This is a genomic window from Burkholderia stagnalis (assembly GCF_902830275.1).
Taxonomy (GTDB): domain Bacteria; phylum Pseudomonadota; class Gammaproteobacteria; order Burkholderiales; family Burkholderiaceae; genus Burkholderia; species Burkholderia stagnalis.
Genome location: NZ_CADESW010000013.1, coordinates 113,007 through 170,497, shown reverse-complemented (window position 1 = coordinate 170,497; position 57,491 = coordinate 113,007). Strand labels below are relative to the sequence as shown.

The window sequence follows — 57,491 nt, the reverse complement described above, 5'->3', positions numbered from 1 at the left end:
GACCGCCGCAGCACACTATGCGGAAGGCCGCTCGCCGGGCCGGCGAGCGCGATGAACGAATGATGCGGCACGCTACTGGCGCGCCGGCTGCACCGGCGCGACGCCCTCCGCCGGCTGGGCCTGGAAGCGCGCGAGATCTTCCTCGCTGCGATGGCACAACACCTGCGCGCCGTTCTCGAGCGTGCGCAGCGTGGGCGCGGTCCGGTTGCACACGCCGTCCACCCGCATCGCGCAGCGCGACAGGAACGGACACAGCTCGGCGTCGTCGGCGCTCGCGCCGATCGGCACGAGCGGCCGGTGGCAGCGCTCGGCCGCATCGTCGAGCCAGCCCGCGCGCAGCTCCGGCGCGGACGACACGAGCAGGTGCGAATACGGGTGGTAAGGCGGCGCGCACAGCGCGTCGCGGCTGCCCGTCTCGACGCGGCGGCCCGCGTACAGCACGACGATGTCGTCGCTGATTGCGCGCACCTTCGCGATGTCGTGCGTGATGAACACGTACGACACGCCGAGCTTCGCCTGCAGGTCGCGCAGCAAGTCCATGATCGCGGCGCCGACCACGGTGTCGAGTGCCGACGTGACCTCGTCGCACAGGATCAGGTCGGGCTCGGCCGCGAGCGCACGCGCGAGGTTCACGCGCTGCTTCTGTCCGCCCGACAGCTCGCCGGTGCGCCGCGCGGCGACCGCCTGCGGCAGCCGCACGAGTTCGAGCAGTTCCGCGACGCGCTGCCGCGCACGCGCGCCCTTGATCCCGTGATAGAACGCGAGCGGCCGCGCCAGCGTGCGCTCGACGGTATGCACCGGATTGAGCGCGGTATCGGCGTTCTGGAACACGATCTGCACGCGGCGGTGCTGCTCCTTGGTGCGCTTGGCCGTATCGAGCGCGAGCGGCTCGCCGTCGAGCAGGATCTGCCCGCCCGTCGCCGGCACGAGGCCGGCGATCACCTTCGCGAGCGTCGTCTTGCCGGAGCCCGATTCGCCGATCACGCCGACCGTCTGCCCGCGCCCGATACGCAGGTCGACTTCGTGCAGGATCACCTTCACGGGCCAGCCTTTCGCGGTACGGCCGCCGTAGCCGGCGACCGCGCCGCGCACGTCGAGCAGCGGCGCCGGCGCGGCGCTTGCCGCTTTCGCGTTGCGTTCGGCATCGCCCGGCGTCACCGCCGCGATCAGGCTCTGCGTGTACGGATGCGTCGGCGCATGCAGGATCTGCTCGGTATCGCCCGCTTCGCGGATCACGCCGTCGCTCAGCACCACGATCCGGTCGGCCATCTGCGCGACCACGGCCAGATCGTGCGACACGTATACGGCGCTCATCCCGCAGCGCCGGATCACGCTCTTGAAGGCCTGCAGCACGTCGATCTGCGTGGTCACGTCGAGCGCGGTGGTCGGCTCGTCGAGGATCACCAGCTCCGGATCGGTGATCAGCGCCATCGCGGCCATCAGCCGCTGCAGCTGCCCGCCCGACACCTGGTGCGGATAACGCTTGCCGATCGTCTCCGGCTCGGGCAGCGCGAGCGCGCGAAACAGCTCGACCGCCTTCGCCTGCGCCTCGCGCCTGGGCATCGTCCTGTGGATCAGCGCACTCTCGATCACCTGGTCGAGGATCGTGCGCGACGGGTTGAACGCGGCGGCCGCGCTCTGCGCGATATACGCGACCTTGCGGCCGCGCAGCGCGGCCAGCGCGTGCGCGGACAACGTGCAGACGTCCGTGCCGCCGAGCTTCACCGAGCCGCCGGCGATCCGGCAGCCGGCACGCGCATGGCCCATCAGCGACAGCGCGATGGTCGTCTTGCCGGAGCCGGACTCGCCGATCAGCGCAAGCACCTCGCCGCGCCGGATCTCGAAGTCGACGCCGTGGACGATCGTCGTTTCCTCGCCGCCGGGCCGGCCGCCGACCACGCGCAGCCCGCGCACCTCGACGAGCGGGTTCGATTCGTGTTGCATCACTGCCCTCCGGCGGCGCCGGCCGCGCCCTTGCGGCGGCCGCGATGCGGCAGGCCGTCGATCAACAGGTTGACGCCCACCGTCAGGATCGCGATCGCGACCGCGGGCATGATCGCGACGGCCGAGCCGTCGCCGAGGCTCGCGATGTTCTCGCGCACGAGCGAGCCGAGATCCGCGTACGGCGGCTGCACGCCGAGCCCGAGAAAGCTCAGCCCGCTCAGCAGCAGCACGACGAACGTGAAGCGCAGCCCGGTATCGGCCAGCATCGGGTGGATCATGTTCGGCAGCATCTCGATGCACGCGATGTACAGCGCGCTTTCGCCGCGCGCCCGCGCGACCTGCACGAATTCGAGCGTGCTGATGTTGACCGCCAGCGCGCGCGCGATCCGGTACGAGCCCGGCATGTAGCTGACCGCGGCGGTCAGGACCAGGAGCGGCAGCGACGAACCGAACGCGGCGACGAACATCAGCGCGAACATCTTCGACGGGATCGACGTGAGCGCATCGAGCAGCCGGCTCATCGTCTCGTCGACCGCGCGGCCCGACACGGTCGCGAGCAGCCCGAGCGTCGTGCCGGTCAGCGCGGCGAGCAGCACCGCCGCGAGCGCGAGCAGCACGGTCAGCCGCGTGCCGTACAGGATCCGGCTCAGCATGTCGCGGCCGAGAAAGTCGGAGCCGAACGGCAGCTTCACGCTGAACGGTGCGAACACGTCCGGCGTGACGATCGCGCCGACGTCATGCGGCGCGAGCAGCGGCGCGAACACCGCGATGAACAGCATCAGGCCGACCATCGACAGGCCGACGCGGCCGCCGGTCGTCAGTCTGACGCGCGCGGCGCGGCGCCTGGGCGGCTGGTCGGGGGAAGGCGCGGCGGGCGGCGGCGCGCCTTCCCACGGCGGGAGCGGATCGCCGGGCGGCGGCAGCACGTTGCTGCGTTGTACGGGTTCGGTCGGGTGCATGGGCGGCATCCTGGAAAGAGGACGGGACACTCAGGTCCGCAGTCTCGGGTTCGACACGATCGAGCACAGGTCGGCGAACAGCACGAGCGTCAGATAGGCGACGCAGAAGATCAGCGTGCACGCCTGGACCAGCGGGAAATCGCGGTTGCCGACAGCATCGACCATCAGGCTCGCGAGGCCCGGATAGTTGAAGATCGTCTCGACGACGATCACGCCGCCGAGCAGATACGACAGGCTCAGGGCGATCGCATTGGCGATCGGGCCGACCGCGTTCGGCAGCGCATGGCGCAGCACGACGCGCGCGGGGCTCGCGCCCTTGAGCACGGCCATCTCGACATACGACGCGCTCAGCTGCTCGATGACCGCGGCCCGCGTCATCCGGGCCATCTGCGCGATCACGACCGCGCACAGCGTCAGCACCGGCATCGCATACGCGCGCAGGAAGTCGTGCACGCTTTCGATCGGGCCGCTGTACGACAACGCGGACAGCCAGTGCAGCTTCACGGCGAGCACCAGCACGGCGACCGTCGCGATCAGGAATTCCGGCGTCGCGACGAGCGACAGCGTACCGAGGCTGATCGCGCGGTCGACCACCGACTCGCGCTTGACCGCCGCGAGGATACCGAGCAGCAGCGCGATCGGCACCGACACGGCGGTCGTGATCGCCGCGAGCGCGAGCGACTTCGGCAGGCGTCCGCCGATCATCTCCGACACCGGCATGTCGCCCGACAGCGAGCGGCCGAAATCGCCGTACAGCAGCCCCGCGAGCCAGTGCAGGTAGCGCACATGAGCCGGCATGTCGAGGCCGAACTGCTGGCGCAGCGCGGCGATCGTCTCCGGTGTGGCCGACTGGCCGAGCGCGGCCTGCGCGGCGTCGCCCGGCAGCAGGTTCGTGATCGTGAAGATGATCGCGGACACGATCAGCAGCGTCAGCGCGGTGACCGCGATGCGCCGGCCGATCAGCGCGAGCAGGATTCGATTCATGAAGCGGCACTCCGTGAAAAGTCGCGCGCGACCGGGGCGGTGGCCCGCACCGGCCGCGCGGCGGCGGCACGCATCGGCGTCACGCGTTCCACCACACGTTCTCGGCGAACATGAAGCCCATCATCCCGCCGGTCGGGATCGACCCGAGGCCCGCGAGCCGCTTGTCGTATCCGTCGAGGAAGCTGATGAAGGCCGGAATGCCGACCCGGCACTGCTGTGCGACGAGCACCTGCATGTCGCCGTACATCTGCTTGCGCTTCGCGTCGTCGGTTTCCGAGCGGGCGGCGAGCAGCAACTGGTCGAACTTCGCGTTCTTCCAGCCCGACTCGTTCCACGGCGCATCCGACTTGAAGAACTGCGTGAACAGCACGTCGGCGCTCGAGCGCGGGTTGATGTTGCCGAAGCCGAGCGGATGCTTCATCCAGTGGTTCGACCAGTAGCCGTCGGGCGACACGCGGTTCACCTGCAGGTTCAGCCCGATCTTCTGGCCGGCCTGCTGCAGCAGCACGGCCATTTCGATCGACCCGTTTGCGTCGGAGGTCGCATAGATCGGCGGCAGCGCGACGCCCAGTGCGCCCGCCTTCTGGAACAGGAACTTCGCCTTGTCCGGATCGTGCGGCCGCTGCGGCAGCGACGCGTTGAAGTAGCGATGCCCCGGCGGGATCGGCTGGTCGTTGCCGACCACCGCGTAGCCGCGGAATACCGCCGAGCGGATCTGTTCGCGATCGAACAGGTACTTCATCCCTTCGACGAAATCCGGGTTCGCGGTCAGCGGGTTGTCGCTGCGCATGATCAGGTCGGTATAGAGCCCCGACTTGGTTTCCTTCAGCGCATAGCCCGGCGTCGACGCGACCCGCTGCGTCGAGCGCGGATCGATCGCGTTGATCAGGTGCACGTCGCCCGACAGCAGCGCGTTCAGGCGCGCGGCGCTGTCGCTGATGCCGATCAGCTCGATTTCGTCGAGGTACGGCATCCCCGGCTTGAAGTAGCTGTCGTTGCGCACGCCGACGGTCGACACGCCCGGCTTGAACGACTTCAGCTTGTACGGGCCGCAGCCGATGCCGGTGCTGAAGTCGGTCGTGCCGTCCTTGACGATCACGAGCTGCGGCGTCGCGAGGATCACCGGCAGATCGGCGTTCGCGCTGGCGAGCGTGAGCGTGACTTCGTCCGGGCCGCTGGCCTTCGCATCGGCGAACTGATCGGCGAGCGGCTTGACCTTCGAGGCGGTGGCCGCGTTCTTGTGGCGCATCAGCGAATACACCACGTCGGCCGGCCCGACCGGTTTCCCGTCGTGGAACGTGACGCCCTTGCGCAGCTTGATGATCCACGTCTTCGCGTCGGTCGTCTGCAGCGACTGGGCGAGATTCATCTGCGGCGTCAGGCTCGCGTCGAGCTGCGTGAGGCCGCTGTAGAACATGAAGAAGCGAATGTAGTCGGCGCCCGTCGAGCCCTTGGCCGGGTCGAGCGTATCGGCCGTCGAGCTCGATTCGTTCGCGACCCGGATCTTGCCGCCGCGCTTGGGCGCCGGCGCGGCGAACGCCGACTGCGCGTCCATCAGCAGCCCGCCGCCGCCGACGGCCATCATGCCGCTCGCCGCCATGACCCGCATCATGTCGCGGCGCGTGAAGCCGCCCTTGCCGCCGCCGTTGTCGATATCGTCGCTCATCCGAACTGCTCCTGACTGTGGTAAGTGGGTCTAGGGTCTGTTTACATGTGGAACGTGCATGCGTTGCCACGAGAACGGCCGCTCGCCGCGCGGCGCCGCGAATACTGACGTATTCGCATGCACGTTCCATATGTAAGCAGACCCTGGGGTCCAGCGTGGTTCGAGAAACCCGCCGCGCCCGCCTGCTGGTGCCGGGCGCGACGTCGTGCGCATTGAGTTCATTTAAGCATCGCCAAAATGCGGGTTGTCGCGATTCGGGGCGGCTGCACGACACGATTCGACCGTTTTGGGCCGCCTGCGCAGCATGATTTGCTGCGTGCCCCGGCGCACCGCCGTTTGCCCGGTGCGGTGCGCGGGCAGCGGGCAAACGGTTCTTCGGAAGATTGCCCGCGCCAGCGAAGCCGGCCTGCCCGGGAAGCGGCGCACAGCCGGCTTGCCGGGCACATGCCGGTGCAACGTGAAGGAGGCGGAGGTGATGCACTTCCTGTCCGGTGCCGGCACGTTCGCACCGGGCGGCCAGGACGCGCTCGAGTTCGGCGCGGGCGATACGCTGTTCTTCGCCGCGAGTACCGGGGGGCTATGGCAGGTGCGCGAGGCGCCGCGCAAGGTGTGCGTGAGCTTCTGATGCCGACGGCCGGCCACGTGCACGGGCTTTCCCGGGCATCGCAGCGGGCCGCCGGTGGGCTGCGCGACGGCACGCATCGCGCAGCCGGCGCGTGGCTTACAGCCCGAGTTGCGTCGCGAGGTGGCCGATGTCCGACACCTCGTAGTAGTTGTAAAACGGCGTGCCCGGCTCATGGCCGCGGTTGACGAACGCCTTGTGCTTGATACCGAGATCCTCGGCCGTCATCAGGTCGTAGCGCAGGCTCGACGACACGTGCAGCACGTCCTCCGGCTTGCAGCCGAGCTTGCCGAACATGTATTCGAAGCCCTGCATCCGCGGCTTGTACGACTGCGCCTGTTGCGCGGTGAACACCGCATGGAACGGCGCGCCGAGTTTGTCGACGTTGCTCATGATCTGGTCGTCCGACGCGTTCGACAGGATCACGAGCTTGTACTTCGTCGCGAGCCGCGACAGGCCCGCCGGCACGTCCGGATGTGGGCCCCACGTCGGCACTGCATGATAGAAACGCTCGGCCTCGGCTTCGTCGAATTTCGTGCCGACCCGCGCACAGGTGCGCCGGATCGCGTTGACGACGACGTCGCGATACGGCTTCCACGCACCGAGCACCTCGTCAAGCCGGTAGGCGGCGAACGCACGCACGAATTCCTCGAGCGCGACGGGTGACAGCCGGTCCGCATAGACCTCCCGCGCCATGTCGGCCATCCGGAAGCGGGTAAGCGTGCCGTAGCAGTCGAACGTGATGAACTTCGGTTCAAATTGGATCATGGTGACGTCCTGTCGGTGTGAAGCCCCGGCAGGGCCGGGGACGGGCTGGGTTGTACGGAATTGAACCAAGGCAAAAAATCCTTCGCGCATCGTTCGGCGCCGCTCAAAACGCAGAATCGCCGCGTGTTGCGCGCGCTGCACGGCACGATCTGCGGTGCGCTCCCGCGCGGTGCGCGCCGGCCGGCCGGCGGGGCGCGTGAAACCGCGACGCGGGTGCCCGGCTCGGCCGCAACGCGGTGCGACGCGGCAGCGAGCGGTGCGCCACCGTGCTTCAATCCTACTGGCGTTCATGCAGCAGAAGCTGCCGGAATGACTGGCCGGGCCGGCACGAACCGCGCGTTCCGGCGCGCCGATCGAGCCGGTTTGCGTCGAACTCGCCCGACCGGCCGCAGCCGCCGCAAAACAGGCGAATCGTCCTATCCGGGCCGCAACGGCGCTGGCACAGTGAACGCGTCATTCCTACCCATCCGGAGTCCGGCGTGGCCGACCTCAATCCTTCCAGCAAGCTCACCTATCGCCCGTTCGCCGAAACCGACCTGCCCGCCGCGCACCGGCTGTCGGAGGCGGTCAAGTGGCCGCACCGGCTCGACGACTGGCGCTTCGCATTCCAGCTCGGCAGCGGCTTCGTCGCCGAAGACGAAGCCGGCATCGTCGGCACCGCGCTCGGCTGGCCCTTCGGCGAGTCGCACGCATCGCTCGGCATGGTGATCGTGTCGCCCGAGCGACAGGGCCGCGGCATCGGCCGCGAACTGCTCGCGCGCGTCGTCGACAGTCTCGGCGCGCGGACCGTGTTCCTCCATGCGACGCCGGCCGGCGAGCCGCTCTATGTGAAGTTCGGCTTCGGCGCGATCGGCACGATCGACCAGCACCAGGGCGCCGCGTTCCAGCCGCCGCTGATCTCGCTGCCGCCCGGCGAGCGCATGCGGCCGCTCGGCACCACCGACGGCCCGCGTCTCGCCGCGCTCGCATCGCGCGCGGCCGGCTACCCGCGCGACGCGGTGATCGATGCGCTGCTCGGCGTCGCCAACGGGATCGCGCTCGATCGCGACGGCGAACTGCTCGGCTTCGCGCTGTTCCGCCGTTTCGGCCGCGGCCACGTGATCGGCCCGGTGATCGCGCCGGACACGCTGCGCGCGCAGGCGCTGATCAGCCACTGGCTCGCGCTGCACGAAGGCATGTTCGTGCGCCTCGACGTGCCGGGCGACAGCGGGCTGTCGGACTGGCTACAGGGGCTCGGCCTGCCGCGCGTCGATACCGTCGTCGCGATGGCGCGCGGCGCGGCGCCCGCCGGCGATCCGGCGCTGCGCACGTTCGCCATCGTCAACCAGGCGCTCGGCTGAGCGGCGCGCGCGATGAGCTTTCTCTACAAGGCCGACCCGGTGCGCGGCACGCAATGGGCGCAGCGCTTCGCGCAACACGCGCCGGACCTCGCGTTCCGGATCTGGCCCGACATCGGCGATCCGCACGCGGTGCGCTACCTTGCCGCATGGCAGCCGCCCGACGACCCGGTCGCACTGCTGCCGAACCTGGAGATCGTGTTTTCGGTCGGCGCGGGCATCGATCAATTCGACCTGTCGCGCGTGCCCGCGCACATTCCGGTCGTGCGGATGATCGAGCCGGGCATCGTCGACGGGATGGTCGAATACGTGACGCAGGCGGTGCTGACGATTCACCGCGACCTGTTCGACTATGCGGCGCAGCAGCGCGCGCAAGTGTGGCGCGAGAAGCCGGTGCGCGCGGCCACGTCGCGACGCGTCGGCGTGCTCGGCCTCGGCACGCTCGGGCAGGCCGTGCTCGACACGCTGCGGCGCTTCGGTTTCCCGTGCGCAGGCTGGAGCCGCACGCCGCGCACGCTCGACGGCATCGACTGCTACGCGGGCGACGCGGCGCTCGACACGTTCCTGGCCCGCACCGACATCCTGATCTGCCTGCTGCCGCTCACCGACGGCACGCGCGGCCTGCTCGGCGCGCGCGTGTTCGACGCGCTGCCGGCCGGCGCATCGCTCGTGCAGGTCGGGCGCGGCCCGCAGCTCGATGCGACCGCGCTGCTCGCCGCGCTCGACAGCGGCCGCCTCGACAGCGCGATCCTCGACGTGACGGACCCGGAGCCGTTGCCGGCCGGCCACCCGTTCTGGACGCATCCGCGCGTTCGCATCACGCCGCACATTGCCAGCGCGACGCGGCCCGACACCGCGGTCGACGCCGTGCTCGCGAACCTCGCGCGCCATCGCGCGGGGCAGCCGATGATCGGCGTCGTCGATCGCGCGCGCGGTTACTGACGCGCGCGGCCGGCGCGGCGGGGCGCGCAGCAGAAAATGTCGAAGCACCCCGGGAAAACGCCGCTTTCGTACGTTTCCGGCCGCAAATTGAAGGCACGTGCGGATTTCTCGCCCGGTAGCATGAACTCACGCTGACACCCGACGAGAGTCCCGCCCTGCCATGAACCAAGCCGCGCTGATCGAAGCCGATCGTCAACACCTGATCCACCCTGTCGTCAACTATCGTGCGCACGAGGCGCGCGGCGTCACCGTGCTCGCATCCGCGGACGGCGTGTTCCTGCGCGACGCAGACGGCCACACGCTGCTCGATGCGTTCTCGGGCCTGTGGTGCGTGAACGTCGGCTACGGCCGCGACAGCATCGTGCAGGCCGCCGCCGAGCAGATGGCGAAGCTGCCCTACGCGACCGGCTATTTTCATTTCGGCTCGCAGCCCGCGATCGAGCTGGCCGAACGGCTCGCGGCGCTGGCGCCGCCGTCGCTGAACCGCGTGTATTTCACGCTCGGCGGCTCGGATGCGATCGACTCCGCCGTGCGTTTCATCACGCACTATTTCAACGCGACCGGCCGCCCGTCGAAAAAGCAGATGATTGCGCTCGAGCGCGGCTACCACGGCTCGTCGTCGATCGGCGCCGGCCTCACCGCGCTGCCCGCGTTCCACCGTCACTTCGACCTGCCGCGCGCGGACCAGCATCACATCCCGTCGCCCTACCCGTATCGCCACCCGCTCGGCGACGATTCGCAGGCGCTGATCGCCGCGTCGGTCGCCGCGCTCGAAGCGAAGGTCGCCGAGCTCGGCGCGGACAACGTCGCGGCATTCTTCTGCGAGCCCGTGCAGGGTTCCGGCGGCGTGATCGTGCCGCCGGCCGGCTGGCTGAAGGCGATGCGCGACGCGTGCCGGCGCCTCGGCATCCTGTTCGTCGCCGACGAGGTGATCACCGGCTTCGGTCGCACGGGCCCGCTGTTCGCGTGCGAAGCCGAGCAGGTCGACCCGGACCTGATGACCGTCGCGAAGGGGTTGACCGCCGGCTATGCGCCGATGGGCGCGGTGCTGATGTCCGACGAAATCTATGAAGGGATCGCGGGCACCCGCGCCGATTCGCCCGCGGTCGGCCACGGCTATACGTATTCCGCGCATCCGGTCAGCGCCGCGATCGGCCTCGAGGTGCTGAAGCTCTATCACGAAGGCGGGCTGCTCGCGAACGGCCAGGCGCTGGCGCCGCGTTTCGCCGCGGGGCTCGATGCGCTGCGCGCGCATCCGCTCGTGGGCGACTCGCGTTCGGTCGGCCTGCTCGGCGCGCTCGAACTGGTGGCCGACAAGGCACGCAAGATCCGCTTCGATCCGGCGCTGGGCGTGCCCGACAAGATCGCCGCCGCCGCGTACGCGAACGGCGTGGTGTTTCGCGCATTCGGCGACGGCGTGCTCGGTTTTGCGCCGGCGCTGAGCTTCACCGCGGGCGAGTTCGACCTGATGTTCGAGCGCGTGGGAAAGACGCTCGACGACGTGCTGGCCGACCCGGGCGTGCAGCGCGCGCTCGACGCCGCGCACGCGCTGCCGGCGTGAGCCCGTCAAGGGAAAGCCGGGCTTGTGGCGGCAATCGTTCGACTCTAAAGTAACCGGACATTCCATTTTTTCCCTCTCACGCGACCATGACGGACAGCAAGCTAGATCGCATCGACCTGCGCATCCTCTCCCAGTTGCAAAAGCGCGGCCGCATGACCAACGTCGAACTGGCCGATGCGGTCGGGCTGTCGCCCAGTCCTTGCCTGATCCGCGTGAAGCGGCTCGAGAAGGCCGGCTATATCTCCGGCTACGGTGCGCACATCCAGCTCGAGAAACTCGGCGACGTGCAGGTCGTGTTTACCGAGGTCACGCTGGCCGACCACCGGCGCGAGGACTTCGACCGTTTCGTCGCGGCGATCCGCAATGTCGACGAGATCGTCGAGTGCCACCTCGCGAGCGGCGGCTACGACTATCTGCTGAAATTCATCACGCGCAGCGTGAGCCATTACCAGACGATCGTCGAAGGGCTGCTCGAGCAGAACATCGGCATCGAGAAGTATTTCAGTTACGTGATCATCAAGTCGCCGTTCGTCAAACGGCACTACCCGCTCGAATCGCTGTTCGGCGAACGTCACTGACGGACAGCGTGCGGCATCCACGCGCGCGACGGTCCGCCGTCCGCGCGGGATAGTCGCGCGCCCGCGCCGCTGGCGTCGTCGCCGAATCGCTCCATCCAAGGATCTGTCATGCCGCTTACGCTGTCTCGAACCGAACTCGTTCGCACCGCCAACCTGATCGACGGCAATTGGCGCGACGCGCTCGACGGCCGCCGTTTCGACGTCACCGATCCGGCCACGCTCGAGACCGTTGCCCACGCACCCGACAGCGGCGCCGCCGACGCGCGCGCCGCGACCGACGCGGCGGCACGCGCGCTGCCCGCCTGGCGTGCAACGCCCGCTCGCGAACGGGCCGCGATCCTGCGTGCGTGGCACGCGGCGATCGTCGCGCACACCGACGATCTCGCAAGGCTGATGTCGCGCGAACAGGGCAAGCCGCTCGCCGAAGCGCGCGGTGAAGTCGCCTACGGCGCATCGTACGTGCTGTGGTTCGCCGAGGAGGCGACGCGCACCTACGGCGACCTGATTCCGCAACAGCAGCGCGGCAAACGGCTCAGTGCGGTCAAGGAGCCGATCGGCATCGTCGCCGCGATCACGCCGTGGAATTTCCCGCTCGCGATGATCGCGCGCAAGATCGCGCCCGCGCTGGCCGCGGGCTGCACGGTCGTCGCGAAGCCGGCCGAAGACACGCCGCTCACCGCGCTCGCGCTGGCCTTCCTCGCGCAGGAAGCCGGCGTGCCGGCCGGCGTGCTGAACATGATTGCCGCGTCGCGCGAACGCGGCATCGATGCCGTGGCCGACTGGCTCGCCGACGGCCGCGTGCGCAAGATCACGTTCACCGGATCCACCCCGGTCGGCAAGCTGCTCGCGCGCGAATCGGCGGCAACGCTGAAGAAGCTGTCGCTCGAGCTCGGCGGCAATGCGCCATTCATCGTGTTCGACGATGCCGAACTCGATGCCGCGGTCGACGGGCTGATGGCCGCCAAGTTCCGCAATGGCGGTCAGACCTGCGTGTCGCCGAATCGCGTGTACGTGCAGGCCGGCGTCTACGATGCGTTCGCCGCGAAGCTCGCCGCGCGCGTCGCCGCGCTGAAGGTCGCGCCGGCGACCGACCCGGCCGCGCAGATCGGCCCGATGATCAACGCGCGTGCGGTGGACAAGATCGCGCGCCACGTCGGCGACGCGATCGAGCGCGGCGCGCGCGTGCTCGCCGGCGGCAAGCGTCTGGCCGAACTCGGCCCGAACTTTTACGCACCGACGGTGCTCGCCGACGCGACTGCCCACATGCAACTGAACTGCGAGGAAACGTTCGGCCCGATCGCGGCGTTGTTTCGCTTCGATACCGAGGACGAGGCCGTCGGCGCCGCGAACGACACGCCGTTCGGGCTCGCCGCGTATTTCTACACGCAGGATGTGCGGCGCATCGCGCGCGTGTCGGCGCGGCTCGAAACGGGCATCGTCGGCATCAACGAAGGCGCGCTCGCGAGCGAGGCCGCGCCGTTCGGCGGCGTGAAGGAATCGGGTTATGGTCGCGAAGGCTCGCGCTATGGCCTCGACGATTACCTGTCGATCAAGTACCTGTGCCAAGGCGGGCTCGATTGAATCCAGCCGAATCCTCGCGCCGCAACCTTGATGTCGATGGCGCGGTTTGCAGGTGGCGAGTACGGCGCCGTTGAGCACGTTCAGTGCGGCAACAGCGTGGTGGCGCCGTGACGACAGAGTCGTGGGTAACGCCTTCGACGTAGCCGAAACCCATCGGCGACGATGCGCTCGTCGATGGCCACCCCCTCCGGGCACTGGAAGAAATCGCTTCCGGGATCGTCGCCGGTATTCGCGGGGTAGCCGCGAAGGCGGCCAGTCGTGCGACGTCCGGACGGGCAGCGTCCGACATGACGCCCGCATCGATCGTGCGCTACCCCGCTTCGACATGCGGCCGGCTGGACGACATACGCCAGGCTCGGCGCACCAAGTCAGCTGACGGGTACCGCGCAAGCGCTGGGGATGGCCTCGCCGGCGCCTGCGTCGCCCCGTTGCGTCACCGTGCCGTCTCGGCCGTTTCCACGACCGGCAGCGGCCGGCTTGCGATCTTCTCGGCTTCCCCGCGCTTGAGCCCCAGCGTATGCAGCAGCGTCGCCGCCGTGCGTTCCGGAAAATGCTCTCCGCTAAAGCCGAGCTCCTTGAGCACGCCGGCCGCCGGCGCGCCCGGCGCGACGAAGTTGAGCTCGGCGGCAATTGCGGTCAGCACCGTACCGCCGACCGAAAGAAAGCCTATGAATGGGTCGGCGACCACGAAGCGCTTCTCGGCGATGCCGCGCTCGATATCCCGCAGCAGGCGCTGACCCAGGCCATGCGTCAGGACGCGCGCCGAAAACCCTTCGCGTATCAGGAAGTGCCCCCACACCGGCTCGCGCCGCGCGCGCATCAGCGTATGCCGTACCGAGACGGAAATGATTTCCGCCGGGTCGGACAAGCCGCTCGCCAGGCGATCGAGCGAATCCGCGAACTCCTCGAATACCGATTCCACGAGGGTGGCGTAGATCGCCTCCTTCGACTCGAAGTGGTTGTAGAACGAGCCAAAGCCGACGTCGGCGGCCTCGGTGATTTCGTTGATGGCGACGCCTTCCATGCCCTTCTCCGCCATCAGTCTGAGCGCGGCGTCCAGCAGGCGGGCACGGGTCTCGCGCTTGCGGCGCGCGCCACGCGGCTCGCGCTCTTCGGCGACCGCGGGATTGCTTGCCTCCGGGGCGGAGCGCTTTGGTGTCCGGCGACTCGGTGTATTCGTCATGACGTTTCCGATCCTTGTTCGTGCCCAAGTATAGATTCAAATGTCTACATTGACAAAATCATCAGCAATGACTTTAATGTCATCAAAGGCGGCGGAACACGGCCTCAGGAACTGATCGAACGACGAATGGAGATACGGTGGAGACACACATGCACACGGGCGCCAGCGCGTCCATTCACAACAGCTCGCTCTCGTCGCCGGAGTGCGGGCTGCCTTCGATGCTCGGCGCACCGATCGCAGGATTCGGGCCGGTCGGCGCCGCATCGGGCCATTTGTCGGCCAGTCGCGGCGCCGGCGACGAGGCGCGCCGCTCCCATGCGAAATCGACGATCGACCTCGCGGCATTCATGGTCCGGCCAATGATGTCGCGCGACGGTGAGATTGCATGCCTGCCGTTGCGCGGCAAGCCCCTCGATGCGACGGCGCCTGCCTTCGCGATTGCCATTCGATCTGCCTGATTGTCATCCGCCATGAAGCTGACCACCCCACAACCGGCTCGCCACCCTCACCCCACAACGAAGGCATCGGCGCTCGCCTATCTGATCTTCGATCGTCCCGATCTCGACGAGGCAGAGCGCTTTCTCAACGACTTCGGGCTCCGAACGGTGCTGCGGGACGACACGCAATTGCTGCTGCGCGGAACGGGCACCGCACACTTCTGTTATGTCGTTCGCCACGCGCCGAAGGCCCGCTTCGTCGGCTTCGGATTGCGGGTCGACAGCCGAGCCGATCTGGCGGCGCTCGCCAAAGTCCCTGGCGCGTCGGAGATCGAGGCATCGGATTGGCCCGGCGGCGGCCTTCGGGTGCGGCTCATCGATCCGTCGGGTTTTCGGGTCGACGCGATAGCGGGCCAGACAGTGGCCGACACGTTGCCGCATCGCGCTGCGCTCCCGTTCAACTCGGTCGACACACCCGTGCGGATCAACGAAACGCAGCGGCCGCCGGCGAGCGCGCCCGAGGTCATTCGGCTCGGACACGTCGTGCTCGAGCTGGCCGACTACCAGGAAACCTGCGCGTGGTACACGCAGCATTTCGGGTTCATCCCCAGCGATGTCCAGGTGCTGCCGGACGGCTCCCCTGCCGTTGCGTTCATGCGGCTCGATCTCGGCGACAGGCCGGCCGACCACCATACGCTCGCGCTCGCCCAAGGGTTCGTGCCGACTTATAGCCATAGCGCGTACGAACTGGTCGATGCCGATGCCGTCGGCATGGGCCAGCGCATGCTCCACGACAACGGGTGGGCGCACGCGTGGGGCATCGGCCGGCACATTCTCGGCAGCCAGATCTTCGACTATTGGCAGGACCCGTGGGGCGACAAGCACGAACACTATTGCGACGGCGACCTGTTTACCGCCGACGAGCCGACGGGCGTGCACGCGGTCAGCCGCGAAGCGATGGCGCAGTGGGGCCCGACGATGCCGCGCAGCTTCACGAAGCCCCGGCTCACGCCGTCGAGCCTCGCGGCGCTGTTTCGCAACCTGCGCCGCAGTCCCGATCTGACGGTCGGCAAGCTGCTGACCCTGGCGAAGCTGTTCGCCTGATCCCCATCCGCCTGTTCGACTCACGAGAGACTTATTCATGTCACTGCTTGTCCTGCACTTCCGGCATCATGGCCGTGCCCAATGGGGGGTGGTCGCCAACGGCGCCGTCACGCCGATTCCCGGCGACTTCGAGACAACCGCGAGCTTTCTCGCGGCGAATCCGGTTGAGCGACTCGCCACGCTCGACGGATCGACGATTCCGGAGTCAGACGTGGAGTGGCTGCCACCGGTCACAGCCAACCAGCAATTCGTTTGCCAGGGCGCGAATTATCGTCGGCACATGATCGAATCGGGCATGGATCCGGACGCGAAAAAGTTCAACATGATCTTCACGAAGGCGACGAGTTGCATCGTCGCCGCCGACTCACCGGTCGTGAAACCGCGGCACGTCCGGTTTCTCGACTACGAAATCGAGCTCGGCCTCATCCTCAAGCGCGACATCACGTCTCACCGGCAGATCACGGACGCGAACCTGCACGACTATGTCGCGGGCACCGTGATCGTCAACGACTATTCCGCGCGCGATGTACAGATCCCGCAGATGCAGTTCTACAAGGGCAAGAGCTTCCGGACGTTTGGCCCGGTCGGCCCCTATCTGTGCCTGCTCGAACGGCGTGACTTCCCGAAGCTGAAGGCGCTCGACCTGACGTTGACCGTCAACGGCGCGGTGCGTCAGCAGGACTCGACATCGAACCTCGTCTACGGTCCGGCGGAAACGTTGACCGAGTTGTCGGGCGTGCACGACCTTCGCGCCGGCGACCTGCTCGCGACCGGCACGCCGGCCGGCTGCGCACTCAGCATCCCGTCGCCGCTCAAGCAGCGAGCTGCCGCGCTTTTTCCCGAATCCGTCAAGTGGAAGATGTTCATGAAGGTGCAGGCAGGACGCGCGCAGTATCTGAAGGCCGGAGATATCGTCGAAGCCCGCATCGCGAGCCGCGATGGAACGATCGATCTGGGCGTGCAACGTAACGAGATCGTGGACGAAGCAGCATGAACGGCATCGCGACCCGGAACGACGTGCTGGCGATCGAAGCGCAGGGCTTTCCGCCCGGCCTCCCGGCCAGCACATACGAGATGATCTGCGCCGGTGCGGCCATCGATCCGTCCGCCCCCGCCCTCTCCTTTTTCATGACCGCCGATGCGCACCGCGACGCCGAGTGCTGGACCTATCGCGAGCTGGTTCGTGACATCACGCGCACGGCCAACATGTTCACGCGCCTCGGCGTGAGCTCGCATTCGGTGATCGCTTATGTGCTGCCCAATCTTCCCGAAACGCATTTCGTGATCTGGGGCGGGCAAGCGGCCGGCATCGTATGCGCGATCAATCCGCTCCTCGAAGGGGACGCGATAGGCAGTCTGCTCAAAGCGGCCGGCGCCAGCGTACTCGTGACGCTCGCGCCATTTCCCGGGGCCGATCTCTGGCAAAAAGTCGCGGAGATCCTTCATGAGGTCGAGCCGCTGCGGCATCTCGTGCTGGTCAATCCGGCCGATCGCGTGCGGGGCATGGCGCAGCCGGCGGCGCGCACGCTCCAGCACGACGCGTGTGCGCAGCTGTACGGCGATGGCGGTTTGCGCAGCGCGGTGCCTGCGCACATCCGGATTCACGACTTCGGTACGGCAATCGCGCGGGAATCCGGTACGGCGCTCGACAATGCGCGCCGCATTCAACCTGGCGACATGTCCTCCTTCTTCTGTACCGGTGGAACCACCGGGTTGCCGAAAATCGCGATGCGCAGCCACGGCAACGAAGTGGCGAATGCATGGAGCGCCGGGCGGTTCTTCGGCGACAGTATCGGCCCCGGCAAAGCGACTTTTTGCGGCTTGCCGCTCTTTCACGTCAATGCCGCGATGGTGACCGGCCTCCTGCCTTTCTCGCGCGGCGCCCATGTCGTGCTCGGCACACCGCAGGGTTACCGAGGCGACGGCGTCGTCAAACGTTTCTGGGAAATCGTCGAACATCACCACATCAATTTCTTCAGTGGCGTCCCGACGCTTTATGCTTCGCTGCTCGACATTCCTGTCGACGATCATGTGATCGACTCGCTCGAATACGGCCTGTGCGGTGCCGCGCCGATGCCGGTCGGCGTCTTCAGGGCCTTCCAGGAAAAAACGGGCATCCGGATTCTCGAAGGTTACGGCCTGACCGAAGGAACGTGCGTGAGCAGCGTCAACCCGCCGACCGGCGAGCGTCGGCTGGGATCGATCGGGCTTCGCATCCCCTTCCAGGCGATGAAGGCAGTCGTCGTGGACGATGCGGGACGGTATCTGCGCGACTGCGCAGCTAACGAGGAGGGGCTGCTCGTCATCTCCGGGCCGAACGTCTTCACCGGCTACACGCGTCCCGACCAGAACAAGGCCCTGTGGCTCGATCTCGGCGACGGCAAGCGCTGGCTCAACACCGGCGACCTCGGCCGCTGCGACAGCGACGGTTACTTCTGGCTGACCGGCCGCAAGAAGGAGTTGATCATTCGCGGCGGACACAATATCGACCCGGCGACGATCGAGGAACCGCTGCATCGACACCCGGCGGTCCAGATCGCCGCGGCAATCGGGCGCCCCGATGCCTATGCCGGCGAGTTGCCGGTCGCGTATGTTCAGCTCAAGCCCGGTATGACCGCTACCGAGCACGATCTGCACGTGTTCATGCAGCGGGAGATCGCTGAACGCGCCGCCCTGCCCAGGCATGTCCGAATCGTCGAAGCGATCCCGCTCACAGGCGTCGGCAAGATATTCAAACCGGAACTCAAGCGCCGAGAGACGAGTGACGCGCTCCGCACGGCATTGGACCAGGGCGGAGCCCCCGGCGCATCAGTCAACGTCGAGACCAGTGATTCCGGCGGAATGTCGGTCGTGGTCGAGCTGAGCAATCCCGCACTCGAGACTGCGGCGCGCTTCGTGCTGGGGCGCTTTCCGTTTGCGTTTTCAATCTCGTTCGCCGCGAAACCAATTCGATCGCCCGATCCGACAGCAACAGATCTGCGGTGACGGCGGCGCGCGACTAGCCGCGACAACACAAATTCCGAGAGCGGCTCGTCATGACCAATAAGGTATCCAGATTATCTGCAGTTCTTGAATCGCATCGAGACAGAGGAGACGAAAATTGGATTTCACGCGAACGATGCATTTTGCAGGCGTGGCGGTTTGTATCTGCACGGCCGCACTTGCCGACCATGCAGATGCGCAGACGGCCGGAAGCATCACGACATCGGTTGGATGGCTGCACATCTCGCCCCAGGGCAACGCGACGCCCTTGACCGTGCAAAGTGTTGGCGGCGTAACGGTGAATCAGCAAATGGCCGGTACCGGGGCGCATGCCAGCTCGACGGATACGATGGGAATCACCACCGAGTACTACGTCACCGACAACGTTGGTGTCGCCATGTTGTTCGGACTGCCACTGAAAGTCAATCTGGCCGGTGACGGGACGTTGCAGAAGTATGGCACCCTCGGCACGACAAGGCCGATGCCGCCCGCCATCGAGCTTCGATATCACCTGTTTTCAGCCGCATCGAAATTCCGTCCGTACGCAGGACTTGGCGTGAACTACACGTGGTTCACCCAGGTGCGGGCAACCAATCGCCAGTTTGTCTCCGACAGCTTTGGGCCGGGTGGCTCGGCGCGCGCGACACTCAGCGCATCGTGGAACCCCGTGTTCGAGATCGGGGCGAGTTACGCGATGACCAAACATTGGTCTGTCGGTACTTCTGTCGGCTACATGCCGGTGAAGACCCACCTCACGTTATACGGACAGACCGCGACCGGGACGCAGATCGTTTCCAAATCGACGCTCCGACTCCATCCCGTCAGCGTTTTCCTGAACGTCGCTTATACGTTCTAGCGGGTGCGACCCGATGCCAGCCCCCCCGCATGGAAGCAACACTTTGGATCGAACGATGAAACGACAGGCTCTCAAGACCATTCTTTTTGCATTGCCCAAGGTTCTGGACCTGACGGCGCGCCGCTTCCCCGCCTATCGCGATCGCCTCAAGGAGCGCAATCTCGTTGCGTGGATCGGGCTCATGGATCAAAGCATCGGTCGCGCCATCGAGTTCAGGAATGGCCGCATTCGGTCGCGCGCCGGCAAGCATCCGCGGCCCGACGTGCGCATGTCCTTCAAGGACGTCGCCACCGCCCTGAAGTTCCTTTCCCCGAGCCCGGACCAGGGCGAAATCGTCCACGCCGCCAAGAACTTCAAGGTGGTCACCGAGGGCGAGGACGAACTGCTGGTCTGGCTCATGCAAACCCTGAGCATGATGCGCACCGTCGGCCTGACGATGGGCACGCCCATGCGCGACGGCACCCGACGCTACACGACCTGTACCAATGGCGGGCCCCTGTTCGTCTACGTCAAGGATGGCCGCATCGTCCGCGTGACGCCCATCGAGCTGGACGATACGGACGCGTCGAGTTGGGTGATCGAGGCACGTGGACGCCGCTTCAGCCCGCCACGGCGTGGATTGGTCGCGCCCCACGCGTTGACCCTCAAGTCGCTGGTCTACTCCGACAAGCGCATCCTTCACCCGATGAAGCGGGTCGACTTCGACCCCGACGGCGAGCGCAACCCACAGAACCGCGGCAAGTCCGGCTATGTGCGTATCAGCTGGGACGAAGCCCTGGACATCGTCGCCAGGGAGATCAACCGGCAGAAGCGTGTTCACGGCCCCGGCTCCATCACGTTCCCGATGTCGTCCCATCACCAGTGGGGCAACGTCGGCTACTACCTCAGCGCGCTGACGCGATTCGCCAACCTGATCGGCTTCACCCGGGTCGCCGCGAACCCGGACAGCTGGGAAGGCTGGTACTGGGGCGCCATGCATCATTTCGGCAACGCGATGCGCGTCGGCGTGCCCTCCGGCTATGGCGGCCTCGAGGATGGTCTCAAGGAAGCCGAAATGATCGTGTTCTGGTCCTGCGACCCCGAAAGTACCAACGGGGCCTACGCAGGATTCGAGGGAACCCCGCGCCGCCTGTGGGCCAAGGAGCTCGGCATCGAGTTCGTTCACATCGACCCGCACTGCAATCCCACCGCACAGCTGCTGGGCGGCCGCTGGATCCCGATCCGGCCGCAAACCGATGCCGCCCTGGCGACCGCCATCATGTACGTGTGGACCGTGGAGGGCCTTTACGACAAGGATTACGTCGCGACGCGCACGACCGGTTTCGACGATTGGAAAGCCTACCTTCTGGGCGAAACCGACGGTATCCCCAAGACTCCCGAGTGGCAGGAGGGCGAGACAGGCGTGCCGGCCAAGGATGCCCGCGCACTCGCGCGCCTATGGGGCAGGAAAAAGGTTCATCTCGCCGTCGGGATGACCGGCGCGGGATTCGGTGGCGCGGGCCGCGGGGCGACCGGGGCGCAATGGGCGCGCTGCATGATCATGATGATGTCCATGCAGGGCTGGGGCAAGCCGGGGGTGAATTTCGGCTGCCTCGAAATCGGCGTCCCGCACGATCTCCAGTTCTACTTCCCCGGCTACGCGGACGGCGGCATTTCGGGCGACCTGGCGTGGACCGCCAATGCGGTGGACAACTACCAGCGCATGCCGCATATCCTGACCATGAATCCCGTCAAGCAGATGGTGCCGCGACAGCAGATGCCCGATGCGATTCTCAACGGTCACGCTGCCGGCTATCTCTGGGACGGCATGTCCCAGGAAGCCCAGTTTGCGCCGTTCACCTACCCGATGCCCGGCTATTCGCCGATCCGCATGATCTATCGCTACGGCGGATCCGCGTTCAGCACCGTGACGAATTCCGGACGCTGGACGCAGGCCTACCGGCATTCGAGCATCGAGTTCGTCGTCAATCAGTCGATCTGGATGGAAGGCGAAGCCCGGTTCGCCGACATCATCCTGCCCGCCTGCACTTCGCTGGAGCGCTGGGACATTGGCGAATGGGCGAACTCGGGTGGCTACGCGCACCATGGGTATGGCACGGTCAACCATCGCATGCTGACGCTGCAGCACAAGTGCATCGAACCCTTGGGCGAGTCCCGTTCCGACTACGACATTTTCACCGCCATCCTGACCCGGTTGGGACTGGGTGGCGTTTTCACCGAAGGCTGCGGCGATCTCGACTGGGTCAAGCGCGTCTTCGACTCGTCGGATCTGCCCGATCACATCTCGTGGCGAGCGTTCTGCCGCAAGGGCTACTTCGTCGTGCCGCCCGAAAAGCCCGAGCTGCGCCATCCCGTGGACATGCGCTGGTATGCGGAAGACAGGAAGAAGGACCTGCCGGAACCTCATCCGCTGCCGTCACAGTTCTCGGAAAAGTTCGGCAAGGGCCTGCAGACGCCGAGCGGCAAGCTGGAGTTCGTGCCCGAGTTGCTGAAGCGACACACGGCGGACAATCCCGAGCGGCCGCCGCTCAACCGATATATCCCCTCCTGGGAGGGTCTGCGCTCGGACCTGGCCCGGCGCTACCCGCTGCAATTGATCGCCACCCACAGCCGCTACAGCTTTCATACCCTTGGTGACGGAAAAAATTCCGCAGTGAACGGCATCGACGATCATCGCGCGCTGATCGCGGGGCACCGGTTCTGGCTCCTGAGGCTCAATCCGGCTGACGCCGCCATTCGACGCATTGCGCATCGCGATCTCGTCAAAGTACACAACGACCGCGGCGCTGTGATCTGTGCGGCCGATGTCTCGCCCCTGGTGAACGCTGGAGTGGTGAAATCCTACGAGGCGAGCGCTGAATTTCAGCTGATCGAAATCGACGGCGAGCAAGTCGAGATTGGCGGTTGCATGAACATGCTGACCCCCGACCGGCCGCAGACCTCCGGCACCAGCAGCATGAGCCCGAATTCCTGCCTGGTGCAGGTCGAGAAATGGCGCGGTGCCGAGGCGTTCATGCTCGGTCGCGCAGCGTGAGGAATTTCAAATGAGCAAGTGGAACCTGATTATCAAAGTCGGCCGTTGCGAAAACTGCCAGAACTGCGTGATCGCCGCGCGGGACGAGCACGTCGGCAATGACTTCCCCGGTTACGCGGCACCCGCCGCGGCCAACGCCGAGAGCCTCATCCGCATCGTGCGTCGTGTACAGGGTGCTTCGCATATGATCGAGACCACTTATCTGCCGGTCATGTGCAACCACTGCGACGACGCGCCCTGCATGCGTGTGGGCGGTAGCGCCATTCGCAAGCGCGCCGACGGCATCGTCATCATCGATCCGGACAAGGCGCGAGGCCGAAAGGACATCGTGAAGGCGTGCCCCTACAAGGCGATCGTCTGGAACGAAGAACTGCAACTGCCCCAGATCTGGATCTTCGATGCGCATTTGCTCGACCAGGGCTGGTCCGGCCCGCGTTGTCAGCAGTCGTGCCCCACCGATGTATTCGAGACGGTCAGGCTCGATGACACGGCGATGGCCGAGAAGGCCCGGCGCGAGGGACTCAAGGTATTGCGCCCCAACCTGGGCACGAAGCCCCGCGTGTGGTACAGCGGCCTCGAGCGCTGGGAAACGTGCTTCATCGGCGGAAGTATCAGTGTTGTGCAGGCAGGAAACGTGGTCGAGTGTGTCGCGGAGGCGGCCGTCGACTTGTATGCCGGTCATCTGCAGGTAGCCGAAACCGTCTCGGACGGCTTCGGCGATTTCCGGTTCGACGGCCTGGCCAAGGGCAGCGGCCTCTACAGAGTCAAAATCCGACATGCCCTCGGCAATGCATGGCGCGAGTGTGAATTGGGCGACAGCGCGTACCTGGGCGAGATCAGGCTCAGTCAGTCGACAAACCCCGTGGCGATCGAGTGCTCATGATCCGAGCAAGGCCGGACGCTGCGGTCATCGCACCGATCTCCGTGGCGCGGCCCGCGCCTGCACGCGCGCCTGGATCGCGCGCGCGCCTTCGCCCTGCGATCGCCACGGCCGGCCTTCCAGTACGCTCACGGTCGCGATGCAGGGCAACGACTCGAACGCTTCGATCGATGACGGTTGCCCATACGCGTCGATCACCGACGCTCGGGAAGCTCATCAGCGGTTTCACGACGCACGCGCTGTCCGGCAGCGCCCCGCGGCCGACGACGACCGCGGGGGGGCCGGGGCGACGACTGCCACGCGCTACGCGCCGGCACTGCTCACGATGGCGTTTGATTCCACTGCATCCGGCTGATCGTCGTCGTCCCGCCCTCTTCGCGATAATTCTTGATTTTGCGTTTGATCGACGCGACTGCGTCGGAGGCGTGCGGGCATATCGATGACGATTTGCCCGCACGTCGCCGGGCGGGCGTGCCTCGCTGAACATGCCGGCACGCACCGCGATACCCGGTCAGCCAAGCCGATAAACACGCGTGACGGTCCCCCGGAACAGCGCGTCGCGCTCGTCCGCGCTCGCCTGCGCGGTCAGCCGCTTGAACGCATTCCAGCCGTTCGCGTACGAATACGAGCCCTTGTCGACCGGGAAATTGCTCTCGAACATGCAGCGCTCGGCGCCGAACGCATCGATGCACGTCATCATCCACGGCTTCCATGCATCGGCGAGATGCGTGGAAGACGGCGGCCGCGCGCCCTTCTCGAAATCGAAACCGTTGATGCGCATCCCGAGCCCGCCGACCTTCACGTACACGTTCGGCAGTTGCGCGAGCATGCGCATCGACGCCGACCAGTGCTTGAACACCTCCGGCCGCCTGTCCGCATAGCTCGCGATCCGCACGACGCCGCCGCAGTGGTTGACGATGATCTTCGTTTCGGGGTTCGCCTTCGCCAGATCGAACAGTTCGGGTAACTGAGGAAAGAACAGCCACGCGTCGTACGACAGCCCGAGCGGCGCGAGCTGCGCGACGCCGGCCCGGTACGCGGGATCGAGCAGCAGCCCGCGCGGCACTGCCGACAGCGGATTGGCAAGCGTCGGATCGGCATCCCACGTGGTCAGGTGCCGCACCCCGCGAAAGCGCCCGCGCCCCGCTTCGAGATGCGCTTCCAGCACGTCGCGCACCCGTGCGCCGAGCCGCAGGTCCGCGTAGCCGACGATGCCTTTCGCGACGGCCGGTTTGCCGTGCCGGAGCGGCTCGGTCACGCCGGCGACATAGGCCGTCTCGCCGGCCGGCTTCAGTTCGGCCGGGCCTGCCTCGCGGTAGCGCGTCTGCGCCTGCATGTAGACCGACGCCTGGATGTTGTGGCCCGACGACCGCGCGTCCTGCAGATAGTCGTCGAGCAGGTAGATCCAGCCCGGCCGTTCATAGAAATGATGATGCGCGTCGACGATCGGCAGGTCGGGCTCGAGCGCGGGTTCGAGCGCCGACGCGAGCCAGTCGGGGCGCACCGCGAGATAGTTGCTTTGCGTCGTCATGCGGGAAGCTCCATGTTGGGCCGGCGCGCGCGTATCGACGCACCCGGGCAGCGCGAGCGACGCGGCGGCCGCGCCGAGCAGCCGGCGTCGCTTGATCGAAACCGTCGTGTCCATGTCATTCGCTCCGTTCGAACGCATACAGCGACAGCGTGAGCAGCGTCGTGATCGCCAGCACGATCGCGAGGCCGAGCATGCCGGCCGTGAAGGTGCCGAAGCTGTCCTTCAGGTAGCCGACCAGATAAGGGCCCGCGAAGCCGCCGAGCGCGCCGATCGAGTTGATCAGCGCGAGCCCGCCGGCCGCCGCCTGGCCGGACAGGAAGCGCGACGGCAGCGTGTAGAAGATCGTGCGGCCGGCAATCGTGCCGATCAGCGCGAGCGTGATGCCGGCGAGCGCGGGGCCGAGCGTCAGGAAATGCGTCGACACGCCGAGCGCCACCGCGCCGATGCACAGCCCGATGGCCAGGTTCCCGACCGGGCTGCCGCGGCGGTCCACCCGCTTCGCCCACCACAGCAGCGCGACCGTCGCGAAGAAGTACGGCACCGAGGACAGCCAGCCCGTCTGCATCGTCGACATGCCGTGCGCCTTCAGCATCTGCGGCAGCCAGATGCCGATCCCGTACGAGCCCATCGTGAAGCCGAACGAGATCAGCGCGAGCACGTACACGCGCACGTCGCGCAGCGCGACGCCGAAACGCTTCTTGCGGCTGGCGGCCGCGCTTTCGCGCTCGAACGCGCGCCGCAGCGCGGCACGCTCGTCGTCCGTCAGCCACGCGGCATCGGCGGGCGAGTCGGACAGCAGCTTCAGCACGAGAAAGCCGAGCGCGCACGCCGGCAGCCCTTCGACGATGAACATCCACTTCCAGCCCGCGAGCCCGAGCGCGCCGTCGAGCTGCAGCAGCCACGTCGACAGCGGGCCGCCGATCAGCGACGACAGCGGCGTCGACACGGTGAACCACGCGAGCACGCGCGTGCGGTAGCTCGCCGGAAACCACACGGCGAGGAAGAAGATCACGCCGGGAAAGAACCCGGCCTCGCCGATGCCGAGCAGCAGCCGGATCGCGTAGAAGCTGGTCGGCCCGGCCGCGAGCGCGGTCGCGGCCGCCATCAGCCCCCACGTGATCATGATGCGGGCGAGCCAGCGGCGCGCGCCGAAGCGGTACAGCGCGAGATTGCTCGGCACCTCGAACAGGCAGTAGCCGGCGAACATGATCCCCGCGCCCCAGCCGAACTGCGTCGCGGTCAGCCCGAGATCGCGGTTCATCGTGAGTGCCGCGAACCCGACGCTCGTGCGGTCCAGATAGTTGAAGAAATACGCGAGCGCGAGCAGCGGAATGAAGCGCCATGCGGCCTTGCGCACGGCCCGCTGCTCGACCGACGCGTCGGTCTCGCGATCGGCGGCCAGCGCCGGGGATGCGGATGTCATGGTTGTCTCCTGGATGGGGCGGCCCGCGCCCGCGCGTTGCGCGGCCGGGGCGCCTTTCGTTCGAGGTTGCGTTCGTTGGATCGCGGCCGCGCTACGCGCTTGCCAGCTCGTTCGGCGACGGCGCGCCGCCCGGGGCGTCGGCCGGCGCTGCGCCATCCGCGCCGCCCGGCCCCGCGACCACACCGGCCTCGATCAGCGCGCGTGCGTCGTCCGGCGCATAGCCGAGCTCGGCGAGCAGCGCGCGCGTGTCCTGGCCGAGCGCGGGCGGCGCCGAACGCAGCCGCGGGCGCTCGCCCGCGAGCGTCAGCGGCAGCAGCGCGGTGCGCGTGTCGACCGGCCGCCCGGCGCTGCTTGCATCGGCCGGCAGCGTCACGGCCGCGAGGCCGCCCGTGGCCAGCAGGTGCGGATCGTCGAACAGGTCCTGCGGCTTCGTGATCGGTGCATACGGCAGGCCGATCGACTCGAAGATCGCGCCGATCTCCGCGGCCGAAAGCGGCGCGAGCCGCGCGCGCAACTCGGGCAGCAGCCAGCCGCGCGCCTGCACGCGCAGGTTGTTGGTCGCGAGGCGCGGATCGTCCTTCAGCGCCGCAAAGCCGAACGCGTCGCAGAACAGCGCCCACTGCGTGTCGGACACGACCGCGAGAAAGATCTGCTCGCCGTCCTTCACGGCGAACACGTCGTAGACGGCCCACGCGGAAATCCGGTTCGGCATCGGCGCCGCGGCCTGCCCCGTCACCGCGAACTGCATCATGTGCTGCGCGACCAGGAACACGTTGTTCTCGAACAGCGAACTCTGCACCTGCTGGCCGCGGCCGGTATGCTCGCGCTGCGCGAGCGCGGCCATCGCGCCGATCGCGCCGAACATGCCGCCCATGATGTCGTTCACGCTCGCGCCCGCGCGCAGCGGCCGGCCGTCGGGGCCGGTCATGTACGCGAGGCCGCCCATCATCTGCACGACTTCGTCGAGCGCGGTGCGATGTTCGTACGGCCCCGGCAGGAAGCCCTTGTGCGACACGTACACGAGGCGCGGATTCAGCGAGTACAGCGCCGGATAGCCGAGGCCGAGCCGGTCCATCGTGCCGCTCTTGAAGTTCTCGCTGAAGACGTCCGCCGTCGCGACGAGCCGCAGCACGATCTCCAGCCCGCGCGGGTCCTTCACGTCGACCGCGAGGCTCTTCTTGTTGCGGTTGAACATCCCGAAGAAGCCCGCGCCCGAGCCGCGCAGCGCGCGTGTGCTGTCGCCCGCGATCGGCTCGATCTTGATCACTTCCGCGCCGAGATCGGCGAGCAGCATCCCGCAGGTCGGGCCCATCACCATGTGCGTCATCTCGATCACGCGCAGGCCGTCGTACGGCAGCCGCGCGGCAGGTTGCCGATCGTTCATGGCGCGACTCCCGCCAGGCAGCCTTCCGGCTGGGCCGCCGCCGGCGCGCGGCCGTCCGCATAGCGGAACCCCTTCGGCAGCCCGGCGTCCGGCACGTGGCCGTACAGCGCCTCCGACGGCAGCGCCGCGTGCAGGATCGCGCGCGCGGCGAGCAGCGCGTCGACGTCGACGCCCGTGTCGCAGCCCATCGATTCGAGCAGGAACACGAGATCCTCGGTGACGATGTTGCCGGTCGCGCCCGGCGCATACGGGCAGCCGCCTAGGCCGGCCTGGCTCGCGTCGATCGTCGTCACGCCCGCGTCGAGCGCCGCGACGACGTTCGCGAGCCCCTGCCCGCGCGTGTTGTGGAAATGCGCGCCGCCGGCCTTGTCGCCGACTTCGCGCCGCAGGCGTGCGAACAGCCGGCGCACCTGCGCCGGGTTCGCGTAGCCGCTCGTGTCGGACAGCCCGATCTCGTCGACCCCGCATTCGGCCATCGCGACGGCCATCGCGATCGTCTCGTCGTCGCTGACGGCGCCTGCGAGCGTGCAGCCGAACGCAACCGACACGCCCGCCTCGATCTGCACCGACGGAAACCGCGCGTCGCGCAGCGCGACGATCGCGCGCACCTCGTCGATCATCTGCGCGGGCGTCTTGCGGATGTTCGCCAGCGAATGCGCTTCCGTCACCGATACCGGCAGCGTCAGCTTGTGCACGCCCGCATCGAATGCCCCCTCGGCGCCGCGCAGGTTCGGCGCGAGCGCGGCGACATGCAGCCCGGGAATCGCCAGCGCATGCGCGACCACGTCGCGGACATCGGCCATCTGCGGCAACAGCCTTGCCGGCACGAACGACCCCACCTCGATCTCGCGCAGGCCGGCCGCGGCCAGCGCGGTGATCCAGCGCAGCTTGCCGGCCGTCGGCATCACGGCCTTGATGCTCTGCAGGCCGTCGCGCGGCCCGACTTCGCTGACCAGCACCTTCGGATATTCGGAAACGCTCATTCGATACTCCATCGTTCTATCTAAAAGAACATCGTTCTGTTTGATAGAACTTTAGACGTGCGCCGAATGAGCGATAAGCGGGGTATACCCGTGAAATCGCGATTTTATGGAACTTGTGTTCTGTCAGGCAGAACGATATAGTCGGTCAACCATCATCCGAGGGAAACAGGCAGTGCCTACGACTCAAGCAGATCACGCCGGCGACGGGCCCGATGCGCCGGCCGACGAAGCCTCCAGCGGCGTCGCCGTTCTCGACCGCGCGTTCGCGATCCTCCGCGCCTTCGGGCCGACCGACGACCGGCTGTCGCTCGCCGAGCTGTCGCGCCGCACGGGGCTCTACAAGAGCACGATCCTGCGCCTGCTCGCCGCGCTCGAACATGGCGGCTTCATGCGCAAGCTCGACGATGGCCAGTATGCGATCGGGCACGAGCCGTTGCGGCTTGCCGCGCTGTATCAGCGCTCGTTCCGGGTCGGCCCGGTGGTCGAGCCGCTGCTCGAGACGCTGAGCCGCGAATTGGGGGAAACGGCGTCGTTCTACGTGCGCGAGGGCGACAAGCGCTCGGTGCTCTACCGCGTCGAGCCCGCACGCGCGGTGCGCGTGTCGATTCGCGTGGGCGAGGAGTTTCCGGTTCGCCAGGGGGCGTCCGGGAAGGTGCTGCTGGCCTTCACCGACACGCAGGACGCGCGGTGGAACGATGTGCGCGAGCAGCTATGGGCCGCGTCGTACGGCGAGCGCGACCCCGAGACGGCATCGGCGTCCGTACCCGTGTTCGATGCGGCCGGTGCATGCGTCGGCGCGTTGACGGTGTCGGGGCCGAAATCGCGGCTCGCCGCCGCGCCGGTGATGGTGGCGGCCATCGCGATGCTGCTGCCGCTCGCGCAGAAGGCGACGGTGGCGCTTGGCGGGGCGGGAGCGCGGTATGACGCGGCCGCCGTGCGGGATAGTCTCGCGCGGCTGAGGTCGGCGGCGGATGATGCGGGTTGAGAGCAAGGAGTCGGCGCGGATTTCTTTGCACGTAGCGTGATGGGGTGAAAGACGTCGCGATTGCGGACGCAACCACGATGACATCTGACACGATTGACCGCAGGTTCCCTGCCGCTGAAGGTGACGCACGGTTTCCCAAATGGCAGAAGATCATTTGAACCCCGAAGGGAAACGCAGCTTGGCTTGATCGAGGCATGCCTGCGGATCGACGTGTCGTTTTCCTATATCGATTCAGTCGTGATACGACAGTGCGACATCGAAGGGCAAGCGTGCAACGGGGCCTGAGAGTGCCCCGCAATTCCGCGACAAGAATATCTGCCGCGACAAGCTCGTCACGATCTTCTGCGGCACGCAAGGCGTGGCCCGCCTAGGTGTTCAGAACACCGAACGGCAGCGTCCACCCCGACAGCCGCCCGCCGTCCGCCCATCGTCCATCCGCGCTCGGGCCGCACGGAAGCAGCACGGGGGCCGCGGCACACTCCAGCGTCTCCTTCGGCGTATGCCCGAACTCGGCCTTGAAGACCCGATGGAAATATTTCTCGTCCGGGAAACCATGCGCCCATGCGATTTCCGCAATGCGCCGGTGCCTGCGCTGCGGGTCGCCCAGCACGCAGTACGCGTGGCGCAGCCGCTTGCGCGTGATTTGCCGCATCACGCCGCCCTCTTCCTTGAAAAGCTGATAGAGCCGCGCCCTCGACACGCCGATGTCCCGGCAGATCCGGTCGGGCGTGAGCCCGGGGTCCAGCAGATTCGCGTCGATGTAGCGCCGGACCCGGTCGAGCAATGCGTTGTCGATCGGGCCGCGCGCGTCGTGCAAGGCCTGCCCGGTCGGCGAAGCCGCGGCGGCCAGAAGCAGCAGCGTCGATTGCACCACGTTGGGTATCTCGTGCGCCCGCAGGCTGCCAAGATTTCGGAACAGCGACAGCATCTGGTCGCCGACGAGGCGGCCGATGCCGCTCGTCAGCGTCTGGCCGTGCAGCTGCGCCGCATGGTTCGGCAGCAGATATCGCGGAACGACGAGACTGATCACGTCGCCGCCCTCGACCCGGCATTCGTTGATCTGCGCGACGTCGTAGACGAACAGATCGCCGGCGGACTTGATCATCTCCGGGCCGCCGGTGCGGCACGTGAGGCGCCCGCCGAGCAGCAGCGTGAACCGGATCGAATCCTGGCCGTCGAGCCGAATCCGCCGCACGGTCCGGTTGACTGTGTAAGTAGGCGGCCGCGAGCGCCAGCGCCGGCCCGACAGGATCAGCGGGCCGAGCGCCGCGCCGCTCGCTTCCGCATCGAATGCGCCATCGCCGCTATCGTCATCCAGCCGGCAGTCGCACAGATTGTCCTTGACCCAGACGTGAAACCGGTCCCGCTCGGGATAGTCGACCGTATGAAACTTGAAAATGGGGACAAAATCTGCTTGATCCATGGCAGTGTTTTATCGAGCCGATGCCGGAGGGTGAATCGGTGCATTGATTATCAGACGAAATCGCGCTCGGCAGATATTCCGGACGGGGGCCTGCCAAAGCACGCCGTCCGGACGTCGGGAAGTCACCGGCGCGGATGGCATTCCCAGCTGTTGTACGTCGGCTGGTCGATCGGCGTCAGCCCGGGAATCATGAACACCGTGCAGCTGAATCGCCTTCCCTTGCCCGTGGTGGCGTCGTAACTCACCTTCTGGCCGCCCAGCCCGTCCTTCTTCCCGTACTGCACATTGGCGACGGTGATCTCGTCCGACGACGCCAGCCCGAGCGTTTTCGCGGTCGACGTCTGCACGTCGGCCATGTTCATCTGCGTCGTACCGCATGCGGACAGGACGAGGCTGGCGACCGACGTGCCGATGGCGGTCCGTACGGCGGAATGCAATGCTTTTTTCATGACTTCTCCTTGTGTCGATTGGCTGGTTGCCGCGTTGGCGCGCGGGACGGTCACGAGCCGGGCGTATAGAAGCTCGCCTGCAGCAGCGTGCCGACGTTCTGGACGGTCGACGCCCAGACGAGCGCCATCGCACCGGCTGCGTTGACGGCCAGCGCCGGCCAGTACGCACTCTGCGAATCCTGCCCCGACAGCGTCGACGCGCTCCACGCACCGTTCCGATAGCTGGCGGCGACCACCGCGGGCGAGCTCGACGCACCCACGTCCTGCCACGCGGCCGTGACGTTGCCCGCCGCATCGATCACCAGCGGCGGGTACTGCCCTGCCGTCGAGTCGAGGTGCGCGGTCAGCTGATGCAGCGGCCCCCAGTTTCCGGTCGCGTCCGCCACGCTCGCCTGCAGCGCGCCGCCGAGCTGCGGCCACATGACGGCCGCCATGCCGGTTTCGTTGACGGTCAGCAGCGGCGTGCCGATGAAGCTCGAGGTTTCCGCGAGCGCCGGCGCCACGGCCTGGGCCGTCTGCCACCCGGTTCCGGAAACATAGCGTTGCGACATGGTGGTGGTGAGGAACTTCCCGCCGGTGACGTCGAGCTGCCCCCATACCAGCGTGATGTTGCCTTTCGCATCCATGCCGGCCACCGGCGAGATGATCGTCGTAAACAGGCTCGTGTTCGACACGACCTGACCGACGTTGGTCCAGCCGTTGGCCGGGTCGTACGTGCCGGTCCAGAGCGCCGAGCGCGTATGGTTCGTCTGCCGCCACGCCAGCACCGCGTTGCCGGACGGCAGGACCGAAATCATCGGCCCCACGTTGTCGGTATCGCCGGTGATCGCGCCCGGCCCGGTCTGCACCGGCATCTGGATCAGCGCGGTCGGCGACCACGTGCCGCCCGGCGAATAGCGCGTCCACGCGATGCGGGAATTGAGCAGGTTGATCTCCTGCGGCCACGCGACGATCGCGTTGCCCTGCTTGTCGATCCCGGCCGAATACGTGGCGCTCGTGACGTTCGGCGCGACCTCGAACGGCACGCCCCAGCCGGTGCCCGGGCTGTACGGGCGCGCCCACAGCGCATAGGCGTTGGGGCCCGGCATCCATTCCGTCCAGAATGCGACCGCCTGCCCGCTCGCGTTGCCGACCAGTTGCGGCTGGATCGTGCCGGGCCCGCTCATTGGATGCGAACCGTCGCTCGTATCGAGGCGCGTCGCCGCGCTCCAGCCGGAACCCGGCACGTACCGCGCGCCCCACATCGCGTTGCTGTTCCCGGTGCCGCTCGTCATCCACGACACGAGCGCATTGCCGCTCGCGTCGATGGTCACGCTCGGTTCGAATTCCGGCGCTTTGCCGTCCATCGCCGCGGCTTTCGACCAGCCCGCCGTTGCCTGCGACCCGCCGCCGCCCGGGCCGCCTCCCGTGGGCGGCGATGGATTGGACGGCGTACCGGGCGTGGCGGGCGTCGACAGCGACGCGCCGCCGTTCGTGGCGACGTCGTCACCGCCGCATGCCGTCAATGCGAGACAGGCGGCCATGATCATCCATGCAATGGGCTTCATGAATTTCCTCTTGTTGTTCATGCTTGTCCGTGATCCCGGAAGCGATCACGTATTCAGCAATCCTATTATTGAAGCGTGGATGGCTCTCTCCTCCACGATCATCGGCCGACCGATCGCCGGGCCGCTCGATGCGACATCGAAGCGCCGGCTGAATCTTAATTCAGGACATCGGAATTCAAGGTGGCGTTGCGTCCACACTGAGTGGACATGCGTTTCACGCCGGAGCGGCGTACGGCGGCTGGAGCCGCTCGACACGCACCTCGACCGCGTCGCGGGGCACCGTCAGCCGCGTGCGGTCGAGCAGCGCGTCCGCGGGCGCGCTGCCGTCGGGGTTCAACGGCTTCACCTTGTTGAACACCACGGAAAAGTGCTCGGGCGTGACGGTGGCCGACGCGTAGCCCTGCGCGTCGTGATCCGCGTGGTGCAGATCGGGGTTGTTGTCCATCAGGAAGGCGTCCAGCCTGGCCGGCGTGGCCGCCAGCGACGCAAACGGCGTGCCGCGCCATGCCGCTTTCACATACGCATGGAAGGACGTGCTGCTGATCCCCGCGCAGACGAAATCGACAATCACGGGCACGCCCGTCGCGGGATCGGGGTCATCGCGCACGACGCCGCACTGAAACGCGTGCAGATCCCCGCTGATCGCGACGACGTTGCGGATCCCCTGCTCCTTCAGGTAAGCGAGCAGTTCGTGCTTGTGCGCCGGGTAGCCGTCCCATGCGTCGCAGTCGACCACGAGGCGTGCCGCCGGGTTCTTGGGCGCGCCCGGCATCACGACCCACAGGCGATTCAGCATCACCTCGTTGCCCCACACCTTCCAGATCGCCGGCGAGTGCTTCAACGTGGCCTTCCACCACTGCGCCTGCTCCGGGCCGAGCATCGACGGCGCGCGGCCGAGCTGCGCGGTATCGCGCGCCTCGAAGCGCTGCAGCACGTCCTGCTTGACGAAGTAGCGCGAGCCGGCCGCGTCGTCGCCCTGCACCGGATCGTGCCCGCGTGCGCGGGCGATCGCCGCCTCGCTCACGACATGGTCGTCGCGATACAGCCGCTCGTCCGTCATCACGAGATGCATCAGCGTGCCGAAGCGGAACGCGCGGTAGAGGCGGATGTTGGTGTACGACGGATCGTCCGGCTCGAAGCGCACGTCGCTCCAGTCCACCGGCATGTATTCCGCCCAGGCACGGCTGGCGTCGCGGCGCCGCCGGGTCTCCTGCCGTTCCTCGTTGGTGTAGACCTGGTGATCCTGCCAGCAGTCGTCGGAAAACTCGTGGTCGTCCCATATCGCGATCATCGGCAGGCGCTGGTGCAGCGTCTGCAAGCGCGGGTCGGTGCGATAGGTTCGATAGAGCGCACGATAGTCGTCGAGCGTGTCGGCGTACATGCCGCCGTCGGCGAGCCGCTTGCCGTCCGGCAGCCGCAACGGCGGATGCGCGGCTTCGACCGCGCGGGGCTTCGCGGCCCCGATCGTTTCGTAGATGTAGTCGCCCACGTGCACGACGAAATCGAGATCGCGCTCGGCCGCGAGCAGGCTCATCGCCTGCCAGTGATTGACGCTCCAGTCCTGGCAGGTGAGCCACGCGAAGCGAACCTGGTCGTTGGCCTCGTCCGCGTCCGGGGCCGTGCGGGCGCCGCCGGTCACGCTCGCGTCGTCGCCGGCGACGAACCGATAGTGGTACGAGGTTTTCGGCGAGAGCGCCGTGACCTTCACGCGCACGGTGTAGTCATAGGCGGCCAGCGCCTTCAGCGGGACGCTGGCGACGCGCGTCGAGAAATCCGCCTGCGTGGAGACGTCGAGCCGCAGCGAGACCGCGCGCGCACCGTCGCGCGCCGGCACGCACCGCGTCCAGAACACGATCGAGCGATCGCGCGGATCGCCGCTCGCGACACCTTGCGGGAACCGGTCGCGACCCTGGTGCGCCGCGGCGCCGCGTGTGGCGGATCGAGGGGCGCCAAGCGCGCCGGTGGCGGCCGCGATCGTGAAAAAAGCCGACGACCTGAGGAAATGGCGGCGATCCATCGATCCTCCCGGTCGGCTGACGGCTGGCCCCTGATGCGCACGCGTGGCGAGGACAACACTACAGCGGCGCTCCGGGCCTGAACAGCCGTGACAACCCCATTTCGGGTTCGGGCGCCTGCGGCCGCCCGTGGCGAGCGGTCAGCTTTCCGCGGCCTCGGCGGGCGCCGACGAGGCCCGTATGCGCATGATGGTCTGGCGGGACGTGCCGAACCTGCGCGCGATCTCGCTGACCGACAGGCCCTTGTCGAGCGAGCGCATCACGCGGTCTCGATCGTGCCGCGACAGCGAGGTTGGCCGGCCGATGCGTTTGCCGTTGTCCTGCGCGGATTGCAGGCTCGTCTTGCCGCGCTGGCTTCGCGCCGCGGTTTCCATCCGGCTCACCGCCCTGAGCGTCTTGATCGCTTGCGGTTCGGGGCGGCTGGCGAGGTCGACGTTGCCGATCTCGACACACAGCACGGACATCTTCTTGCCGCGGCATTGCATCAGCGTGGACAGCGCATCGCGCACGTTGCACCCGAGCGCGGACAGTTCCAGCACCACCAGCGAGTCGCCCGGTGCGGCGCGCCTCAGGAGGCCCGACAGTTCCGGCCGCTCGGCCGCGGCGACGAACGGCGGCACCCGATCGATGGCGACGCGGTTGAGGACGACGGTGTAGCCGGCTTTGTCGAAGGCAATCAGTTCCTGCTCGGGGAATGCGGCATCGACTGAGCTGTTGACGTAGAAAAAGGTTCGTATCAAGACCCTCTCCGAGACGTGCGAGGCTGCTGGCGAATAGGTCGCTTCCGTTACGCACCGGTATCACCCGCAATGGCGTGCAGGATCATGTCGATCGAGGCCGGCTTCACGAGAACGATGTCGAACCCGCGCCACGCGTACCCCCCCAGCGTGGGCGGAACCATTGCAACGATACGTGTATCCGGATACGTCTCGAGCATGTTGGCGGCGAGCCCGCAGGCCTCGTCGGGATCGCGTTCCACGTCGACGATGACTGCCTCGGCCGGCCCATGCGAAAACGATTCTTCGGCGCGATGTTTCGGCACCACGGACGTTCTGAATCCTCGCAGGCGCAACAGCAGCGCAATCGATTCCCCGACGTGCGCGCTGCCCCGCAGAATCACGATGCGCCGGCCCGCGTGCCGCGGCGGGGCGTCGACGATCGTCGCGCTGCGCAATACGGCTTCGGCACTCAGCGAGAGCAGGCGCGCCTCCTGATACGCTTCCAATGCCGCTTGCCGGGTAGCTTCATCCGCGAGCGGGTTCGCGAACAGCGCCCGGATGCGTGCCTCGGCCGCTTCGAGCCGCCGGTTCGCTTCGTCGAACAGTGCTTTCGCGCTTGCGCCGCGGTTACTGCTCCTTTCCATCATGTCTCGCCTGGCACTGACCGCTCGGCCCCGGATGAATGCCCGCTGCCGAGCCTGGGCGAAACAGGCCGCAATTCGCGTTCCCGCCTGCCGCCCGTTGGTCGTAGTACCGCCTGAAAAGCCAGGCCGGTTGCCGCGCCGATGGAACGCGCGTCAACTCCGCAAGCGCAGAAAGACCGACATCAGATCGTCGAGCGTCACGGGTTTTTTCAGGTGCGCATCGAAGCCGGCCTGTTGCGCCTGCTTCACGTCCGCTTCCTGCGCGTACCCGCTCAGCGCGATGCAGACCACCGATTTCAGTGCCGGCGCTTCGCGCAGCTTCCCGACGAAGGCGAGCCCATCCATGCCCGGCATGCCGATATCGGACAGCACGACGTCCGGCACATGGCCGTCGAGCGTCGACAGCGCTTCCTCGCCGCTCGTCGCCGTCCGGACGATCGCGCCCTCGCTTTCCAGCAGCAGCTTGAACGTTTCGACCGTGTCCGCATCGTCGTCGACCATCAGGACGTGCAGGCCCTGCAACGTGTCGGCCGAGCTTTTGGCGGAAGAATCCGCCGCGACGAGCGCGCGGTACGTCGGCAGCGTCACCGTGAACGTCGCGCCGAGGCCGATGCCGGTCGATTCCGCCCGCACGACGCCGCCATGCAGGTTCACGAGATCCCGGACCAGCGCGAGGCCGATGCCGAGGCCCGCGCGGCGCGCTGTGGAATCGCGGCTTTGCTGGAACATGTCGAAGACGTAAGGCAGCAGCGACGGCTCGATGCCGCTGCCGGTATCGGCCACCTGCAGCACGGCGTCGGCATGCTCGTCGACCTGCAGCGACACGTCCACCGACCCGCGGCTCGTGAACTTCAACGCGTTGCTGACCAGGTTCCAGACGATCTGTTCGATGCGCGTGAGGTCGGCATGGACGATGACGGGCGAGTCCGTCATCGCGACATGGAGCGCCAGGCCGCGCTGGTTCGCTTCGTCCCGCACCGCATGGGTGACGCGCTGCACGATCTCCCGCATGTCGACCGGCGTGCGCACGACCGACAGCTTGCCGGTGCGCACCCGCGAGATATCGAGCAGATCGTCGATGATCTGCGCCTGACCGATGATGGTGCGCCGGATCGTATCGGCGGCGCGCGAAATATTCAGGTTTTGCCGGGATTCCGGCGCACGCGCGATCAGTTCCGCGCTCGCCGAGATGAGATTGAGCGGATTCTTGAGCTCGTGCGAAACCACGGCAAGAAATTCGTCGCGGCGGCGCAGCGCATCGTGTTCGCCGGCGTCGCGCAGCTGCTCGGCCGGCGCGTCGCGGCCGGCCTTGTCGGTCAGCGCGAACTCCCCGAGATCGCGCGCGATCTTCGCGAACCCGCTGATGCCGGGCTCGTCGAGGCGCGACAGCACGCCGCTCGCGAAGAAACGGGTGCCGTCCTTGCGCTGATGCCAGCGCTCCTCTTCGGTGCGCCCGTTCAGGCGCGCCTCCGCGAATTCGCGCTGGGCGACGTGATTGACCCGATCCTCGTCGGTCGACAGGAGGTCCGCGGACTGCCCGATCATTTCCGCTTCGGTATACCCGAAGATCCGCTCCGCGCCCGCGTTCCAGCTGGTGACGAGCCCGGCGTCGTCGAACGTGATGATCGCGTAATCCTTGGTGCCCTCGGCGACGATGCGCATCCGCCTTTCGCCTTCGCGCAGCCGGTCTTCCGCGCGCCGGCGGTCGGTGATGTCGATGAACGACAGCACCGCGCCGTCGATGCGGTCTTCCGTCGTGCGATAGGGCACGAAGCGCGCGAGATACCAGCGGCCGTCGTTGCTGCGCAGCTCCCGCTCGATCAGGCGCAGCGAATCGAACGCCTCGGCCGCATCGTCGGGAAGCTTGTCGTATTCGAGCCGGTGCGTGATGTCCAGCAGCGAGCGGCCGATATCCGACGGAATGATGCTGAACACGTCCGTCGCCCGCGGCGTGTAGCGCTTGATGCAGATATTGCGGTCGACGAAGATCGTGCCGATGTCGTTCGCGGCGATCAGGTTCTGCAGGTCGTCGTTGATCTTGCCGGTTTCCTCGACCTTCGACTTCAGCTCGGCATTGACGGTGGTCAGCTCCTCGTTGATCGACTGCAGCTCTTCCTTGCTGGTTTCGAGTTCTTCCGTCGCCGAGCGCAATTCCTCGTTGATGGCCTGCAGCTCCTCGTTGGATGCCTTCAATTCCTCCGTCGAGGTTTCCGATTGCTCGATGGTCGACTGGAGCTGCTCCTTCGTGCGCTGCAGCTCGCGCTCGAGCTGGCTGATGATCGGATCCTTGTGCGTATCGACCGTCGACGTTTCCACGCTGCTCATGCTGTCCTCGACTTCGTCGAACAGCACCAGCACGAAATCCGCATTGGCTTCCGGGTCGTGCACGGGGCGCGCGGTCATGTTGACGAAATACGAACGCGCGTCGCGCTCGATCCGCACCCGCCGCGCCTCCACGCTGCGATTCGTGTGCAGCGCCTGATAGATCGCGGTGCGCAGCTCGAGCCGCAATTCGGGGCGCACCACGGCGATGATGTTGTGGGACGGTTCGCCCCCCGAATACTGCAGGAAGCGCCCGGCGCGATCGGACAGGTGGACGATCTCGGAATCGCGGCTGACGAGCACGCTCGGCGGCGCATGCTGCTCGACGAGGCGCTGGTGCAGGTCGCCGAACGAGAAGCGGCGGCGCCCCGGCGGTTGGATGGTCGTGACGACCGGCCGCGCGCTCATCGTGCCGGTAATCGCGACCGGAAGCGGCGTGTCGCCGCGCACCGCCATGTTCGCGCGGTAGATGCGGTTGCGCTTGTCGACCACGGTGAACATCGAACTGACGCTGTCGGCCGATTCGGAACTGCCGAGAAACAGCACGCCGCCCGGACGCAGCGCGAAATGAAACATCTTCAGGATCTCGATCTGGGCTTCGCGGTCCAGATAGATCAGCAGGTTGCGGCAGCAGATCAGGTCGAGCCGCGAGAACGGCGGGTCGCTCAGCACGTTGTGATGCGCGAACAGCATGTGCTCGCGCAGTTCCTTCTTGATCCGGTAGTGCGCGGTGTCCTTCGTGAAGAACTGGCGCACGCGGCCCGGCGCCACGTCGGCGAGAATCGACTCCGGATAGAGGCCGGCGCGGGCAAACGAGATCGCGCGCTCGTCGATGTCGGTCGCGAACACCTGGAACGAAATGCCCTCGGCCGATTTCAGCGAGCGCTCCTGCAGCAGCATCGCGACCGAATACGCCTCTTCCCCGGTCGCGCAGCCGACCGACCACACGCGGATGCGATCCTGCTCGCCGCGTCCGTCGAAAAACCGGGGCAGCACTTCGCGGTCGAGCACGTCGAACGCTTCCTTGTCCCGGAAGAAGTTCGTGACGCTGATCAGCATGTCCTGCAGCAGCGCCTGGGTTTCTTCCGGATGCAGATGGAGGTAATCGCGGTACGCCTGCAGATCGGTGATGCCGTTGACCTGCAGCCGGCGTTCGATCCGGCGCAGCACGGTCGCCCGTTTGTAATGCCGGAAATCGTGCGCGGTGCGCGTGCGCAGGATGATCATGATTTCGCGCAGCGCGCGCTCGGCCGCCTCGCTGACCAGGTCTTCCTGGCGCTCGTCGTTGTCGACGATCGGCAGGTGAATCTCCTTCGCGGTCAGCCACAGGTCCATCAGCCGCTGCGGCATCTCCGCCGCGGTGGCCACGAAATCGACCATGCCGGTGGCGATGGCGCTGCGCGGCATGCTGTCGTATTCGGCCTCCGACGGATCCTGGGCGAGCGTCACGCCGCCCATTTCCTTGATCCTCGACAGCCCGACGGAACCGTCCGAGCCCGCGCCGGACAGCACGATGCCGATCGCGCGTTCGCGGTGCGCTTCGGCCAGCGTGCGGAAAAACAGGTCGATGGCGGCCCGGCGCCCCCCTTCTTCCGGCCGATTGGGGGCAACCCGCAGATAGTCGTCGACCATGGTCAGCTCGAGCGAGGGCGCGATCAGGTAGACGTGGTCGGGCTCGATCGGCGTGGCGCTCGTGACTTCCATCACGGGCATGCCGGTGGCCTTCTGCAGCAGGCCGGCCAGGTTGCTCGCGTGATCGGGGGCCAGGTGCACGACCACGACGAACGCCATCGACGTGTGTGCCGGCAGGGCTTCGAAGAACTCCAGGAGCGCACTCAACCCGCCCGCCGATGCGCCGATACCGACGACCGGATATGAGGCCTGGCCGGGGAGTGTCTGCCCGCGTCTTTTCGACATCGCTGCTGGTCCTGTCAGAAAAAATAGTATCCGCGGCCAAGGTCGGGCAGGCGCCTTGGCCTGCTTGCGCCAAGATGCGCGTAGATCGCTATTATCCCTCCAGCAGGATCGACTGCAAGAATTTTGCCGCTTCGCCGGCGCGGTGCGCCGCCGCCTCCTGTCCCTCCTGCGCGGCAAGGTCGCCGCAGCGGCCGAAATGCTCGCCTAGCGTACGGCTCATCATCTCGCTCTCGTGCAGTGCGCGCAGCGCGTCGCGCAGCGTGCGCTCGACGTCCTCGCTGCGGCCCTGCGCCAGGGACGCAGCGGAGTATGCGTGCCCCGTATGGCACCGGTAGCGCAGCAGGCGGGAATTCGTCAGACGCCAGAGCGTGCCGCCGCATTCCGGACAGGTCAGCGTGGACGGGCTCGCGATGCGGCTCAGCGCGTCGGGCGGCCCTTCGCTGGCGGTCCACGCGCGCTGCTCGCTGGCGACCTGCTCGCTGGCGCGGCGCCGGGCGGACTCGTCGGTCGTCGAGATGTCCAGCGGGTTGCCGGCCAGTTCGACCAGCCGGTTCGCGAGGCCGTCGAGCGGCAGCACGTAATCGGCGTAAGGCGACGCATGCCGCGGCATGTCGCCGGCGAACGCTTCGGCGGGATCCTGGACGATCGTGGCGCCGCCGCACGACTGGATCGCATCGAGACCGGCCGCGCCGTCGTCCAGCAGGCCCGTCAGGATCACGCCGATGGCGCGCGGGCCCATCTCGGCGGCCACACTGCGAAACAACGGATCGATCGCCGGCCGCGCGAAGTTTTCCTTTGCGCCGTGCAGGAGCCGAAGATGCGTGCCTTCGACGATCAGGTGGTGATCGGGCGGCGCGACGTAAATCCTGCCGGGGAAATACGTTTCGCCGTCTTCGGCGTGGACGGCGCGCAGCGGGCCCGCTGCGCTCAGGAGTGACGGCAGGAGGCTGTCATGCGCACCGACATGCAACACGATCGCGATCGTAGCGGGCAAGTCGCGAGGAAGCCGGGAAACGAGGGTACGGAGGGCGTCGACACCACCCGATGACGTACCGACTGCAATGAAGTCGCGGTGGGTCAAATTGCCTCCGATGTTGCCGATGATTCAAGTGTAGTCATTCGCCTCGCGAACACATTCTTCATTAGTGAAAACGTCGTCGACGGTTTTGCAAGGACAGAACCGGTAACGCGCTCGCGCATCGAGATTCATCGCGTCAACCCGTGCGGTTGAAATGGTTGGGCGCGCAAGTTCCGTGCTGCATGTTTCGCATGCCTTTTCGTTGACATGCGGGCGGGACAGCGCAGTGACAGACGGCCTCATCCATGGCCTGTGCTGCTGTCCGTAAAGCTGCGCATACGGACACGAAACCGCGATGTACTTTTTCATCGCCCCCGTCATATCCTTGGTACAGCCTTTTTTTTCAGGCGCGATCGTCATTTCACGGATCGCCGAAATGGTCGTCCAGAGACTCTCGTTTCAAGCCGCCACCGGCAAGCTTCAAGTCATCGCCGTATGGCGATGCCTCACGAGGAGCGGCGCACGAGTCTGTCGCTGGGGCATGCATGTCGACAGGAGCACGGGCAAGGAATCGATGACGGTCGATATCGTCGGATCGAGTTCGCTGAACACCGACGACATCGCCGAGATGCTCGGCGACACACGCCTGCAACTGACCGTCACGTTGTTTCATATGGCAGTGGTTTCGAATTCCGCAGTCGCGCAGGAACGCGGTAACACGCATTCACAAGAGGCAGCGAATTCGATCGCCATCGCTCGCCCGCATCCGAGGCTGACGCTCGTCAGGGATATCACCCGCCACGTCGTGCGCATCAAACGGGATTGACTGCATGCGGCGCGCATGACGCGTTCGCGCGTCGATGCCGTCCCGGTCTATTCAAAAAAGAAGCGGCAAGGATTGCTCGTTCCGAATCCCAGGAGACAAATATGCTGAGCCCTCACGAAATCGCGGCGCTCATGGTGGTCAAGGCATCGCCCGACCAGATCGACATGGGCCGCGAAGCGCTCGATACGCTGCTCGAGCAGCAGCTCGTCGTGCTCGAACAACTCGCCTCCGGCGCGCATCGCCCTCGTGTGACGAATGAGGGCGAATCGCTGCTGCGCGTCGTGATGCGAACCCGCTGAGCGGCGTTCGCTCGTCGAGCGACGCATGCGCCAATGAGGGGATGACCCCCGCACCACTTTTTCAATCAGGAGATCGTAGATCATGAAAACCCAGGAGCTGGTTTCAAGCGCGCAACGCGCGAACCTCGACGTCGTATTCGGTCTGGCCGGCACGATGCTCGAGTGCATCGGGAAACTGGCCGAACTCAATGCGCAATTCACCCGATCGACATTGAACGACGCTTGGGCGGTTGCACAGAGCGCGGTTGAAAAACCGCAGGACTGGCTGGCCTTCCAGGGCTCGATCGCCGCGCCCATGGCCGAGAAACTCCAGTCCTACACCCGCGAGTTTCTCGGCATCGTGTCGTCCAGCCAGGCCGAAGTGCTCAAGGTTGCCCAGACAGGCGGCGATGCCTACGTGCACCGGATCCAGGCGTTCGTCGAAGATGCGGCGAGAAACGCGCCGTCCGGCCCCGAGGCCGCGGTAGCGGCGTGGAACTCCGCGATCGTCGCGGCCAATACGCTGTATCAGACCCTCGGCAACACAGGGCAGCAGGCGGTCGAGGTCGCGCGCAGCAACTTCGACGTGGCCGTCGCGGCGGCGTCGAAGAGCGCCAGACGCGGGCTCGAGCAGGAACAGCAGGCGGCAAAGCGATAGCCGCCGATACGGGCGCCGCGCCATCGCGGCGCCCTTCGGAACGACCGCGTGAGGTAATCCGATGAGAAGCATGAATTCCCGGGATTTCGTCGTGCAGGAGCTGGCGCACATCGACGCGATGGTCCTGCAGCTCGAACGGCTCAACGAAGCCGGGCCTTCCACCCGCAAGGCCACGGTCGTATTGCTGCCCGACTACTGGCGTACGCGCATCGACGCGATCGCCGACATTCCGCCGAGCCTGCAGCCGCTGGTGTGCGGGCTGCGCGCGCGGCTCAACGCGATCGACATGGCGGCGGCGTCCCGCAACAGGCGAATCTGAACACCCTCGCTCCCGACGCCGCCATGCGCGTCGATGCGCGTGACGCGCGGGCGGGAGCGCTTCCCCGGAAAGTCACCGCGCCCGCGATACGTGCGGCGCGATCGTTGCGGCGTTGTTGTCGGCGTCCATGCGGACCAGGTGCGGGTTGCGCATCGCGAGCCACCACGCCACGCCGATGGCGATCAACAGGAACAGCGCGATAGCCAGGACGATCCGCCATTTCTTTCGCGGCTGCCCCCGGTCACCGCTCGAGCCGCCGCCGCGCTTGCGCGGCGGGCCGCGCCCATTGCCGCGATTCGACGTATTCGGCGTGCGCGGATCGGGGCTTCCAGGGTAATCACGCCCCGGGCGGGCAGCGCCGCCCGCACCGCCGTCACCGGCACGGCCAATGGCGGGCGACACGCGGCGAGCGCGATCGCGCGGCGGGCATTCAAGGACTTCGGACATGGGCCTGCGCTCCATTCGGCGGTCCGCGGCCGCCCGCGATGGATTCGATATCCGTCGAGCGCACGCGGCGGGCCTGCCGGACGGCATTCATGGCGCGGATGCGGCGTCGCCGCCGTCGCGCATGGCGCTTTCCGTGCGCCCTGTCGTCGACAGGCAGTCGTCGACGACCGTCCGCACGCCGCGCACGTCGGCGACGCCCTTGACCGCCGCATCACGCTCGGCGTCCGGCACCTGCCCGGTGAGGCGGACGTGACCGCCGTCGACGCTCACCTCGACCACGCGCGGCCGCCTGACGAGCCTGCCGAGCGCCGCACGGACCCGCTCGGCGAGGCGCACGTCGTCCGTCTCGTCGTCCTTCAGGTAGGCGCGCAGCCCGGCGACGACGCCGCGCGCCTGGCCGGCCGCGTATCGCGTGCGGGCGTTCGCGTAGGCGACGGCGTCGCGCTTGGCCGCGACCGTCTTGTCGCGCACGTACGCGCGCCGGCGGCGGCCGGCCGCGGGATCGAGGAGGTACATCGCGGCCGCGCCGCAGGCAACGCCCAGCGCGAGCGTCAGCAAGGGTTTCATCGGAGTTTGGGGATTCATGGCAGCACCGTGGACGAATGCCCGGAAAGGCCGGGTGTCACCGCGACCTTCAGCACGGGGCGTGCCGCGCGGGGCGGCGGCCCGTGCGGCGCGGCGCGGCGGCCGAAATGACAATCGATTGAAAAAAGCGCCGGGGCGTGCGTCAGGCGGGGCGTTCGGGCGTGTCGGCATCGGTGTCGGTGTCGGCGTAGCCGCGCGCGGGCCGGCCGTCGGGATCGGCGCAGTTCGCGGCAGCCCGGTGCGCGAGGTCGAGATAGGCCTTCGCGAGCCTGCGCAATTCCTCTTCCGACGCATCCTCGATCCCGATGATCTGGTCGCTCGCCGAGCGCGTCGCCGCGACCAGCTCGTCGAGCTTCAGGTGAAGCGCGACGCTGTCGCGATTCTGGTTGCGCTGGAGCAGGAACACCATCAGGAACGTGATGATCGTCGTGCCGGTGTTGATCACGAGCTGCCACGCGTCCGAGTAGTGAAAGAGCGGCCCGGTGGCGAGCCATACGGCCGTGACGGCGACGGCCGAGCCGAACGCGACGGGCGAGCCGGCCCACTTGGTGACGCGCGCCGCGAACCGCTCGAACGCGCGCGTGACGGGATGCGAGTAACTGGGGGCCGGCGTCGTGCCCGCAGGCGATGCGGTGCCGGCTGGATCGTTCGATTCGCGCATGGTGTCTCCCTGTTCGAAATGCCGCCGCGCGAGCGCGGTTCGCGAACCGTCGCGCGGGGTGATGCCGCCCTCGCCTGCGCCTGCGTCTTCGCCCGCGGGCGCTACCGGCTACCCTGCTGCTTCTGCCAGCGCGCCATCTGCGCGATCTCGTCGCGCTGCATGGCGACGATCCGGTTCGCGAGCCGCCGCAGCGCCGGATCCTTGCCGTATTTCAGCTCGACGTGCGCCATGTCGATCGCGCCCTGGTGATGCGGCGCCATGTGGGCGACGAAGTCGCGATCGACGTCGCCCGTGTAAGGCGCGGCGTCCATCGCGTCCATTATCCTGCGATCGGCGCGCCGGAACGCCTGGGCCGGCACGTCGGCCATGCTCGCGACGGCCGGCGCACTCGGGCGCAGCTGCGCCGCCGTGGGCAGCGCGAGTGTCGCCGCGAGCGCGGCCGTGATCGCGCACGCGCACGTGCAAACCACGCAGCGGGTGGAAAGTCGGATTGCGGGCATGTCGCGTCTCCTTCGTTGAATCGGCAAGCGGGCCGCACCGCGTTCATGTCGTGCACACCGCCCGCGTCGAGCGCGCGCGACATCTGCGCGAGCATCGCGCTGCGATTTCAAGCGGCGCGCCGCGCCGGCCGGCAGCGCTTCGTCGCGGTCGGCCGCCCGGCTGCGTCGTCGCATCGTCCGTTCTCCTTCGATCGATCAGACGGCGCATCGCTCGGCGTCGGCGCGCTTGAACGCGAGGCCGAGCCCGGGTCGGGCCGCCGATCCCGCGCGCGCCGTCGAACAGCATGCCGGCGATGCGCACGCGATCGCGGAACCACTCGACGTGGCGGATGCGCTGCACCGCGCGCGCTCGACAGGCGCCGGAAGTCGCCGGACGGCCGGACGCATACGCATGCTCGCCCTCCGCAGCGCCGATGGCCGGTCCGATAGACCGTGGCATCGATGCCCTTCTGGTCGGGTGCCGCAGCGTTCGCAACACCCATGCCCGCAGGCGGCACACGCCTTGCGGAACCGTGACGCATCCCGCCGGGCGCGCCCGTCAATCGGCGTGCGCGCGGCTCATCGCGAATCAGGGAGAACCAGCATGGCGACTGTGGCGGACTTCATCGTCGAACGGCTGTACGAATGGGGCGTGCGCCGCATCTACGGCTATCCGGGCGACGGCATCAACGGCATGTTCGGCGCCCTCGCCCGCGCGGCAGGCAAGATCGAATTCATCCAGGCACGCCACGAGGAGATGGCGGCCTTCATGGCATCCGCGCATGCAAAATTTACAGGCGAGCTCGGCGTGTGCATCGCGACGTCCGGCCCCGGCGCGTCGCACCTCGTCACGGGCCTGTACGACGCGCGGCTCGACCATATGCCGGTGCTTGCGATCGTCGGCCAGCAGGCGCGCGCGGCGCTCGGCGGCCACTACCAGCAGGAGGTGGATCTGCCCGCGCTGTTCAAGGACGTCGCGGGCGCGTTCGTGCAGCTCGCGACCGTGCCGGGCCAGGTCCGGCACCTGGTCGACCGCGCGGTGCGCATCGCGCTCGCCGCGCGCACGGTCACCGCGCTGGTGTTGCCGAGCGACCTGCAGGAACTCGACTACCTGCCGCCGAAGCGCGCGCGGCACCGTGCATTCGGGCGTCGGCTATGCGCGCCCGAAGGTGGTGCCCTACCCCGACGAGCTGCGGCGCGCGGCCGAGGTGCTCAACGCCGGCAAGAAAGTGGCGATGCTGATCGGCGCGGGCGCGCTCGGCGCGACCAACGAGGTGATCGAAGTGGCCGACCGGCTCGGCGCGGGCGCCGCGAAGGCGCTGCTCGGCAAGGCCGCGCTGCCCGACGACCTGCCGTGGGTGACGGGGCCGATCGGGCTGCTCGGCACCAAGCCGAGCTACGAGATGATGATGGCGTGCGACACGCTGCTCGTCGTCGGCTCCGGCTTTCCGTATTCGGAGTTCCTGCCGAAGGAAGGCCAGGCGCGCGGGGTGCAGATCGACCTGAAGGCCGACATGCTGAGCCTGCGCTATCCGATGGAGGTCAACCTGGTCGGCGACAGCGCCGAGACGCTGCGCCTGCTGCTGCCGCTGTTGAACGAGTATCCGGACGGCGGCTGGCGCGAGCGGATCGCGCGCTGGAACGACGACTGGCGCGACACGCTGGCCGCGCGCGCGGCCGCGAAGGCGAGCCCGGGGCGCGGCGTGAATCCGCAGCGCGCGTTCACCGAGCTGTCGCCGCGCCTGCCGGACGGCGTGATCCTCACGAGCGATTCGGGTTCGTGCGCGAACTGGTATGCGCGCGACCTGATGATGCGGCGCGGGATGATGGCGTCGCTGTCGGGCGGGCTCGCGTCGATGGGCGCGGCGGTGCCGTATGCGATCGCCGCGAAGTTCGCGTATCCCGCGCGCCCGGTGATCGCGATGGTCGGCGACGGCGCGATGCAGATGAACAACATGGCGGAGCTGATCACGGTCGCGAAATACTGGAAACGCTGGCCCGACGTGCGCTGGATCTGCATGGTGCTGAACAACGAGGACCTGAACCAGGTCACGTGGGAGCAACGGGTGATGGAAGGCGACCCGAAGTTCGACGCGTCGCAGCAGGTGCCGAACGTGCCGTATCACCGCTTCGCGGAGCTGATCGGCCTGAAAGGCGTCTACGTCGACGAACCGGAGCAGCTCGGCGCGGCGTGGGACGACGTGCTGGCCGCGGACCGCCCGGTCGTGCTCGAGGTGAAGTGCGATCCGGAAGTGCCGCCGCTGCCGCCGCACATCACGCTGCAGCAGGCGAAGCACTTTGCGCAAGCGCTGATGAAGGGCGACGCGCGGGAGCGCAACGTGATCGTCGAGACGGCGCGGCAGGTGCTGTCGGCGGTGCTGCCGTCGAATGGCGATTAGGCGCGACCGGGCGGCGAACGAGCGCCGCCGGTATCGGAACCGGAGGTGGCGCTGCGCGCGCTGCGGCGTACCGGCAACGGTGATTGAGCGGCATCGCGAAACGAAGGGCAAAGCTGGGAAGCGGCACATGGCGGCCGCGCACAGGGAATCCAGGCGAGGTGCGAAGGCCCGCGGAAGCCCGCGCGATCGTCGCCTGCCGGGACGGCGGCCGGGGCTTCAGCGGAGGTGCCCGCCGAACAGCCCGAGCAGCCCGATGACGATCAGGTAGATCGCCACGATGTAGTTCAACAGGCGGGGGACGATGAGAATCAGAATCCCCGCGATCAGCGAAACCAGCGGGCCCGCGCTAGTGAGCATGTTCATGCGCCCTCCGCGAATGACAAATGGACACCGGCCGCTGACGCAAGCACCGTTCCCGGCCCTCCCGTGCCCTGTCGCGCGACGATTGCAAAAAATGCCCGCGCCCCTCGCGGGCCCGGGCCGCGCGGGCCGGGCACGGCGCTTGCGCGCCCGCGTCGGCAGAACACAACACACGGGAGGCACCCGCGATGATCAGCCATCTGGAACTCATGGGCCGCCTGCTGCTGGCGGCGCTGCTCGGCAGCGTGGTCGGCATCGAGCGGGAGCGGCTGAACTGGGCCGCGGGGCTGCGCACGCACATGCTCGTGTGCGTCGGCGCGTCGCTCGTCATGCTCGTGTCGATCTTCGGCTTCGAGGATGTCGTGGGCCGCAACGGCATCGTGGTCGATCCGTCGCGGGTCGCCGCGCAGGTCGTGTCGGGCATCGGCTTTCTCGGCGCGGGCTCGATCCTGCTGCGCGGCGAGGTGGTGCGCGGGCTGACCACCGCGGCGAGCCTGTGGGCCGTCGCCGGCATCGGCCTGGCCGCGGGCGGCGGCATGTACATGGCCGCCATCGGCGCGACCGCGATCGTGCTGGTGATCCTGGCCGGCGTCAAACCGCTCGAGCGGCGCTTCATCGCGCAGCGGCAGCAGCGCCGGCTGCGGATCGTGGCCGATCGCGGCGGGCTGACGCTCGACACGCTGCACGACGCGCTCGGCGCGCGCCGCGTTCGGGTCAAGCAGTTCATCGTCCAGCAGTCCGACGACGACCCGGGCATCGACAACGTGTCGGTCGCGCTGTCGCGCACCAGCCATCCGGAATTCGTCGCGATCTGCCTGACGCTGCAGCAGCTCGACGGCGTGCGCGCGTGCCGGCCCGACACGTCGGCGGGGAGCCTCGCATGACCCGCGTCGACCTGCTCTGCTATCTCGTGACGAGCCAGCTCGCCGCCCGCGTGCGGACCGGCGAGTGGCTTGACCCCGACCATCTGGTGGCCGCCATGCACGTCTGGCAGGCGTGCCATCGGACCGAATTCGACTGGCTCGACCGGCTGCGGATCGGCGCGACGTCCATCACGCTCGCGCAAGGCATCTACGACATCGCGATCGAGCTGGCCGGCATCGCCGACGGCGAACGCATCTGGGTCGACGCGAACGCGCCGGAGCTGCGGGCGCTGCGCATGCGCTGCGAGGCGCTGCTGCAACGCCTCGATGGCGACGCGCGATGAGCGTGCCGGCGCAAGCGGCGCGCACGCGCCCCGGCGGCAGCGACGCCGACCGCCACGGCCTGCTCGAACGCGGCCGCAACTGCGACGCGATCCGCCACGCAAACCGCTTCTCGACGCTCATCGACGGCGCCGCCTGCTTGGCGACGCTGCGCGCAGGTGGAGATCCTGCTCGCGTCGTTCGACACGGGGCGATGCCGGTCATCCTGTTCGGCGACATCAATGAATGGTTCATCCGCAGCCGCGCGCTGCGCGCGCTGGTAACCCCGCTGGTAACCCGTTTCCGGCGCGCGCCCGCGCCGCGCACTTTCCCGACCCTGTCTCCGCTGTTCGCGCTCGACCGGATCTGGATCCATCCCGGCGAGCCGCTGCTCGACGTGGCCGTGCATCGCAGCGCGCATGCGCGGCCCACGTCGGATCATTACCTGCTCGTCGCGCGCATGCGGGTGACGGGCGGCGCGGGCAGCGTGCTCGAGCGCGTCGACGACGTGCGGATCGTGCGATACGACGCCGGGGCCGCCTGCGTCGCCCGCTTCACGGGCCTCTCCGGGACGTTTGCCGCCCACGGCGCGACGCCGCGCATCGCGCTGCTGCGCGCGTTCGTACGCGCGCGCTTCGGCGACGACGTCGACGCGCCGCCGGATTTCCCGCATGCGGTCGAGCGCGGCGCGATCGTCCGCTATGCGCCCGGCGCGCCGATTCCCGAGAGCGGCGCCGTATCGGCGGCCGGCGACAGCACGGACATCCGTTCCGTGCCGCGCATGTAGCGGCACGGCACGCATTGCCGACTTCCACCGCTGATGTAAAAACGCCACGCGCGGGCCGCATGCCGCACCGCGCTGCGCGCCCCCCGACTGGTACGACGAACGCGCGAGCGACGACGCGTTGATCGATCCGCGCCGGCCCGGCGGGCAAGCATCTTGCTCGACGTGCATATCGCGTCGCACCGACGCCTGCCTGGAGACCGCCATGTCGACCGACCTTCGCACCGCGCCGCTCGCCATGCGCCACCGGATCGGCGACTGGCTGTCGGCCAGCGAGGCGCATCTCGCCGCTTTCCGCCAGCAGCTCGCGACCCAGGCCGCCGGCAACGCGGGCGACCGGCTGCGCACCCCCGCGGTTCAGGAGCTCGCGCAGCTGTTCGACGACAACCCGGTGCTGCGCATGGGGATGACGCGCGCGATCGACGAGGCCGCCGGCGACGGCTACGTGCTCGGCTACGCCGGCGTGGACGAGCTGATGGTCGTGATCGACCACCTGATGACCTACACGCCGCCGTTCAGCGAATCGAGCCTCATCGTCTGCCCGCTGAACGCGCTGCTCGACTGGCCGATGTGCATGCCGTCCGGCTATCCGGTGTTTCGCGATGCGGCGGTGAATGCGCACCTGAAACGCGTGCTGGGCGTGTGGTGCGACTTCCTCGGCGGCCCGCATTCGCGCACGCACCTGTCCGAGGACGCGCCCGACGGCTGGTTCTGCGACGAAGCGCGGCAGCGCGTCGGGCTGTCCCAGTTCGTGTACCTGCAGGACGAGCCGCACCTGGGCTTTGCGTCGTGGAACGATTTCTTCACGCGCCGTTTCCGCGCGTATGCGCGGCCGGTGGTCGAGCCCGACGATCCGCACGTCGTCGTCAGCGCGTGCGAGGCGGCCCCGTACCACGTCGCGCTGAACGTGCGCAAGCGCGACCTGTTCTGGATCAAGGCGCAGCCGTACTCGCTGCACGACATCTTCTCGCCGGCCCGCCCGGCGCTGGCCGAGCGCTTCGTCGGCGGCGACGTCTACCAGGCCTACCTGAGCGCGTACAACTATCACCGCTGGCATGCGCCGGTCAGCGGCACGATCACGCACGCGTACCGGGTCGACGGCACCTACTACTCGGCGGCCGACGCGCAAGGCAACGATCCGCGCGGCCTGAACGACTCGCAGGGCTACCTGACCGCCGTCGCCACGCGCGCGATCGTGGCGATCTCCTGCGACGATCCGGGCATCGGCACGGTCGCCTGCGTGTTCGTCGGGATGGCCGAGGTGTCGTCGTGCGTGATCGAGGTCGTGCCGGGCCAGCACGTCGACAAGGGCGACGAAATCGGCTTCTTCCAATACGGCGGCTCCACGTTCTGCCTGCTGTTCGAGACCGGCGTGATCGAGCGCTTCGTGCACGAACCGCCGCTCGACGAGGCCGCCGCGCCCGTCGTGCGCGTCAATGCACCGGTCGCGATCGCGCGCTGACGCCGCCCCGGCGGCCTGGCATCGTGCAGGGTGTCGGACCCGCCCGGGCGTCGCCCGGGGCGGGATCGCGTGCAAACTTTTCAATCGGGTGTAACGCGGCGCGCGTCGCTGCGGCCCGGCCGCCGTTACTGCAGGCGGATCGCCGCGTCGAGCATCGCGTCGGTGATTTCGACGGTCAGCGTGCAGGTTTGCGCCTCCCCTGCGGGGATCTGATCGGCCATCTGCTGCACGGTCTCGTGCAGCATCGCATGGACGCGCCTGCGCACGACGGCGTCAAGCTCGGCGTAGCGTTCCATCGTCCGGCAGTCGATCGCGAGCTCGACCGCGTGCTGCGCCACGCCGCACGTCGCGTCGGCCCACGCCGCATGAAACACGACCTGACCCGTTTCGATCTCGAGATGGACGGTCGTGTTCAGATCGTCGTCGACGTCGGCTGCCACGGCAGCGAGGTCGTCGTGCTCGAGCAGGTTGTCGGGATTCGAAGCCATGATCTTCTCCTTGTTCGAAGGGCCGGCACATCGTTGCGCCAGTTGCCGCGCCGGCCGTCGTGATCGGTCAGTTGCCGCTGGCGCCTGCGTGGCCCCCGACGCCGCCGCCCCCCGTGGCGCTGCCGGGCGCTCGTTCCTCGTCGCCGGCCGCGCCGCCCGGGCGCGGGTAGCCGCTCGCGCTGCTCTGGCCGGGCATCGCCTGGCTGCCCGCGCCGGGCTTCATCTGCCGCTGCATGGGCGGCTGCATCGGCGGCGGCGCGCTTCGGTCGGGCGACGATGCCGCCGTGGGCGGCATGGCGCCGGCGCCCGGGGCGGCCTGCGACTGGGCCCGGGCCGGCGCGGCGGCGGCGATCGCCGCCATCGCGGCGCCGGCCAGCACGCCGCGTGCGACGGCGCCCAGTGTTTCGGTTGCGAATGTCATTGCCGATGCCTCCCTTGCTACGTTCCTGGAGCCCTCTCCTCGCAGGTTCCATGCCTCCTTTCGTCGCGCAGTCGTGCGCGCCACGGGGCCGCACCCTGCGCCGGGCGGCATGCGCATTGCGGCATCGCACGATGCGCAGAACCGATTCCCCCGTTCGACGGAGTACCCCGCCATGAGCCATTCCCCGGCCGCACCTGCCCACGGCAAACGCCTGACCCGACATCCGGGCCGGCGTCGCAGCGCCGTGCCCGGCCATCCGCGTCGCTGGTCCGCCGAGGTCATGCACACCAGCGACGCGCTCGACATCGAGCCGGACATCTTCAAATCCGACGATCCCGGCGCGATCGCCGCGTCGCTCAAGCGTTCGGCCGAGCGCAGCCGGCGCCGCAAGGCGTCGCCGTTCCAGTCCGCGATGTCGATGCTGAACTTCTATGTGAACCGGGCCGGCCGCAACCTGCCGAAGTCGCGCCGCACGACGCTGGAGCGCGCGAAACGGAAACTGCGCGAGGCATTCGGCCGCAAGCCGTGATGCGGGCAGATGCACGAAGCGCTGTTGTATCTGATCGTCGGCGCGGTGCTGCTGGCGATGGGCGTCGCGACGTCGGCGCTGCGCAACCTGCCGTGCAGCACGGCGATGATCTACCTGTTGCTCGGATGGCTGCTCGGGCCGGCCGGCGCGGGCCTGCTGCATCTCGACATCGCCACCGATGCGGCGCTGCTGCGCCGCGTCGTCGAGGTCGCGCTGCTCGTGTCGCTGTTCGCGATCGGGTTGCGGCTGCGCGTGCCGCTGCCCGATCCGCTGTGGCGCGTGCCATGCCGGCTCGGCCTGCTGGCGATGCTCGTCACCGTGCCGGCGCTGGCCGCGTGCGCGGCGCTCGTGCTAGGGCTCGGCGCGGGCCCCGCGCTACTGTTCGCGGCGATCCTCGCGCCCACCGACCCCGTGCTGGCGCACGACGTGCAGGTGCGCGACCCGGGCGACCGCGATCTCGTGCGCTTCGCGCTGTCGGGTGAAGGCGGCCTGAACGACGGCATCGCGTTGCCGTTCGCGCTCGCGGGGCTGGCGCTGTGCGGCAGCCCCGGCGGGATGCACGGGATGGCGCCGCTGTCCGCGGCGTTCGCGTTCGCCGCGCTGTGGGGCATCGCCGGCGCGGCCGCGATCGGCGGCGTGCTCGGCTGGGCGACCACGCATACGATCGGCTGGCTGCGCACACGGCATGCGCAGGCGCTCGGCCTCGAAGGGTTCTTCGCGCTCGCGCTGATCGAACTGTCGTTCGGCGCGGCACAGCTCGCGCACACGTTCGGCTTCATCGCGACCTTCGCCGCCGGCGTCGCGATGCGCCGCGTCGAGCATCGCGCGAGCGGCGACCGCGCGCCGCGCGACGTGATCGGCAAGGTCGATTCGGCGAACGTCGTGGCCACCGAGCAGCATCCCGACAAGGCGCATGCGTACATGGCCGAATCGGTGCTGGGCTTCACGATCGAGCTCGAACGCATCGCGGAAGCCGTGGTGATGACGATGGTCGGCAGCGTGCTCGCGACGCTGCCCGGCGCCCTGTTCACGTGGCGCACGGCCTTGCTGGCCGTGCTGCTGTTCTTCGCGGTCCGGCCGGCCGCGGTCCTGCTGTCGCTCGCCGGCTCGCGCGCGACGCCCGCGCAGCGGCGCCTGATGGCGTGGTTCGGGATTCGCGGCATCGGCTCGTTCTACTACCTGCTGTTCGCGCTCGAGCTCGGGCCCGCCGACACCGTGCGCCCGCTCGTCGCGCCGGTGCTCGCGATCGTCGCCGCGTCGGTGATCGCGCACGGCGTGTCGGCCACGCCGTTGATGAGCTGGTATCACCGGCGCGCGCGGCGGCCCTGACCGCTCGCGCGCTCACGACGACGCGAGCCGCGCCCGCATCTGCGCGCTCACGCGCTGGCGCACGTCGCCGTAGCCGTCCCACGGGTCGCGCGCGAGGCGTTCGAGCCTCGCGTGCAGCGTGTCGATCGTCCACTGCGCGCCGCCCGTCGTGTGCGGCACCTCGTCCCAGCCGATCGGCACGGATACGCCGATGCCCGGGCGCGCACGCGCCGAATACGCGGCGATCGTGCTCGCGCCGCGGCCGTTGCGCAGGTAGTCGATGAAGATCTTGCCGCGCCGGTTGCGCGGGCCCATCTTCGCGGTGAAGCGATCGGGCAGCGCCGCGGCGGCGTGCTGCGCGACGGCCTTCGCGAAATCCTTCACGTCGTCCCAGCCGGCGTGGCGCGTGATCGGCACGACCACGTGCAGCCCCTTGCCGCCGCTCGTCTTGCAGAACGACGCGAGGCCGAGCGCTTCGAGCAGCCCGTGCATCAGTTGCGCCGCTTCGATCATCGCGCGCCACGGCAGCGCCGGATCGGGGTCGAGATCGAACACGATGCGGTCGGGGTGCTCGATGTTCGACGCGTGCGCGTTCCACGTATGCAGTTCGAGCGCGCCCATCTGCGCGGCGCCGACCAGCGCGTCGACGCTGTCGATCGTCAGCAGCGGCCCGTGGCCCGGATCGAGGCCTGCGTGCCGCGTGACGAACGGGATCTCCCGCTGCTCGGCATGCCGCTGGAAAAACTGCTCGCCGCCGATTTCGCCCGGCACGCGCACGAGCGACACGGGGCGGCCCTTCAGGTCGGGCAGCAACCACGGCGCGACCCATTCCCAGTAGTGGACCAGGTCGATCTTGCGGGTGCCGCTGGCCGGATCGAGCATGCGGTCGGGATGCGTGATGCGCACGTGCGTGGTGGCGGCCAAGGCCGGGGCCGAAGTCGAAGCGGAAGCGGAAGCGGAAGCATGGTCGGCGTCGCCGTTGGCTTTGCCCCTGCCTTTGCCGTTGGCCTTGCTCTTGCCGTTGGCCTTGCTCTTGCCGTTAGCCTTGCTCTTGCCGTTAGCCTTGCTCTTGGCGTTAGCCTTGCCGTCGGACTTAGTCTTAGTTTTAGCCTTGGCCTTGCCGTTGTCGTTGCCCTTGCGCGCACCGTCGCCGCGTGCATCCGCATGGCCGTTGCCGCGCGCGCCGTCGGGCTTCGTCGCCTGGTCGGCCGGCTGGGGCCGCTCCATGACCACCTGCCGCGCCGGTTTGTCTTCGCGCAGCGCGACGAACGCCGCCTGCCGGACGATGCCGTCGCCGGTCCACTCCGCGAATTCGCATTCGGCGACGAGCGTCGGCTGCACCCAGTGCACGCGCGTGCGGGCTCGCTCGCGCGGCGGCGTCGCGAACGGCATCGTCGCGCGTTCGCACGCGTGCAGCCGGGCCGACAGCCTGTCGAGCATCCGCGTATCGAAGCCCGTGCCGACGCGGCCGACGTAGCGCAGCGTCGCGCCGTTGCCCGGCACCGGCTCGTGCACGCCGAGCAGCAGCGCGCCGAAGCCGTGCCGGCTGCCGGCCGGCTCGGTGAAGCCGCCGATCACGAACTCCTGCCGCCGCCGGCATTTGAGCTTGATCCACGCGGCCGAGCGCCCCTCGCGATACGGCGCGTTCGCGCGCTTGGCGATCAGCCCTTCGAGCCCGACCTCGCACGCGCTCGCCAGCAGCACGGGGCCGCGCTCGCCGAGATCGGGCGAATAGCGCAGCAGCGCCGGATCGCTGTCGGCCAGCAGCGGTTCGAGCAGGCCGCGCCGGGCCACCAGCGGCGCATCGCGCAGATCGTGGCCGTCGAGGAACGGCAGGTCGAACAGGAACAGCGTCACCGCATTGGCGTGGCCCGTGCCGAGCGCGTTCTGCAGGCGCTGGAAATCCGGCACGCCGTTCGGCCGCAGCACGACCGCCTCGCCGTCGAGCCATGCATCGGCGACGTCGAGTTGCGCCAGCGCGTCGCGCTGCGCGGGGAACTTCGCGGTCCAGTCGTGGCCTTCGCGCGTCGTCAGCTTCACGCGGCGGTGCGCCCCCGTGCCGTCGATGCGGGCCAGGATCCGGTAGCCGTCGAACTTCATCTCGTAGCGCCAGTCGCCGTGCTGCGGCGGCGCATCGACGAGCGTCGCGAGCTGCGGCGTCAGGCGCTCGGGCAGCGCGGCGCGCTTCGCGCCTTCGACGTCGGACACGCGGGGCACACTGGAAACGCCGGAAACGCCGGAAACGCCGGAAACGCCGGAAACGCCGGAAACGCCGGAAACGCCGGAAACGCCGGAAACGCCGGAAACGCCGGAAACGCCGGAAACGCCGGAAACGCCGGAAACGTCGGATGCGCCGGACGCCCGTCGCGCGCGCCGTGCGCCGTTCGATGCCGGCGGCGCGCGGCGGGTTGCCCGCTGCGTTGCCCGCGCATGCGTGTGCAGCACGCTGCCGGGCTGCGCGGCCACGACGTCGTAGTCGTCCGCGCTGCGCGCGTCGTCGTCGCGTTCCTTCACGAGCAGCCACT

General features: G+C 68.0%; 49 protein-coding genes and 3 pseudogenes (1 of these 52 only partly in view). 25 read left to right on the top strand and 27 right to left on the bottom strand.

Going from position 1 to position 57,491, the window contains the following annotated elements:
* Positions 1-72 precede the first annotated feature (72 nt).
* The 4 genes from HWY45_RS22470 to HWY45_RS22455 all read right to left on the bottom strand — a co-directional run bounded on the left by HWY45_RS22470 (position 73) and on the right by HWY45_RS22455 (position 5,553).
* Positions 73-1,944, bottom strand: coding sequence for an ABC transporter ATP-binding protein (locus HWY45_RS22470; RefSeq protein ID WP_059880378.1), 1,872 nt, complete (start codon positions 1,942-1,944; stop codon positions 73-75).
* On the bottom strand, positions 1,944-2,903 hold the full coding sequence (locus HWY45_RS22465; RefSeq protein WP_059880381.1) for an ABC transporter permease: 960 nt from the start codon (positions 2,901-2,903) through the stop codon (positions 1,944-1,946). Before HWY45_RS22465 ends, HWY45_RS22470 begins: the two co-directional genes overlap by 1 nt.
* Positions 2,904-2,933: 30 nt before the next feature.
* The gene (locus HWY45_RS22460) at positions 2,934-3,887 is read right to left on the bottom strand and encodes an ABC transporter permease (RefSeq protein WP_059880383.1); all 954 of its coding nucleotides are present in this window, start codon (positions 3,885-3,887) and stop codon (positions 2,934-2,936) included.
* A 79-nt stretch (positions 3,888-3,966) separates the two neighbouring features.
* Positions 3,967-5,553 carry an ABC transporter substrate-binding protein gene (locus HWY45_RS22455; protein ID WP_059880386.1) on the bottom strand — a complete coding sequence of 529 codons (1,587 nt, stop codon included), beginning with the start codon at positions 5,551-5,553 and terminating at the stop codon, positions 3,967-3,969.
* Positions 5,554-5,857: 304 nt separating this feature from the next.
* On the opposite strand from HWY45_RS22455, the gene HWY45_RS37180 reads away from it, so the two are divergent.
* Positions 5,858-6,178: a cupin domain-containing protein gene (locus HWY45_RS37180; protein ID WP_081069726.1), complete on the top strand. Its 321-nt coding sequence runs from the start codon at positions 5,858-5,860 to the stop codon at positions 6,176-6,178.
* A 96-nt stretch (positions 6,179-6,274) separates the two neighbouring features.
* Here HWY45_RS37180 and HWY45_RS22445 read toward each other — a convergent pair whose 3' ends face one another.
* Positions 6,275-6,943 carry a haloacid dehalogenase type II gene (locus HWY45_RS22445; protein WP_059557535.1) on the bottom strand — a complete coding sequence of 223 codons (669 nt, stop codon included), beginning with the start codon at positions 6,941-6,943 and terminating at the stop codon, positions 6,275-6,277.
* A 479-nt stretch (positions 6,944-7,422) separates the two neighbouring features.
* Between HWY45_RS22445 and HWY45_RS22440 the strand changes: the two genes are divergently transcribed.
* From HWY45_RS22440 to HWY45_RS22420, 5 genes are all read left to right on the top strand, one after another.
* Entirely contained in the window at positions 7,423-8,283 is an 861-nt protein-coding gene (locus HWY45_RS22440) for a GNAT family N-acetyltransferase (RefSeq protein ID WP_059880392.1), read from the top strand.
* Positions 8,284-8,295: 12 nt separating this feature from the next.
* Positions 8,296-9,222 carry a 2-hydroxyacid dehydrogenase gene (locus HWY45_RS22435; protein WP_059557530.1) on the top strand — a complete coding sequence of 309 codons (927 nt, stop codon included), beginning with the start codon at positions 8,296-8,298 and terminating at the stop codon, positions 9,220-9,222.
* A 160-nt stretch (positions 9,223-9,382) separates the two neighbouring features.
* Positions 9,383-10,783, top strand: a complete 1,401-nt coding sequence (locus HWY45_RS22430) for an aspartate aminotransferase family protein (RefSeq protein ID WP_059880395.1) — start codon at positions 9,383-9,385, stop codon at positions 10,781-10,783.
* Between the two features lie 86 nt (positions 10,784-10,869).
* Positions 10,870-11,361, top strand: a complete 492-nt coding sequence (locus HWY45_RS22425; protein WP_059880397.1) for an Lrp/AsnC family transcriptional regulator — start codon at positions 10,870-10,872, stop codon at positions 11,359-11,361.
* A 108-nt stretch (positions 11,362-11,469) separates the two neighbouring features.
* A complete protein-coding gene (locus HWY45_RS22420) occupies positions 11,470-12,942 on the top strand; it encodes an NAD-dependent succinate-semialdehyde dehydrogenase (protein WP_059880400.1) in 1,473 nt (490 codons plus the stop codon).
* Here HWY45_RS22420 and HWY45_RS22415 read toward each other — a convergent pair.
* Both HWY45_RS22415 and HWY45_RS22410 read right to left on the bottom strand, forming a co-directional pair.
* Positions 12,892-13,114 (bottom strand): annotated as a pseudogene (locus HWY45_RS22415) (IS630 family transposase); the annotation flags it as partial. The gene HWY45_RS22420 and the pseudogene HWY45_RS22415 sit on opposite strands and share 51 nt — an antisense overlap.
* A gap of 261 nt (positions 13,115-13,375) precedes the next feature.
* Positions 13,376-14,125, bottom strand: a complete 750-nt coding sequence (locus HWY45_RS22410) for a TetR/AcrR family transcriptional regulator (RefSeq protein WP_059880403.1) — start codon at positions 14,123-14,125, stop codon at positions 13,376-13,378.
* 149 nt (positions 14,126-14,274) lie between these two features.
* Between HWY45_RS22410 and HWY45_RS22405 the strand changes: the two genes are divergently transcribed.
* The 7 genes from HWY45_RS22405 to HWY45_RS22375 all read left to right on the top strand — a co-directional run bounded on the left by HWY45_RS22405 (position 14,275) and on the right by HWY45_RS22375 (position 23,421).
* Positions 14,275-14,583 (top strand): hypothetical protein, encoded by a 309-nt coding sequence (locus HWY45_RS22405; protein WP_081069717.1) that lies wholly within the window; start codon positions 14,275-14,277, stop codon positions 14,581-14,583.
* Positions 14,584-14,595: 12 nt separating this feature from the next.
* Positions 14,596-15,666, top strand: coding sequence for a VOC family protein (locus tag HWY45_RS22400; RefSeq protein WP_059880408.1), 1,071 nt, complete (start codon positions 14,596-14,598; stop codon positions 15,664-15,666).
* 37 nt (positions 15,667-15,703) lie between these two features.
* Complete coding sequence (locus HWY45_RS22395; RefSeq protein ID WP_059880410.1) at positions 15,704-16,660, top strand: fumarylacetoacetate hydrolase family protein; 957 nt, start codon at positions 15,704-15,706, stop codon at positions 16,658-16,660.
* Complete coding sequence (locus tag HWY45_RS22390) at positions 16,657-18,651, top strand: acyl-CoA synthetase (RefSeq protein ID WP_059880412.1); 1,995 nt, start codon at positions 16,657-16,659, stop codon at positions 18,649-18,651. The genes HWY45_RS22395 and HWY45_RS22390 overlap by 4 nt, the downstream gene beginning before the upstream one ends.
* Before the next feature lie 115 nt (positions 18,652-18,766).
* A complete protein-coding gene (locus HWY45_RS22385; protein WP_059880415.1) occupies positions 18,767-19,504 on the top strand; it encodes an OmpW/AlkL family protein in 738 nt (245 codons plus the stop codon).
* A 55-nt stretch (positions 19,505-19,559) separates the two neighbouring features.
* The gene (locus tag HWY45_RS22380) at positions 19,560-22,538 is read left to right on the top strand and encodes a molybdopterin-dependent oxidoreductase (RefSeq protein ID WP_059880422.1); all 2,979 of its coding nucleotides are present in this window, start codon (positions 19,560-19,562) and stop codon (positions 22,536-22,538) included.
* Positions 22,539-22,548: 10 nt separating this feature from the next.
* Positions 22,549-23,421 carry a 4Fe-4S dicluster domain-containing protein gene (locus HWY45_RS22375; RefSeq protein ID WP_059880425.1) on the top strand — a complete coding sequence of 291 codons (873 nt, stop codon included), beginning with the start codon at positions 22,549-22,551 and terminating at the stop codon, positions 23,419-23,421.
* Between the two features lie 508 nt (positions 23,422-23,929).
* Here HWY45_RS22375 and HWY45_RS22370 read toward each other — a convergent pair.
* From HWY45_RS22370 to HWY45_RS22355, 4 genes are all read right to left on the bottom strand, one after another.
* Positions 23,930-25,063, bottom strand: coding sequence for an amidohydrolase family protein (locus HWY45_RS22370; RefSeq protein WP_059880429.1), 1,134 nt, complete (start codon positions 25,061-25,063; stop codon positions 23,930-23,932).
* 1 nt (position 25,064) lies between these two features.
* On the bottom strand, positions 25,065-26,372 hold the full coding sequence (locus tag HWY45_RS22365) for an MFS transporter (RefSeq protein WP_059880432.1): 1,308 nt from the start codon (positions 26,370-26,372) through the stop codon (positions 25,065-25,067).
* Positions 26,373-26,463: 91 nt separating this feature from the next.
* A complete protein-coding gene (locus HWY45_RS22360; RefSeq protein WP_059880435.1) occupies positions 26,464-27,756 on the bottom strand; it encodes a CaiB/BaiF CoA transferase family protein in 1,293 nt (430 codons plus the stop codon).
* A complete protein-coding gene (locus HWY45_RS22355; protein ID WP_059880438.1) occupies positions 27,753-28,739 on the bottom strand; it encodes a hydroxymethylglutaryl-CoA lyase in 987 nt (328 codons plus the stop codon). The genes HWY45_RS22360 and HWY45_RS22355 overlap by 4 nt, the downstream gene beginning before the upstream one ends.
* A gap of 172 nt (positions 28,740-28,911) precedes the next feature.
* On the opposite strand from HWY45_RS22355, the gene HWY45_RS22350 reads away from it, so the two are divergent.
* Positions 28,912-29,724 (top strand): IclR family transcriptional regulator, encoded by an 813-nt coding sequence (locus HWY45_RS22350; RefSeq protein WP_059880441.1) that lies wholly within the window; start codon positions 28,912-28,914, stop codon positions 29,722-29,724.
* Positions 29,725-30,091: 367 nt separating this feature from the next.
* On the opposite strand, the gene HWY45_RS22345 is transcribed toward HWY45_RS22350, so the two are convergent.
* The 8 genes from HWY45_RS22345 to HWY45_RS22310 all read right to left on the bottom strand — a co-directional run bounded on the left by HWY45_RS22345 (position 30,092) and on the right by HWY45_RS22310 (position 41,841).
* Positions 30,092-31,147 carry an AraC family transcriptional regulator gene (locus HWY45_RS22345; protein ID WP_059880444.1) on the bottom strand — a complete coding sequence of 352 codons (1,056 nt, stop codon included), beginning with the start codon at positions 31,145-31,147 and terminating at the stop codon, positions 30,092-30,094.
* Positions 31,148-31,269: 122 nt separating this feature from the next.
* Entirely contained in the window at positions 31,270-31,596 is a 327-nt protein-coding gene (locus tag HWY45_RS22340) for a hypothetical protein (protein WP_059880447.1), read from the bottom strand.
* A 50-nt stretch (positions 31,597-31,646) separates the two neighbouring features.
* On the bottom strand, positions 31,647-33,143 hold the full coding sequence (locus HWY45_RS22335; RefSeq protein ID WP_059880696.1) for a hypothetical protein: 1,497 nt from the start codon (positions 33,141-33,143) through the stop codon (positions 31,647-31,649).
* A 214-nt stretch (positions 33,144-33,357) separates the two neighbouring features.
* Positions 33,358-35,160: an alkaline phosphatase D family protein gene (locus HWY45_RS22330; protein ID WP_059880450.1), complete on the bottom strand. Its 1,803-nt coding sequence runs from the start codon at positions 35,158-35,160 to the stop codon at positions 33,358-33,360.
* A 138-nt stretch (positions 35,161-35,298) separates the two neighbouring features.
* A complete protein-coding gene (locus HWY45_RS22325) occupies positions 35,299-35,898 on the bottom strand; it encodes a helix-turn-helix domain-containing protein (protein ID WP_059880453.1) in 600 nt (199 codons plus the stop codon).
* 47 nt (positions 35,899-35,945) lie between these two features.
* A complete protein-coding gene (locus tag HWY45_RS22320) occupies positions 35,946-36,521 on the bottom strand; it encodes a hypothetical protein (RefSeq protein ID WP_060080931.1) in 576 nt (191 codons plus the stop codon).
* Between the two features lie 153 nt (positions 36,522-36,674).
* Entirely contained in the window at positions 36,675-40,760 is a 4,086-nt protein-coding gene (locus HWY45_RS22315) for a CheR family methyltransferase (RefSeq protein WP_059880460.1), read from the bottom strand.
* Between the two features lie 91 nt (positions 40,761-40,851).
* Positions 40,852-41,841: a chemotaxis protein CheB gene (locus tag HWY45_RS22310; protein WP_059880462.1), complete on the bottom strand. Its 990-nt coding sequence runs from the start codon at positions 41,839-41,841 to the stop codon at positions 40,852-40,854.
* 292 nt (positions 41,842-42,133) lie between these two features.
* Between HWY45_RS22310 and HWY45_RS22305 the strand changes: the two genes are divergently transcribed.
* The 4 genes from HWY45_RS22305 (at position 42,134) to HWY45_RS22290 (ending at position 43,859) form a co-directional block, all read left to right on the top strand.
* Positions 42,134-42,604: a hypothetical protein gene (locus HWY45_RS22305; RefSeq protein WP_059880465.1), complete on the top strand. Its 471-nt coding sequence runs from the start codon at positions 42,134-42,136 to the stop codon at positions 42,602-42,604.
* A gap of 101 nt (positions 42,605-42,705) precedes the next feature.
* Positions 42,706-42,903 (top strand): hypothetical protein, encoded by a 198-nt coding sequence (locus tag HWY45_RS22300; protein ID WP_059880467.1) that lies wholly within the window; start codon positions 42,706-42,708, stop codon positions 42,901-42,903.
* Between the two features lie 82 nt (positions 42,904-42,985).
* A complete protein-coding gene (locus HWY45_RS22295; RefSeq protein WP_059880470.1) occupies positions 42,986-43,540 on the top strand; it encodes a phasin family protein in 555 nt (184 codons plus the stop codon).
* A 70-nt stretch (positions 43,541-43,610) separates the two neighbouring features.
* Positions 43,611-43,859, top strand: coding sequence for a hypothetical protein (locus HWY45_RS22290; RefSeq protein ID WP_059880473.1), 249 nt, complete (start codon positions 43,611-43,613; stop codon positions 43,857-43,859).
* 72 nt (positions 43,860-43,931) lie between these two features.
* Here the strand turns inward: HWY45_RS22290 and HWY45_RS22285 are convergent, their stop codons facing one another.
* From HWY45_RS22285 to copM, 4 genes are all read right to left on the bottom strand, one after another.
* Positions 43,932-44,306, bottom strand: a complete 375-nt coding sequence (locus HWY45_RS22285; protein ID WP_060270390.1) for a hypothetical protein — start codon at positions 44,304-44,306, stop codon at positions 43,932-43,934.
* Between the two features lie 87 nt (positions 44,307-44,393).
* Positions 44,394-44,891 (bottom strand): BON domain-containing protein, encoded by a 498-nt coding sequence (locus tag HWY45_RS22280; protein WP_059880476.1) that lies wholly within the window; start codon positions 44,889-44,891, stop codon positions 44,394-44,396.
* 142 nt (positions 44,892-45,033) lie between these two features.
* Positions 45,034-45,552 carry a low affinity iron permease family protein gene (locus HWY45_RS22275; protein WP_059880479.1) on the bottom strand — a complete coding sequence of 173 codons (519 nt, stop codon included), beginning with the start codon at positions 45,550-45,552 and terminating at the stop codon, positions 45,034-45,036.
* A gap of 101 nt (positions 45,553-45,653) precedes the next feature.
* Positions 45,654-46,052: a CopM family metallochaperone gene (gene copM / locus HWY45_RS22270; RefSeq protein WP_059880481.1), complete on the bottom strand. Its 399-nt coding sequence runs from the start codon at positions 46,050-46,052 to the stop codon at positions 45,654-45,656.
* 583 nt (positions 46,053-46,635) lie between these two features.
* Here copM and HWY45_RS22265 point away from each other — a divergent pair.
* Positions 46,636-48,430 (top strand): annotated as a pseudogene (locus tag HWY45_RS22265) (thiamine pyrophosphate-requiring protein).
* Positions 48,431-48,646: 216 nt separating this feature from the next.
* Here HWY45_RS22265 and HWY45_RS22260 read toward each other — a convergent pair.
* Positions 48,647-48,793 (bottom strand): DUF3096 domain-containing protein, encoded by a 147-nt coding sequence (locus HWY45_RS22260; RefSeq protein WP_081063145.1) that lies wholly within the window; start codon positions 48,791-48,793, stop codon positions 48,647-48,649.
* A gap of 185 nt (positions 48,794-48,978) precedes the next feature.
* Here HWY45_RS22260 and HWY45_RS22255 point away from each other — a divergent pair, with 185 nt between their 5' ends.
* The 4 genes and pseudogenes from HWY45_RS22255 (at position 48,979) to HWY45_RS22240 (ending at position 52,220) form a co-directional block, all read left to right on the top strand.
* A complete protein-coding gene (locus tag HWY45_RS22255; protein WP_059880484.1) occupies positions 48,979-49,674 on the top strand; it encodes an MgtC/SapB family protein in 696 nt (231 codons plus the stop codon).
* Entirely contained in the window at positions 49,671-49,997 is a 327-nt protein-coding gene (locus tag HWY45_RS22250; RefSeq protein ID WP_059880488.1) for a hypothetical protein, read from the top strand. The genes HWY45_RS22255 and HWY45_RS22250 overlap by 4 nt, the downstream gene beginning before the upstream one ends.
* 135 nt (positions 49,998-50,132) lie before the next feature.
* A pseudogene (locus HWY45_RS22245) lies at positions 50,133-50,452 on the top strand (endonuclease/exonuclease/phosphatase family protein); the annotation flags it as partial.
* A 475-nt stretch (positions 50,453-50,927) separates the two neighbouring features.
* Positions 50,928-52,220, top strand: a complete 1,293-nt coding sequence (locus tag HWY45_RS22240; protein WP_375861455.1) for a phosphatidylserine decarboxylase family protein — start codon at positions 50,928-50,930, stop codon at positions 52,218-52,220.
* A 125-nt stretch (positions 52,221-52,345) separates the two neighbouring features.
* On the opposite strand, the gene HWY45_RS22235 is transcribed toward HWY45_RS22240, so the two are convergent.
* Complete coding sequence (locus HWY45_RS22235) at positions 52,346-52,708, bottom strand: DUF3022 domain-containing protein (RefSeq protein ID WP_059880494.1); 363 nt, start codon at positions 52,706-52,708, stop codon at positions 52,346-52,348.
* A 67-nt stretch (positions 52,709-52,775) separates the two neighbouring features.
* Positions 52,776-52,943, bottom strand: coding sequence for a hypothetical protein (locus HWY45_RS22230; RefSeq protein WP_155628925.1), 168 nt, complete (start codon positions 52,941-52,943; stop codon positions 52,776-52,778).
* Between the two features lie 358 nt (positions 52,944-53,301).
* Between HWY45_RS22230 and HWY45_RS22225 the strand changes: the two genes are divergently transcribed.
* Positions 53,302-53,658 (top strand): DUF3175 domain-containing protein, encoded by a 357-nt coding sequence (locus tag HWY45_RS22225; RefSeq protein WP_059880500.1) that lies wholly within the window; start codon positions 53,302-53,304, stop codon positions 53,656-53,658.
* Between the two features lie 9 nt (positions 53,659-53,667).
* On the top strand, positions 53,668-54,987 hold the full coding sequence (locus HWY45_RS22220) for a cation:proton antiporter (RefSeq protein ID WP_059880503.1): 1,320 nt from the start codon (positions 53,668-53,670) through the stop codon (positions 54,985-54,987).
* Between the two features lie 12 nt (positions 54,988-54,999).
* Here the strand turns inward: HWY45_RS22220 and ligD are convergent, their stop codons facing one another.
* Positions 55,000-57,491, bottom strand: partial view of a non-homologous end-joining DNA ligase gene (ligD, locus tag HWY45_RS22215; protein ID WP_150998898.1) — the 3' portion only. It continues 493 nt past the right edge of the window; 2,492 of the gene's 2,985 nt are visible here — the last part of the coding sequence; its start codon lies off the right edge, out of view; the stop codon is at positions 55,000-55,002.

Bases quoted from the DNA above. Each gene is read 5' to 3' on its own strand.
- HWY45_RS22470 (WP_059880378.1), bottom strand. From the start codon at position 1,944: ATGCAACACGAATCGAACCCGCTCGTCGAGGTGCGCGGGCTGCGCGTG.
- HWY45_RS22465 (WP_059880381.1), bottom strand. From the start codon at position 2,903: ATGCACCCGACCGAACCCGTACAACGCAGCAACGTGCTGCCGCCGCCC.
- HWY45_RS22460 (WP_059880383.1), bottom strand. From the start codon at position 3,887: ATGAATCGAATCCTGCTCGCGCTGATCGGCCGGCGCATCGCGGTCACC.
- HWY45_RS22455 (WP_059880386.1), bottom strand. From the start codon at position 5,553: ATGAGCGACGATATCGACAACGGCGGCGGCAAGGGCGGCTTCACGCGC.
- HWY45_RS37180 (WP_081069726.1), top strand. From the start codon at position 5,858: ATGATTTGCTGCGTGCCCCGGCGCACCGCCGTTTGCCCGGTGCGGTGC.
- HWY45_RS22445 (WP_059557535.1), bottom strand. From the start codon at position 6,943: ATGATCCAATTTGAACCGAAGTTCATCACGTTCGACTGCTACGGCACG.
- HWY45_RS22435 (WP_059557530.1), top strand. From the start codon at position 8,296: ATGAGCTTTCTCTACAAGGCCGACCCGGTGCGCGGCACGCAATGGGCG.
- HWY45_RS22430 (WP_059880395.1), top strand. From the start codon at position 9,383: ATGAACCAAGCCGCGCTGATCGAAGCCGATCGTCAACACCTGATCCAC.
- HWY45_RS22425 (WP_059880397.1), top strand. From the start codon at position 10,870: ATGACGGACAGCAAGCTAGATCGCATCGACCTGCGCATCCTCTCCCAG.
- HWY45_RS22420 (WP_059880400.1), top strand. From the start codon at position 11,470: ATGCCGCTTACGCTGTCTCGAACCGAACTCGTTCGCACCGCCAACCTG.
- HWY45_RS22410 (WP_059880403.1), bottom strand. From the start codon at position 14,125: ATGACGAATACACCGAGTCGCCGGACACCAAAGCGCTCCGCCCCGGAG.
- HWY45_RS22405 (WP_081069717.1), top strand. From the start codon at position 14,275: ATGCACACGGGCGCCAGCGCGTCCATTCACAACAGCTCGCTCTCGTCG.
- HWY45_RS22400 (WP_059880408.1), top strand. From the start codon at position 14,596: ATGAAGCTGACCACCCCACAACCGGCTCGCCACCCTCACCCCACAACG.
- HWY45_RS22395 (WP_059880410.1), top strand. From the start codon at position 15,704: ATGTCACTGCTTGTCCTGCACTTCCGGCATCATGGCCGTGCCCAATGG.
- HWY45_RS22390 (WP_059880412.1), top strand. From the start codon at position 16,657: ATGAACGGCATCGCGACCCGGAACGACGTGCTGGCGATCGAAGCGCAG.
- HWY45_RS22380 (WP_059880422.1), top strand. From the start codon at position 19,560: ATGAAACGACAGGCTCTCAAGACCATTCTTTTTGCATTGCCCAAGGTT.
- HWY45_RS22375 (WP_059880425.1), top strand. From the start codon at position 22,549: ATGAGCAAGTGGAACCTGATTATCAAAGTCGGCCGTTGCGAAAACTGC.
- HWY45_RS22370 (WP_059880429.1), bottom strand. From the start codon at position 25,063: ATGGACACGACGGTTTCGATCAAGCGACGCCGGCTGCTCGGCGCGGCC.
- HWY45_RS22365 (WP_059880432.1), bottom strand. From the start codon at position 26,372: ATGACATCCGCATCCCCGGCGCTGGCCGCCGATCGCGAGACCGACGCG.
- HWY45_RS22360 (WP_059880435.1), bottom strand. From the start codon at position 27,756: ATGAACGATCGGCAACCTGCCGCGCGGCTGCCGTACGACGGCCTGCGC.
- HWY45_RS22355 (WP_059880438.1), bottom strand. From the start codon at position 28,739: ATGAGCGTTTCCGAATATCCGAAGGTGCTGGTCAGCGAAGTCGGGCCG.
- HWY45_RS22345 (WP_059880444.1), bottom strand. From the start codon at position 31,147: ATGGATCAAGCAGATTTTGTCCCCATTTTCAAGTTTCATACGGTCGAC.
- HWY45_RS22340 (WP_059880447.1), bottom strand. From the start codon at position 31,596: ATGAAAAAAGCATTGCATTCCGCCGTACGGACCGCCATCGGCACGTCG.
- HWY45_RS22335 (WP_059880696.1), bottom strand. From the start codon at position 33,143: ATGAAGCCCATTGCATGGATGATCATGGCCGCCTGTCTCGCATTGACG.
- HWY45_RS22330 (WP_059880450.1), bottom strand. From the start codon at position 35,160: ATGGATCGCCGCCATTTCCTCAGGTCGTCGGCTTTTTTCACGATCGCG.
- HWY45_RS22320 (WP_060080931.1), bottom strand. From the start codon at position 36,521: ATGGAAAGGAGCAGTAACCGCGGCGCAAGCGCGAAAGCACTGTTCGAC.
- HWY45_RS22315 (WP_059880460.1), bottom strand. From the start codon at position 40,760: ATGTCGAAAAGACGCGGGCAGACACTCCCCGGCCAGGCCTCATATCCG.
- HWY45_RS22305 (WP_059880465.1), top strand. From the start codon at position 42,134: ATGTACTTTTTCATCGCCCCCGTCATATCCTTGGTACAGCCTTTTTTT.
- HWY45_RS22300 (WP_059880467.1), top strand. From the start codon at position 42,706: ATGCTGAGCCCTCACGAAATCGCGGCGCTCATGGTGGTCAAGGCATCG.
- HWY45_RS22295 (WP_059880470.1), top strand. From the start codon at position 42,986: ATGAAAACCCAGGAGCTGGTTTCAAGCGCGCAACGCGCGAACCTCGAC.
- HWY45_RS22290 (WP_059880473.1), top strand. From the start codon at position 43,611: ATGAATTCCCGGGATTTCGTCGTGCAGGAGCTGGCGCACATCGACGCG.
- HWY45_RS22285 (WP_060270390.1), bottom strand. From the start codon at position 44,306: ATGTCCGAAGTCCTTGAATGCCCGCCGCGCGATCGCGCTCGCCGCGTG.
- HWY45_RS22280 (WP_059880476.1), bottom strand. From the start codon at position 44,891: ATGAATCCCCAAACTCCGATGAAACCCTTGCTGACGCTCGCGCTGGGC.
- HWY45_RS22275 (WP_059880479.1), bottom strand. From the start codon at position 45,552: ATGCGCGAATCGAACGATCCAGCCGGCACCGCATCGCCTGCGGGCACG.
- copM (WP_059880481.1), bottom strand. From the start codon at position 46,052: ATGCCCGCAATCCGACTTTCCACCCGCTGCGTGGTTTGCACGTGCGCG.
- HWY45_RS22260 (WP_081063145.1), bottom strand. From the start codon at position 48,793: ATGAACATGCTCACTAGCGCGGGCCCGCTGGTTTCGCTGATCGCGGGG.
- HWY45_RS22255 (WP_059880484.1), top strand. From the start codon at position 48,979: ATGATCAGCCATCTGGAACTCATGGGCCGCCTGCTGCTGGCGGCGCTG.
- HWY45_RS22250 (WP_059880488.1), top strand. From the start codon at position 49,671: ATGACCCGCGTCGACCTGCTCTGCTATCTCGTGACGAGCCAGCTCGCC.
- HWY45_RS22235 (WP_059880494.1), bottom strand. From the start codon at position 52,708: ATGGCTTCGAATCCCGACAACCTGCTCGAGCACGACGACCTCGCTGCC.
- HWY45_RS22230 (WP_155628925.1), bottom strand. From the start codon at position 52,943: ATGCAGCGGCAGATGAAGCCCGGCGCGGGCAGCCAGGCGATGCCCGGC.
- HWY45_RS22225 (WP_059880500.1), top strand. From the start codon at position 53,302: ATGAGCCATTCCCCGGCCGCACCTGCCCACGGCAAACGCCTGACCCGA.
- HWY45_RS22220 (WP_059880503.1), top strand. From the start codon at position 53,668: ATGCACGAAGCGCTGTTGTATCTGATCGTCGGCGCGGTGCTGCTGGCG.